The organism is Catenulispora subtropica, assembly GCF_039531675.1.
In the GTDB taxonomy this organism is placed as follows: domain Bacteria; phylum Actinomycetota; class Actinomycetes; order Streptomycetales; family Catenulisporaceae; genus Catenulispora; species Catenulispora subtropica.
This window is the reverse complement of sequence record NZ_BAAAQM010000008.1, coordinates 138,241-193,884: the sequence shown is the minus strand read 5'-3', so window position 1 is coordinate 193,884 and position 55,644 is coordinate 138,241. Positions and strand designations below refer to the sequence as shown.

General features: G+C 70.1%; 48 protein-coding genes, 4 tRNA genes and 1 pseudogene. 30 read left to right on the top strand and 23 right to left on the bottom strand.

The window, feature by feature from the left end:
• Nucleotides 1-373 precede the first annotated feature (373 nt).
• Together ABD466_RS10125 and ABD466_RS10120 are read right to left on the bottom strand one after the other, a co-directional pair.
• Nucleotides 374-454: transfer RNA gene (locus ABD466_RS10125), tRNA-Tyr, on the bottom strand.
• 176 nt (nucleotides 455-630) lie between these two features.
• On the bottom strand, nucleotides 631-1,590 hold the full coding sequence (locus tag ABD466_RS10120; RefSeq protein ID WP_344656696.1) for an ArsR/SmtB family transcription factor: 960 nt from the start codon (nucleotides 1,588-1,590) through the stop codon (nucleotides 631-633).
• Between the two features lie 372 nt (nucleotides 1,591-1,962).
• On the opposite strand from ABD466_RS10120, the gene ABD466_RS10115 reads away from it, so the two are divergent.
• Nucleotides 1,963-3,030, top strand: a complete 1,068-nt coding sequence (locus ABD466_RS10115; protein WP_344656695.1) for an alpha/beta hydrolase — start codon at nucleotides 1,963-1,965, stop codon at nucleotides 3,028-3,030.
• Here ABD466_RS10115 and ABD466_RS10110 read toward each other — a convergent pair.
• Together ABD466_RS10110 and ABD466_RS10105 are read right to left on the bottom strand one after the other, a co-directional pair.
• Nucleotides 3,027-4,538, bottom strand: coding sequence for an AAA family ATPase (locus ABD466_RS10110; protein ID WP_344656694.1), 1,512 nt, complete (start codon nucleotides 4,536-4,538; stop codon nucleotides 3,027-3,029). The genes ABD466_RS10115 and ABD466_RS10110 overlap by 4 nt on opposite strands.
• An 86-nt stretch (nucleotides 4,539-4,624) precedes the next feature.
• Nucleotides 4,625-6,388: an AsmA family protein gene (locus ABD466_RS10105; protein WP_344656693.1), complete on the bottom strand. Its 1,764-nt coding sequence runs from the start codon at nucleotides 6,386-6,388 to the stop codon at nucleotides 4,625-4,627.
• Between the two features lie 263 nt (nucleotides 6,389-6,651).
• Between ABD466_RS10105 and ABD466_RS10100 the strand changes: the two genes are divergently transcribed.
• The 3 genes from ABD466_RS10100 to ABD466_RS10090 all read left to right on the top strand — a co-directional run bounded on the left by ABD466_RS10100 (nucleotide 6,652) and on the right by ABD466_RS10090 (nucleotide 9,596).
• Entirely contained in the window at nucleotides 6,652-7,482 is an 831-nt protein-coding gene (locus ABD466_RS10100; RefSeq protein ID WP_344656692.1) for an ATP-grasp domain-containing protein, read from the top strand.
• 682 nt (nucleotides 7,483-8,164) lie between these two features.
• Nucleotides 8,165-8,812 (top strand): hypothetical protein, encoded by a 648-nt coding sequence (locus tag ABD466_RS10095; RefSeq protein WP_344656691.1) that lies wholly within the window; start codon nucleotides 8,165-8,167, stop codon nucleotides 8,810-8,812.
• Between the two features lie 97 nt (nucleotides 8,813-8,909).
• Nucleotides 8,910-9,596 carry a RibD family protein gene (locus ABD466_RS10090; protein ID WP_344656690.1) on the top strand — a complete coding sequence of 229 codons (687 nt, stop codon included), beginning with the start codon at nucleotides 8,910-8,912 and terminating at the stop codon, nucleotides 9,594-9,596.
• Here ABD466_RS10090 and ABD466_RS10085 read toward each other — a convergent pair.
• Nucleotides 9,586-10,272, bottom strand: a complete 687-nt coding sequence (locus tag ABD466_RS10085; RefSeq protein WP_344656706.1) for a YqjF family protein — start codon at nucleotides 10,270-10,272, stop codon at nucleotides 9,586-9,588. The two genes, ABD466_RS10090 and ABD466_RS10085, sit on opposite strands and share 11 nt — an antisense overlap.
• A 118-nt stretch (nucleotides 10,273-10,390) precedes the next feature.
• Between ABD466_RS10085 and ABD466_RS10080 the strand changes: the two genes are divergently transcribed.
• Nucleotides 10,391-10,600, top strand: coding sequence for a hypothetical protein (locus ABD466_RS10080; RefSeq protein ID WP_344656689.1), 210 nt, complete (start codon nucleotides 10,391-10,393; stop codon nucleotides 10,598-10,600).
• Here the strand turns inward: ABD466_RS10080 and ABD466_RS10075 are convergent.
• Nucleotides 10,597-11,019 (bottom strand): PPOX class F420-dependent oxidoreductase, encoded by a 423-nt coding sequence (locus ABD466_RS10075; protein ID WP_344656688.1) that lies wholly within the window; start codon nucleotides 11,017-11,019, stop codon nucleotides 10,597-10,599. The genes ABD466_RS10080 and ABD466_RS10075 overlap by 4 nt on opposite strands.
• Nucleotides 11,020-11,061: 42 nt before the next feature.
• Here ABD466_RS10075 and ABD466_RS10070 point away from each other — a divergent pair, with 42 nt between their 5' ends.
• The 5 genes from ABD466_RS10070 (at nucleotide 11,062) to ABD466_RS10050 (ending at nucleotide 19,124) form a co-directional block, all read left to right on the top strand.
• A complete protein-coding gene (locus ABD466_RS10070; protein ID WP_344656687.1) occupies nucleotides 11,062-12,720 on the top strand; it encodes an alpha/beta hydrolase in 1,659 nt (552 codons plus the stop codon).
• Between the two features lie 125 nt (nucleotides 12,721-12,845).
• Nucleotides 12,846-13,286 carry a hypothetical protein gene (locus tag ABD466_RS10065; RefSeq protein ID WP_344656686.1) on the top strand — a complete coding sequence of 147 codons (441 nt, stop codon included), beginning with the start codon at nucleotides 12,846-12,848 and terminating at the stop codon, nucleotides 13,284-13,286.
• Nucleotides 13,287-13,577: 291 nt separating this feature from the next.
• Entirely contained in the window at nucleotides 13,578-16,994 is a 3,417-nt protein-coding gene (locus ABD466_RS10060) for a S8 family serine peptidase (RefSeq protein WP_344656685.1), read from the top strand.
• A 98-nt stretch (nucleotides 16,995-17,092) separates the two neighbouring features.
• Nucleotides 17,093-17,518: an iron chaperone gene (locus ABD466_RS10055; RefSeq protein WP_344656684.1), complete on the top strand. Its 426-nt coding sequence runs from the start codon at nucleotides 17,093-17,095 to the stop codon at nucleotides 17,516-17,518.
• 46 nt (nucleotides 17,519-17,564) lie between these two features.
• Nucleotides 17,565-19,124, top strand: coding sequence for an SDR family NAD(P)-dependent oxidoreductase (locus ABD466_RS10050; RefSeq protein ID WP_425558596.1), 1,560 nt, complete (start codon nucleotides 17,565-17,567; stop codon nucleotides 19,122-19,124).
• Nucleotides 19,125-19,134: 10 nt separating this feature from the next.
• On the opposite strand, the gene ABD466_RS10045 is transcribed toward ABD466_RS10050, so the two are convergent.
• Nucleotides 19,135-19,887 carry an AraC family transcriptional regulator gene (locus ABD466_RS10045; protein WP_344656683.1) on the bottom strand — a complete coding sequence of 251 codons (753 nt, stop codon included), beginning with the start codon at nucleotides 19,885-19,887 and terminating at the stop codon, nucleotides 19,135-19,137.
• A gap of 72 nt (nucleotides 19,888-19,959) precedes the next feature.
• Here ABD466_RS10045 and ABD466_RS10040 point away from each other — a divergent pair, with 72 nt between their 5' ends.
• Entirely contained in the window at nucleotides 19,960-21,192 is a 1,233-nt protein-coding gene (locus ABD466_RS10040) for an alpha-L-fucosidase (RefSeq protein ID WP_344656682.1), read from the top strand.
• 25 nt (nucleotides 21,193-21,217) lie between these two features.
• Here ABD466_RS10040 and ABD466_RS10035 read toward each other — a convergent pair whose 3' ends face one another.
• Nucleotides 21,218-21,538 (bottom strand): DUF3592 domain-containing protein, encoded by a 321-nt coding sequence (locus tag ABD466_RS10035; protein ID WP_344656681.1) that lies wholly within the window; start codon nucleotides 21,536-21,538, stop codon nucleotides 21,218-21,220.
• A gap of 553 nt (nucleotides 21,539-22,091) precedes the next feature.
• Here ABD466_RS10035 and ABD466_RS10030 point away from each other — a divergent pair.
• The 4 genes and pseudogenes from ABD466_RS10030 to ABD466_RS44410 all read left to right on the top strand — a co-directional run.
• Nucleotides 22,092-22,295 (top strand): annotated as a pseudogene (locus tag ABD466_RS10030) (IS256 family transposase); the annotation flags it as partial.
• Nucleotides 22,292-22,537 (top strand): histidine phosphatase family protein, encoded by a 246-nt coding sequence (locus ABD466_RS10025; RefSeq protein WP_344656680.1) that lies wholly within the window; start codon nucleotides 22,292-22,294, stop codon nucleotides 22,535-22,537. The pseudogene ABD466_RS10030 and the gene ABD466_RS10025, both read left to right, overlap by 4 nt.
• 157 nt (nucleotides 22,538-22,694) lie before the next feature.
• Nucleotides 22,695-24,536 (top strand): serine/threonine-protein kinase, encoded by a 1,842-nt coding sequence (locus ABD466_RS10020; RefSeq protein ID WP_344656679.1) that lies wholly within the window; start codon nucleotides 22,695-22,697, stop codon nucleotides 24,534-24,536.
• A 145-nt stretch (nucleotides 24,537-24,681) separates the two neighbouring features.
• Nucleotides 24,682-24,825: a histidine phosphatase family protein gene (locus tag ABD466_RS44410; RefSeq protein WP_425558600.1), complete on the top strand. Its 144-nt coding sequence runs from the start codon at nucleotides 24,682-24,684 to the stop codon at nucleotides 24,823-24,825.
• A gap of 197 nt (nucleotides 24,826-25,022) precedes the next feature.
• Here ABD466_RS44410 and ABD466_RS10015 read toward each other — a convergent pair whose 3' ends face one another.
• The 5 genes from ABD466_RS10015 to ABD466_RS09995 all read right to left on the bottom strand — a co-directional run bounded on the left by ABD466_RS10015 (nucleotide 25,023) and on the right by ABD466_RS09995 (nucleotide 32,540).
• Nucleotides 25,023-26,927, bottom strand: a complete 1,905-nt coding sequence (locus tag ABD466_RS10015; protein ID WP_344656678.1) for a DUF5107 domain-containing protein — start codon at nucleotides 26,925-26,927, stop codon at nucleotides 25,023-25,025.
• Complete coding sequence (locus ABD466_RS10010; protein WP_344656677.1) at nucleotides 26,924-27,769, bottom strand: carbohydrate ABC transporter permease; 846 nt, start codon at nucleotides 27,767-27,769, stop codon at nucleotides 26,924-26,926. Before ABD466_RS10010 ends, ABD466_RS10015 begins: the two co-directional genes overlap by 4 nt.
• 137 nt (nucleotides 27,770-27,906) lie before the next feature.
• Nucleotides 27,907-28,893: a carbohydrate ABC transporter permease gene (locus tag ABD466_RS10005; RefSeq protein WP_344656676.1), complete on the bottom strand. Its 987-nt coding sequence runs from the start codon at nucleotides 28,891-28,893 to the stop codon at nucleotides 27,907-27,909.
• Between the two features lie 2 nt (nucleotides 28,894-28,895).
• Nucleotides 28,896-30,221: an ABC transporter substrate-binding protein gene (locus tag ABD466_RS10000; RefSeq protein WP_344656675.1), complete on the bottom strand. Its 1,326-nt coding sequence runs from the start codon at nucleotides 30,219-30,221 to the stop codon at nucleotides 28,896-28,898.
• 306 nt (nucleotides 30,222-30,527) lie between these two features.
• Nucleotides 30,528-32,540, bottom strand: coding sequence for a DUF5107 domain-containing protein (locus ABD466_RS09995; RefSeq protein ID WP_344656674.1), 2,013 nt, complete (start codon nucleotides 32,538-32,540; stop codon nucleotides 30,528-30,530).
• 143 nt (nucleotides 32,541-32,683) lie between these two features.
• On the opposite strand from ABD466_RS09995, the gene ABD466_RS09990 reads away from it, so the two are divergent.
• Nucleotides 32,684-33,469, top strand: a complete 786-nt coding sequence (locus tag ABD466_RS09990; RefSeq protein WP_344656673.1) for a DeoR/GlpR family DNA-binding transcription regulator — start codon at nucleotides 32,684-32,686, stop codon at nucleotides 33,467-33,469.
• Here the strand turns inward: ABD466_RS09990 and ABD466_RS09985 are convergent.
• Nucleotides 33,466-34,083 carry a hypothetical protein gene (locus tag ABD466_RS09985; protein ID WP_344656672.1) on the bottom strand — a complete coding sequence of 206 codons (618 nt, stop codon included), beginning with the start codon at nucleotides 34,081-34,083 and terminating at the stop codon, nucleotides 33,466-33,468. The genes ABD466_RS09990 and ABD466_RS09985 overlap by 4 nt on opposite strands.
• A 55-nt stretch (nucleotides 34,084-34,138) precedes the next feature.
• On the opposite strand from ABD466_RS09985, the gene ABD466_RS09980 reads away from it, so the two are divergent.
• Entirely contained in the window at nucleotides 34,139-34,951 is an 813-nt protein-coding gene (locus ABD466_RS09980; RefSeq protein ID WP_344656671.1) for an SIMPL domain-containing protein, read from the top strand.
• Between the two features lie 135 nt (nucleotides 34,952-35,086).
• Here the strand turns inward: ABD466_RS09980 and ABD466_RS09975 are convergent, their stop codons facing one another.
• Nucleotides 35,087-35,692: an NUDIX hydrolase gene (locus tag ABD466_RS09975; protein WP_344656670.1), complete on the bottom strand. Its 606-nt coding sequence runs from the start codon at nucleotides 35,690-35,692 to the stop codon at nucleotides 35,087-35,089.
• A 91-nt stretch (nucleotides 35,693-35,783) separates the two neighbouring features.
• Here ABD466_RS09975 and ABD466_RS09970 point away from each other — a divergent pair.
• The 6 genes from ABD466_RS09970 to ABD466_RS09945 all read left to right on the top strand — a co-directional run bounded on the left by ABD466_RS09970 (nucleotide 35,784) and on the right by ABD466_RS09945 (nucleotide 38,461).
• A tRNA-Thr gene (locus tag ABD466_RS09970) sits at nucleotides 35,784-35,856 on the top strand.
• A 78-nt stretch (nucleotides 35,857-35,934) separates the two neighbouring features.
• Nucleotides 35,935-36,008 (top strand) — tRNA-Met (locus ABD466_RS09965).
• Nucleotides 36,009-36,119: 111 nt separating this feature from the next.
• The gene (gene rpmG / locus ABD466_RS09960) at nucleotides 36,120-36,284 is read left to right on the top strand and encodes a 50S ribosomal protein L33 (protein WP_344656669.1); all 165 of its coding nucleotides are present in this window, start codon (nucleotides 36,120-36,122) and stop codon (nucleotides 36,282-36,284) included.
• A gap of 113 nt (nucleotides 36,285-36,397) precedes the next feature.
• Nucleotides 36,398-36,847: a MaoC family dehydratase N-terminal domain-containing protein gene (locus ABD466_RS09955; RefSeq protein WP_344656668.1), complete on the top strand. Its 450-nt coding sequence runs from the start codon at nucleotides 36,398-36,400 to the stop codon at nucleotides 36,845-36,847.
• Nucleotides 36,844-37,272: a MaoC family dehydratase gene (locus tag ABD466_RS09950; protein ID WP_344656667.1), complete on the top strand. Its 429-nt coding sequence runs from the start codon at nucleotides 36,844-36,846 to the stop codon at nucleotides 37,270-37,272. The genes ABD466_RS09955 and ABD466_RS09950 overlap by 4 nt, the downstream gene beginning before the upstream one ends.
• A gap of 124 nt (nucleotides 37,273-37,396) precedes the next feature.
• A complete protein-coding gene (locus ABD466_RS09945; RefSeq protein ID WP_344656666.1) occupies nucleotides 37,397-38,461 on the top strand; it encodes a UDP-N-acetylmuramate dehydrogenase in 1,065 nt (354 codons plus the stop codon).
• A 73-nt stretch (nucleotides 38,462-38,534) separates the two neighbouring features.
• Here ABD466_RS09945 and ABD466_RS09940 read toward each other — a convergent pair whose 3' ends face one another.
• The 4 genes from ABD466_RS09940 to ABD466_RS09925 form a co-directional block, all read right to left on the bottom strand.
• Nucleotides 38,535-41,081 (bottom strand): ArnT family glycosyltransferase, encoded by a 2,547-nt coding sequence (locus ABD466_RS09940; RefSeq protein WP_344656665.1) that lies wholly within the window; start codon nucleotides 41,079-41,081, stop codon nucleotides 38,535-38,537.
• Complete coding sequence (locus tag ABD466_RS09935) at nucleotides 41,078-42,364, bottom strand: bifunctional glycosyltransferase family 2/GtrA family protein (protein WP_344656664.1); 1,287 nt, start codon at nucleotides 42,362-42,364, stop codon at nucleotides 41,078-41,080. The genes ABD466_RS09940 and ABD466_RS09935 overlap by 4 nt, the downstream gene beginning before the upstream one ends.
• 124 nt (nucleotides 42,365-42,488) lie before the next feature.
• Nucleotides 42,489-43,934 carry a HAMP domain-containing sensor histidine kinase gene (locus ABD466_RS09930; RefSeq protein ID WP_344656663.1) on the bottom strand — a complete coding sequence of 482 codons (1,446 nt, stop codon included), beginning with the start codon at nucleotides 43,932-43,934 and terminating at the stop codon, nucleotides 42,489-42,491.
• Entirely contained in the window at nucleotides 43,934-44,707 is a 774-nt protein-coding gene (locus ABD466_RS09925) for a response regulator transcription factor (RefSeq protein WP_344656662.1), read from the bottom strand. The genes ABD466_RS09930 and ABD466_RS09925 overlap by 1 nt, the downstream gene beginning before the upstream one ends.
• A gap of 140 nt (nucleotides 44,708-44,847) precedes the next feature.
• On the opposite strand from ABD466_RS09925, the gene ABD466_RS09920 reads away from it, so the two are divergent.
• Together ABD466_RS09920 and ABD466_RS09915 are read left to right on the top strand one after the other, a co-directional pair.
• Complete coding sequence (locus ABD466_RS09920; protein ID WP_344656661.1) at nucleotides 44,848-45,483, top strand: TetR/AcrR family transcriptional regulator; 636 nt, start codon at nucleotides 44,848-44,850, stop codon at nucleotides 45,481-45,483.
• 198 nt (nucleotides 45,484-45,681) lie between these two features.
• The gene (locus ABD466_RS09915) at nucleotides 45,682-47,151 is read left to right on the top strand and encodes a DHA2 family efflux MFS transporter permease subunit (protein ID WP_425558599.1); all 1,470 of its coding nucleotides are present in this window, start codon (nucleotides 45,682-45,684) and stop codon (nucleotides 47,149-47,151) included.
• Here the strand turns inward: ABD466_RS09915 and ABD466_RS09910 are convergent.
• From ABD466_RS09910 to ABD466_RS09900, 3 genes are all read right to left on the bottom strand, one after another.
• Entirely contained in the window at nucleotides 47,038-48,132 is a 1,095-nt protein-coding gene (locus ABD466_RS09910) for a CPBP family intramembrane glutamic endopeptidase (protein ID WP_344656660.1), read from the bottom strand. The two genes, ABD466_RS09915 and ABD466_RS09910, sit on opposite strands and share 114 nt — an antisense overlap.
• Nucleotides 48,123-49,907 (bottom strand): alpha/beta hydrolase, encoded by a 1,785-nt coding sequence (locus ABD466_RS09905; protein ID WP_344656659.1) that lies wholly within the window; start codon nucleotides 49,905-49,907, stop codon nucleotides 48,123-48,125. Before ABD466_RS09905 ends, ABD466_RS09910 begins: the two co-directional genes overlap by 10 nt.
• Before the next feature lie 161 nt (nucleotides 49,908-50,068).
• On the bottom strand, nucleotides 50,069-51,283 hold the full coding sequence (locus ABD466_RS09900) for a pyridoxal phosphate-dependent aminotransferase (protein ID WP_344656658.1): 1,215 nt from the start codon (nucleotides 51,281-51,283) through the stop codon (nucleotides 50,069-50,071).
• Nucleotides 51,284-51,471: 188 nt separating this feature from the next.
• On the opposite strand from ABD466_RS09900, the gene ABD466_RS09895 reads away from it, so the two are divergent.
• The 5 genes from ABD466_RS09895 (at nucleotide 51,472) to rplA (ending at nucleotide 54,105) form a co-directional block, all read left to right on the top strand.
• Nucleotides 51,472-51,544 (top strand) — tRNA-Trp (locus ABD466_RS09895).
• Nucleotides 51,545-51,657: 113 nt separating this feature from the next.
• Nucleotides 51,658-51,927: a preprotein translocase subunit SecE gene (secE, locus tag ABD466_RS09890; RefSeq protein WP_344656657.1), complete on the top strand. Its 270-nt coding sequence runs from the start codon at nucleotides 51,658-51,660 to the stop codon at nucleotides 51,925-51,927.
• 60 nt (nucleotides 51,928-51,987) lie between these two features.
• The gene (nusG, locus tag ABD466_RS09885) at nucleotides 51,988-52,731 is read left to right on the top strand and encodes a transcription termination/antitermination protein NusG (protein ID WP_344656656.1); all 744 of its coding nucleotides are present in this window, start codon (nucleotides 51,988-51,990) and stop codon (nucleotides 52,729-52,731) included.
• Nucleotides 52,732-52,876: 145 nt separating this feature from the next.
• Nucleotides 52,877-53,311 carry a 50S ribosomal protein L11 gene (rplK, locus tag ABD466_RS09880; RefSeq protein WP_344656655.1) on the top strand — a complete coding sequence of 145 codons (435 nt, stop codon included), beginning with the start codon at nucleotides 52,877-52,879 and terminating at the stop codon, nucleotides 53,309-53,311.
• An 80-nt stretch (nucleotides 53,312-53,391) separates the two neighbouring features.
• The gene (gene rplA, locus ABD466_RS09875) at nucleotides 53,392-54,105 is read left to right on the top strand and encodes a 50S ribosomal protein L1 (protein WP_344656654.1); all 714 of its coding nucleotides are present in this window, start codon (nucleotides 53,392-53,394) and stop codon (nucleotides 54,103-54,105) included.
• A gap of 129 nt (nucleotides 54,106-54,234) precedes the next feature.
• Here the strand turns inward: rplA and ABD466_RS09870 are convergent.
• On the bottom strand, nucleotides 54,235-55,644 hold a 1,410-nt coding region (locus ABD466_RS09870), incomplete at its 5' end, for a glycoside hydrolase family 18 protein (RefSeq protein ID WP_344656653.1).

The following is a 55,644-nucleotide window of genomic DNA, read 5'->3' as shown; positions in this document are numbered from 1 at the left end:
CAGGCCCCACTCGTCATCGTTGAGCTCACGCCGCGTCACATCAGCGTTCTACCAGCCCCAGCATGATCGACGACCCGAAACAGCCCACCTGATCACGACACCAGACAGGCCCTAGCAGCACGTCAGTTCGCATCGCCAATGCCCAGCCGGCCGTACGATCTTCGCCGTGCCGCGGCGTCTACCAGGCTGAAGGCTGGCGTCCCGGCGGCGAATCGTGGACGCGCTGGGGGCGACCCGGGGGCGTTGGTCGAGTCTTGGTGCGTATTCGGCGTGAACCATGATCCACAGTGGGTCGGATCGCTGGTCGGCGGCACCATCAACAAAACGGCCCTTGACCAGTCTTCGCCTGGTCAAGGGCCGTTTTGCCTGTATGTGGCGGATCCAGGATTCGAACCTGGGTAGCTTTCGCGACGGATTTACAGTCCGCTCCCATTGGCCGCTCGGGCAATCCGCCAATAGTCGTCGTTCGCGGTTCCGATCGAGATCGACCCCGCGTGGCGACGGACCAACAATAGCGGATGCCAGGGGGTGCTTCGCCACTCGGTTCCCGGCCTGGGTCGGGTGGTGCCTCCTGGGACTTCGACGCCGGACGGAAATGCGGATGGTAGGGAAATCGCTACCCAAAGTCGTTCAGTCGTGGAAGCTCAGGCCTGCTTCCGCCAGCATCCTTCCCAGCTCTGTCCGCAGGTGTTGCACGCTCCGCCCCTCGCGCCGGGTCGTGATCAGGCCGGCGCGGCGGAGGGCGGAGGAGTGGGACGACGTCGTTCCCAGACTCAGGCCGGCGTCGGTGGCGAGCTCGGTCGTGGTGTGGGGGCGGGCGAGCAGGCGGAGGATACGGGCGCGAGAGCTGCCCAGGACGTCGGCCAGGGGGTCGCCTTCGGGCTGCGTGGTGGGGACCGGGAGGCCGGGGCCCGCCGGGTAGACGAGCAGGGGCGGCCGGTCCGGCCAGGCGCCGATCAGTGGCTCGTAGGTCCAGTGGAAGGTGGGGAGCAGGGTCAGGCCGCGGCCGGCGAGGTGGACCTCGCGGGTATGGAAGGCGGGGATGTGCCACGTGCTGGCTTGCCAGGTGGAGGTGGGGTACAGGGCGCTCAGCGCGGCCGCGACGCCGTGTTCGGCGGAGCCGAGGGCGAAGCGGGCGAACTCGGCGGAGTGGCGTTCGCGGACGCCGGTCCAGGCCGGGCCCATCACCGACCGGTAGGCGTCCCGGAGACCGCGGTCCAGGATCTCCCAAGCCTGGGTGTCGCGCGCCATCAGGGCTTTGACCCACGGGGACGGAAGCCTGCGGAGCCCGGCCACGTCCGAGCGGACCACGGCGCCCGGCGTGCTGCGCACCACCTCCAGGCCCTCTTCGAGGTCGGAGGTCAGCGGGTCCAGGAACGCCGGTCCCCGGTGTGACTCCAGCAGGTCCCACAGCGGCCGTGTGGTCGGCGGCAGGCGGTGGTTGACGTCCCGGCGCCAGCGGCCGAAGACCACCGCGGAGTCGCTTCGGCGGGTCATCATCAAGGACAGCTTCAACTCGACGAGCGGGGCGGGCTTGGCGGGGAAGCGGACCCGGGCGAAGTCGCCGGTCTCGAAGTGGAAGCTCAGCATCGGTCCTCCGCAACGGTTTTCGCCAGGATAGAAAGCCTCGCGAGCCGTTGTCGCGTAGCGCATCGTCGAGGCATGGCACTGGGAAGTCGACGGCAACCTCCCCGAATCTTGATTGCCGCGCTCCTGGCGCTCGCCGGCGCGGGTTGCCATGGTGGCGACTCGCCGCCGGCGGCTACTCCGGCTGCTTCCACTCCTTCGGCCAGCCCTCAGACCGTGTCTCCAGCGGCGAGTTGCGAGGGACAACCGGCTGATGCGCGCGAGCTGACGCTCACGACGAACGACGGCGCGACCGTGGCCGCTCTGGAGTTGGGCACGGGCCCGCGAGGCGTACTGCTGGTTCCGGAAGCGGGGGCACGTGGCAAGTGCGGGTGGATGTCCTACGCGTCCGAACTCGCCGCCAAAGGCCTGCGGGTGATGACGTTTGACATGCCCGATTCCGTTTCCAGCTCCGGGTCCGGTGCGGGGCCCGGTTTCGGCGAGGCGGGCGTCCAAACCGTTGACACCGCGCTGAACAGGCTGCGGGCAGACGGAGCCACCGCCGTGGTCCTCGTCGGCGCGTCCGCAGGAGCGACCACGGCGCTGGCGGCGGAGGAGAGCGCTGTCGCCGACGCGGCCCCGGGCGTGACGTCTGTGGTGGCCCTGTCCGCCGACGAACTCGGCGACCTACCCGCTCATGCGTCGACGATCTATGTACCAACCCTCATCGCTGTGGCGGCTGGAGACCGGTATGTATCCATCTCCGACGAGCGCCAGCTGTTCGACGCCCTCGCCACGCCGTCGGAGCTCAAGACGCTGGACATGCGTCCGAGCGGTTCCGGGCATGGCTGGGACCTGTTGTCCGACCAGACCTTCAAGGACAAGGTGACGGCCTTCATCACGACGCAACTCGCCACCGGGTATACCGTCTGGGGCACCGGACCGCGCACCGTCGTCCTGAGTAACCAGAGCGACAGGGACCAGGACTCATGGCACGCCTACGCCGACCACCTCGTCGCCGAGGGTTACCGCGTCGCGATGTGGGACTACGGCACGGGGGACCCCGTCACCGCGCTCAGCGACCTGGTGAAAGCCTTGCGCGCACAGCAGGCCGGCCCGGTGTTCCTCATCGGCGCCTCGAAGGGCGGCAAGACGTCGCTCGTCGCCGCCGCCGGAATCACCCCGCCGGTGACCGGGGTAGTGACGTTGTCAGCCGAAACGGTGTTGGCTCCGGGGATCGACGTCTCAACCTATGTCAAACACCTTACTTGCCCGCTGCTTCTGGTCACGAGCGCGCAGGACGGTTACGGCTCAGCCGACGCCGCCAAGACGTTCCAAGCAGATCAGCCCAACCTCGCGGCCACGCTGATCTACCCCGGCTCGGACCACGGAACGGCGTTGCTGACCGGAGCGGAAGCAAAGGCCGTCATCGCCGATATCGACGACTTCTTGAAAGCCCACTAAGACTGAAGCTGATCGGGCGCACCGAGCAGCCGTCGCGTGAGTTGATGACGTGCCCCGGCGAGGATGTCCAGCGCCGCGTCCAGGTGAACGGTACTGACGCGCAGTGGCCCACTGTTGTCGGCCTCGCAGTTCTCAGCTCCCGGGTCCGTCCCGGACTCCGCCCTCTCCTCCGCGGCGATCAGGGCGGCGCGGCGGATCAGTTCCTTGATGAAGGAGGCCGTGACGCCGTCCATCCGCTCGATCAGCCCGTCGGCCCCGCTCAGATCCAGGTCGAGCCCGCCTCGATAGAGCTCCAGCAGGCGGCGCCGCCCGTCGGCGTCCGGCAACGGCACCTCGACCGCGTGGTCCACCCGGCCCGGCCGCATCGCCAATGCCGGCTCCAACACGTCCACCCGGTTGGTCGTCAGCACGAACGTCACATCCGCGTCCCCGTCCAGACCGTCCATCTCGTTGAGCATCTGGAACAGCAGCGGATTCGTCTGCGGCCCCATCGAGCGGTCCTGGGCGATGAGGTCCACGTCCTCGACCACCACCAGCGCCGGCTCCAGCGCGCGGGCGACCTCGCACGCCGGCTTGATCATGCCCAGCGCGTTGCCGGTGAGGATCACCACCGTGGTCTCCGGCAACCGGCTCATCAGATACCTGACGGTATGGGTCTTGCCGGTTCCTGGTGGGCCGAACAGAAGCACCCCGCGCTTGAGGTGCTGGCCGTGCGCCAGAAGCGTGGCGCGGTGCCGGTTGACGCCGAGGATCTGCCCTTCGATGCCCTCCAGCATCCCCGGCGGCAGGATCAGCTCCTCGCGCTGCATCTTCGGACGCTCGCGGAAGCTCAGCAGCGACTGGTGGTGGCCGAACATGTCGTTGCCGAACTCCAGGACGTGGCCGCGGTAGACGCTCGACTCCACGGCCAGACGCCGGATCTCGGCGATCGCGGCCCGTGCCGCCGCCCGGTCGGCGCAGGCGATCTCGACGCTCACGTCGCTTTGCGGTCCGCGATGCTCCAAACCCCGTAGCAGCAAGGCCATCGGGAGCTTCGGGTCCTCGGTCTGGTCGCCGTCGTCCGGACCCGCGACCTCGTCGACGAGATACAGGCCGCACTGCACGCACGCGCGGGTCTGCTCCCCTGGACCCGAGGGCTGATCGGTCATCGGCACACCGCCGACGGCCATGTTCATACTCGTGTCGGGCTGGAACAGGTCGGACAGCCCGAACATCCGGTGCCGGAACCCCGTCAGCCCGACGAGCTGGTACGGGGCGCCGTGGCGCGCCAGCCAGGTGTCGACCGCGCCCTGTACGTTGACGTGCTCGAAGGGCGGCCACTGGGTGCTGATCACCGGCAGCAGGCCGGCATCCGGTCCGAGGTGCGCGGTCAGCGTGTCGGGGATCGAGGGGCCCGGCTCGGCTCCGTGCGGCGGAGCGCCGCCGGCGTTCCCGGCGACCGTACCGAGGGCGGCGGTGACGGTGAAGCGACCACCGGAGGAAGGGGGCGGCATCGGCTGTGAGCGCATGGGCTCCACCATGCCAGTCTGTCAGGGTTCTGAACTAGTCGTTTCCCGGACGTGGAGCGGGACTGACTTCTCCGCGCCCGAGGCGGCTACGCGCGGTTGACCGCTCGCGCGACGCCGGCGGCGATGGTCGTGGCGAGGATCCAGCCGGCAGCCGTGAGAAGGTACGCGACCCACTGATAGCCGCCGGTGGCGACGAAGGCGCGGCCCTGCCCGAAGTTGATGACCGGCAGCAGCAGATCCAGCGAGTAGATCAGGGGGTTGAAAGGCGCGGTCTTGTCGGGCCCCGACGCGACCGGGTGGTGCAGCCCGAACACGATGGTCCCGGTGATCAGCAGCGCGAGCAGCCATCCGAGCGCGCGCTCGGGCCGGTAGCCGTAGCCGACGGCGGCGTCCTGGACCAGGCCCCACGGCCGGGCGCTGAGTGACAGGGTTTTGCGACGCGCTCGCTGCTTGGCGAGCAGCACGCGGCGCGCCTCACCGTCGAGGCCCTGCCGCCGATACACGGCGGCGAGCTGCTCGTAGGGGCCGGGCCAGTAACTGTCGCCCTCGCGCTTGAGCCAGGCGATGCGGTCGGCCACGGAGCCCGGTTCGGCGATGCGCTCGTAGGCGAAACCGTCGAGGGCCAGGCGCGGCGGCCAGGTCGCGGGATCGTCGTTGAGGACGCCGACCTGCGCGTTCCTGAGGTGGATCCCGCCCTCGGGCGGAGCTGCGAAGCGCAGGGTGAGTTCGGCGGCTCGGAGGTGGCCGAGTATGAGGATGCTGGGGCCGGCATCGGGTGCGTTAGTGCCCGCCGCCAGAACGCTCTCTCGGAAGTCCACGTCGTTCCCCACTCGCGCGCTGGAGAACCGCACTACCCCGGCGGACCGCAGCCCGCGGCATCGGGCCGCGCCGCCCACCTCGACGTAGCGCGCGTCGAGAGCGTCCTTGCCATCCCCGTGGAGCACGGCTTCGTCGAAGCGGACGTGGCCTGCGACGCGGGCACCTGTGATGCGTACTTGGCCTTCGGCTTCGAAGCCGCGGTAGCACTGGAGGTCCGCGCCCACAGTGACCTGATACGCCTCCAGGGCGATGCCGCCGGGGCTGCTGAGCTTGGCGTCGGCCAGCCGCAGAAGGCCGGCGGTCTGCGCGCCGGAGAAGCGGACGAGGCCCTCGGCGCGTAGGCCGTCGGCCATCAGGTCGCTGCCGACGTGCAGGCGCGCCGCGTCCAGCGCTTCGCCACCCGGGGCACGGAGCCAGGCCCGTTCCAGGCTGACGACGCCGTCGGTGCGCGCGTCGCGCAGCACGGTCGAGCCCTCGGCGGTCGTGCCCCACATGGCCAGATCACCGGTCATGCGGGCGCGGTCGGCACGCAGGGCGACGCCGGACGGGTTGCTCAGCACGGCGTCCGTGATCTGCAGGCTGCCGCCGATCACCGCACTGTCCAGGCGGATGCGTCCGGTGACGTGGGCTCGGTGGAGGACGACCGAGCCGTCGACGTGCGCCTGCGTGGCGTTGAGGCCGGCCATGCGGGTGCCGTGGAGGTTCAGGCGGCGCAGACGAGTGTCGTGGAGGTCGATCTCGTCGTCGAAATGGCTGAAGGAGAAGCTCAGCGAGTACCGCAGCTCCAGATACTCGAGCTCAAGCGGCCCCATCACCCGCGCACCGACCACCCGCAACGGCGCCCGCCGCGCGTCAGCCTCCTCGATCAGCCTGCGGATGAAGTCGGCACGCAGCGTCCGCTCCGGGCCCCACGATCCACCGAGCGCGGGATCGTCGACCGCGGGATCGCCGACCGTGAGGACGGTGCGCCTGCCCTCCAGAAAATCTTTCCGGACCTGCTTCTCAACATCACTGAGTCCGGTCGGCCGCATGCCTAAGTTCTACCGTGGCTCCGCGAGCTCGATCGAGTCCTGCGGCGGAGACCCCTTCGGCCGCCGCGGCTCCCGCACCCCGCCCTCCGGCTCACCCGGCCACCCAGGCCCACCCGGCTCCTTGCTGATCCTCCGCGCCTTACGACTGCGCAGAGCACGCTTCACCCGCTGCTTGACCGTCATGACCAGTCAACGCCCACGGGAAAACCGGGAGTTCCATCGCAAAGATCGCGTACTCTCTCGGCGAACACGAAGGGGGACCCATGACCGTCGAACTGCCACGCACCTTGGTCTTCTCACCCCGCGCCAACGACACCTCCCAGGTACTCACGGTCGCCGCATACCGTCGCGGAATGCTGACGGAGCACCTGACCGGTTGGCGTGTCCCGGAAGGCTTCACGATCGGCGGTCCCGCACACCTCTACGCGGGACCACTGTTCGCGGACGCGGTAGCAGCCGACCTCGGCGTCGGACTCCTGGAGCCACCGGACGACTGGCTGACACGCCTGCCATACGACACGGTCCGCCGCAATATCAGGATGATGACGATGGCCGAGGCATGGCAGCTCCGTACCCCGGCATTCCTGAAGCCACCCAATGACAAGAGCTTCCCGGCACGCATCTACCGTGACGGCTCCCAGCTTCCGGGCCCCGACGCGGTCGACTCCGACACCCCGGTCCTGGCCAGCGACCCGGTGCAGTTCACCACCGAGTTCCGCCTCTACGCACTCGACGGCGAGATCACCACCGGCGCCCAGTACGCAATCGACGGCGACCTCGACATCGAGCCCCTGGCCGGCCACGAGCTGGAGCCGCAGATCCTCGCCTTCGGCGCAGACGTGCTCAGCGAGTGCGCCGACACACTGCCGAGCGCCGTGGTGGTCGACGTCGGCCTCATTGTCGACCCCGCGCACGGCGCCGTCGCCCCAGCCGTCATCGAGGCCAACGCCGCCTGGGCCTCGGGCCACTACGCCGCGGACCCGGAACGCGTACTGGACGCGGTTCTCCGCGCGGCAGGGCCTATGGACGAGATCAGCACCCGCGATCGCATTTTCCTGAGATCACCCGTTCGGCGGATCGACGACGAGCCCTGACAGGCCCAAACTGGTTTCAATGCATAGCACCCGCTATCGGGGGATGTGGGGGATGGATGAGAGATTTCCAGAGAATGAGCGTTCAGGCCGACGGCACGATCCACCTCTAACGGATTCGAGTACCAGCCTCAAGCCGAACGCTGCTCAGGCCTCGGCCGCGGTCCCGGCGCAGGACGGTGGGTCGGACTCGGGCGCCGCCCCGGCTCAGGACGGCGGGCCTGCGCCAGACGGCGGACGGGACGCGGGCGTTGTCCTGGCGGCAGACGCAGTTCCGTCCTCGAGCGCAGGCTCGGCCCTGAATGGCAGCCCGGACGCCGGTGTCGGACCGGCCCCGGCTGTCGTTCTGGACTCGGGCGCTGGCTCGGCTTCGGGCGGTGGCTCAGGTCCCGGCGTGGGTCCGGTCTCGGGTGCCGGCTCGGCTTCGGCCGGTGGTCTGGTCTCGGGCGCAGGCTCAGCTCCGGACGGTGACCCGATCTCGGGTGCCGGCCGGGGTTCGGATGGCGGCCTGACCTCGGGTGCCGGCCCGGGTTCGGATGGCGTTCTGGCTTCGGGCGGCGGCTCAGGCTCGGACGATGGTCCGAGGTCGGGTGCCGGCCCGGATCCGGGCGGTGGTCTGGCTTCGGGCGCAGGACCAGGTTCGAACCGCGGCTCGGCTTCGGAACTCGGCCTGGGTCTGGTCGGCTTGGATCCTGCCGTCAGCCTGGATCCGGTCCCGGACACGGGCCCCGTCCCGGACCCGGGCTTGGCCCCGGCCCCGGTCTCGGACCCGGTCCCGGCCCCGGTCCCGGTCCCGGACCCGGACCCGGACCCGGGCTTGGCCCCGGTCCCGGTCCCGGATCCGGACCGCGATCCGGAGGCCGGGCCGGACCTGGCCGAGGCCGAGCAGGAAGCTGCCGCTCCGGCGGTGGCGGGGTGGGTCGGCCTCGTGTTCTTGTGTGGTGGGTTGGCGGTCGTGCCGTGGACCGCTTACCTGGCGCTCACGTTGCCGTTGAGTTCGGAGTCCGGGCATTACCGGGTGGCGTGGGTGGGCTTCGACCTGCTGTTGGCGTTCACCCTGCTGCACGTCGGGTGGATCGCGGCTGGTGGGCCGACGCGTAATGACCGTGTTGAGCTGCCGGCCACGGCGGCCGGGACGCTGTTGCTGGTCGACGCGTGGTTCGACACGACCACTGCGGCTGGTGGCGGTGCGTTGCTGGAGGCGGTGCTGTTCGCCGTTCTTGGTGAGTTGCCGATGGCTGGGGTGTGCTTCTGGATCGCGCACCATGCCGAGGAGATCAGGGAGCGGCGGCTGCGGTTGTTGCCGCGTCTGGAGCGGCTCGGGCGGCGGTGAGGGGAGGGGGCGGGGGAAGGAAACAAGGACAAGAGCGCCAAGCGGCGGCACACCCGCCCAAGCAGCGCCCCACCCCACCTCCTGCGACGATGGCGACATGCCCGCCCCCACCCGCCCCCACGTCATCCTCAGCGCCGCCATGTCCCTCGACGGCCACCTCGACGACACCACCCCCACCCGCCTCCTCCTCTCCGACGCCGAGGACTTCGACCGTGTCGACGCCCTGCGCGCGGCCTCCGACGCGGTCATGGTGGGTGCGGAGACCATCCGGCGTGACGATCCGCGCCTGCTGGTGAACGATCCCGAGCGGCGGGCCGAGCGTGTCCGGCGGGGCCTGCCCGAGTACCCGGTCAAGGTCACCGTGACCGGCACCGGTGCCCTCGACGCCGGTGCGCGCTTCTTCACCACCGGCGGCGACAAGCTCGTCTACTGCGCGGATCTCGCCGTGCCCGCGCAGGCTGAGCGCCTGCGCGGGGCTCCGCGTACCGAGGTCGTGCCTGCCGGGGAACTGGTCGACTTTCCCGGCATCCTCGCGGATCTCAGCCGGCGGGGCATCGAGCGGCTGATGGTCGAGGGCGGCGGGTCGTTGCACACCCGCTTTCTCGCGGAGGACCTCGCCGATGAGATCCATCTGGCCATCGCGCCGTTCTTCGTCGGGGACGATCAGGCGCCGCGGTTCGTCCGGGCGGCCGAGTTTCCGCAGAACGCGCAGCGGCGCATGACCTTGGCCGAGACGCGGGCGATCGGTGACCTCGTGTTCGTGCGCTACGTGATCACGCGCTAGCCGGTCGGCCGAACCGGACCGGTACACCCGGGGAGAACAACACGCTGTCCGGCGGGCGGGCGGCGATGCCCTTCAGACCGGCAGCCGCGACCAGGTCTTCGTCGCACGCCAACAGCTGGGCCCGGAACAGCGGCCACCGCGGGTGCGCGTTCGGCATGTGGACGGTCCGGCCGCCCAGTGAGAAGTGCAGACGCCAGCGGGCCGTGAGGAAGTGCTCAAGCGGACTCGGCGCCTCTACCGGCGACGTCACACGCACCCCGATGAGACTCCCCGGCGGGGGAGAGCCCGAGCCCGGTTCGCGGCGGCGCGACGCGTACCAGTACACGTCGCCGAACCGGTGGACCGACATCCGCGCCCATCGGTACGGCAGCCGGAAGAACAGCCGCGCCGTGGCGACCGGCAGCAGCCGTGACGCCTCCAGCGAGCGGAACACCACGCCCCGCCGGCCCGCGGCGTCCACGGAGTACAGGCGCACGTTCGTCTCCGGGAAGGTCCCCAGGTAGGGCATCCCGGGCAGCGGTCCCCACCCGATCCGGTGCATGCGGAACGCGATCAGCCCGACGTACGTCACACCGTCGATCACGTCCGGCACCACGCCCGGCGGCAGCAGCGGCGCCACCACCGCCGGATCGACGGCCCAGTGCAGGAACGTCGCGTCCAGCCAGGACTGCGTCATCAGCGTGCGGCCGGGCAACCGCGGCGGGTCCGGTGTCACCGGCTCCGGCGCCACGAAAGACCGGGGGCGAGGCTGAGGCCCTGGCTCCCCTTCAGTGACCCGCCCCGGCTCCGGCTCCGTGCCCGACTCCGGCTCCGTGCCCGCCTGCGGCTCCGAGCTCGGCTCTGTGCCCGGCTCCGCATGCGGCTCCGTGCCCGACGCCGACGCCGACGCCGACGCCGACTCCGTGCCCGCCTGCGGCTCCGTGCCCGGCTCCGCATGCAGCTCCGTGCCCGGCGTCGGCTCCGACGCTGGCCCCGACCCCGACTCCGACCCCACGTCCACTTAGCTGCCCTCCACCCCCATGCCATACGCATGCGTAACGCGGATCCGCAGCACCAGCCGCCGGTCTTCGACCATGGCCGCACGGAACTCGTCCCAGTCCGGGTGTTCCCCCACGATCGCGCGGTAGATGTCCACCAACTCGTCCACCACCGCGTCGTGCGGGTCCGCCGCCACCGGGGACAGCTCCGCGTCCCCGTCGAACACGGCGTACTGGTACGTCTCCGGCTGCACCATGAACGTCGCGCGGGGGTCGCGGCGGAGGTTGCGGGTCTTCGCGCGGTTGTCCGTGATCGAGACGCGGATCACCCGTTCGGCCTTGTCGAAGGAGTACGCCACCACCGAGAGCTGGGCGCGTCCATCCTTCTTCTGAGTGGCCAGCGTTCCGCGGCCTCGGTCGCCTAAGAGTTTCAAGAAGGCATCCACATCGTGATTCTAGGTTCCGGTCGAGGTGATACACATGTCCACATGAAGACATACGGGGCGCGCCGTCGTACTTCCATATCCGGTATCGCGGTGTTGCTCTGCGCTGGGCTGGTGGCAGCCTGCTCGTCGAACGGTGTCGTCGGCGGCCATCCCGGTGGGACCAGCAGCAGCACCGGCGCCTCGTCCAGTGCCACTGGTGGCACCAGCGCCACGCCGACGCCGCTGGCCACCGGCAAGTACGGTTCCCTGGATGCCTTCGCCGCCCAGAAGATCGACTGGGGGAGCTGCACCACGCCGCCGGAGGGGGACGAGGGGGCGGACCTGAGCGCCTTCCAGTGCGGCACCGTCGACGTCCCATTGGACTACGCGCAGCCCGGCGGCAAGTACCTCAAGGTCGCCATGGTCAAGTGGCCGGCCGCGGACGGGGCGAACAAGGTCGGTTCGCTGCTGACCAACCCGGGTGGGCCGGGGGCCTCCGGGGTGGACTTCGTCGAGGAGGCCAAGAAGCAGTTCGACGGGGCCCTGCACGCGCACTTCGACATCATCGGCTTCGATCCGCGGGGCCTGGGCCGTAGTGAGCCGATCCACTGCCTGGACGACAAGACCCAGGACGCGCTCTACGAGCAGGACCCGCCCAAGGACCCGGCGGCGCGCAAGGCCAAGGCCGAGAAGGACAGCAAGGACCTGGCCACGGCCTGTGCGAAGAACTCCGGCGACCTGCTGCCCTACGTCGGTTCGAAGTACGTCGCCAAGGACATGGACGTCATGCGCCAGGTCCTCGGCGACAAGAAGCTCAACTATCTGGGCATCTCCTACGGCACCTACATCGGCTCCGTCTACGCCGAGCAGTTCCCCGACAAGGTGGGACGGATGGTTCTGGACGGTGCCGTCGATCCGAACGCCGACCCGCTGGAGTCCAACGTCCAGCAGCAGGTCGGCTTCGAGAAGTCGCTGGAGAAGTTCGCCGACGACTGCGTCACCAACCACGCCTCGGAGTGCCCGCTGAGCGGGGACGGGAAGGCCGCCGCGCAGCAGATCGGCACCTTCGTCGACGGTCTGCGCGACCACCCGCTGCCGACCAAGGACAAGAACCGCAAGCTGGACGAGCAGCTGGGCTGGACCGGCGTCATCATCGGTCTGTACGGAGACGTCGGCTCCACCTGGTGGCAGTACCTGCGGGCCGCTCTGACCAAGGCCATGAAGAGCAACGACGGCAGCATCCTGCTCGCCGGCGCCGACCAGTACAACGGCCGGGACGACGCGGGGCACTACAGCACCGAGCAGGACGGCCTGATCGCGGTGCGCTGCGCCGACTTCACCACCCCGGCGCCCTCGCCGGAGGCCGTCCAGAAGGCCTACGACGAGCTCAAGGTCGGCGCGCCGATCCTGAACTCCGACCTCACCAAGGACGACCTCGCGCAGCCGATGTGCGCGGACTGGCCGTTCCAGACCCCGGAGAAGCCGCACCAGATCAGGGCCGAGGGCTCAGACCCGATCCTGGTCGTGGGCACCACCGACGACCCGGCCACGCCCTACCAGAACGCCGTCAACCTGGCCAAGGGCTTCGCCAACGCCCGCCTGCTGACCCGGGTCGGCACCGGTCACGCCGCGTTCGGCAGCGGCAACTCGTGCGCGCAGTCGGCGATGGAGGCGTACCTGGTGGCCGGGACGCTGCCGGCGGAGGGGACCCGCTGCAGCTAGGCCGGCGACGCCGGCAGGACGTGGTCGTCCGTGAGCCGGACGTGAGACAGGGCCGGGCCCGGGAACCGCTTCCCGAGCCCGGCCCGTTCTACGTCGCGGAACGCTCGTCTACGTAAGGAAACCCCGTGATCTGCTTCTTCGACCCGGCGCACGGTCAGGCCTCCGTGAACGTGATGTGGCAGCCGCAGTGGGGCGTGGCCCGCCCCATCGAGGTCTGCCAGTTCTGCGCGCAGCGCATCCAGACCACCCAGCCGCCGTACTACCAGCCGATGCAGCAGCAGGGTTATCCCCAGCAGGGCTATCCCCAGGCCGGGTACCCCCAGCAGGGCTACCCGCAGCAACCCCCGCGCCAGGGCCACAGCACCGGCGCCCTCATCGGCGCGGGCGCCGCCGGACTGGTCGGCGGGATGCTGATCAACGAGATGCTCGACGACGACGATGATGACTCCCGCGACGAGGAGCGCGCCTTCGAGCGCGGCTATGAAGAGCGCGCTTACGAGGATCAGCGCTTTGACGATTACGGCGGCGGGGACTACGGCGACGACGGCGACGACAGCTTCTTCTGAACCGCCGCTCCACCCTCGCCACCCTTGCCCACCCCTTACTCCGTAGACGCTCTCCCACGCCTTCAGCACAAGGTGGCGGCATGTCCAGGGCTGCCCCAACGTAGAGCGTCTACGTCTTTCTGAGGTTCCTGATACACCCCAGGATGACGAGCATCGATCTTCACATGCCGTGAATGCTCTGACATTCCATCTGCTCGTCCGCTCGATCCCGTACAGGTACCGAAAAGCACGAATGGCACCACCTAGGGGGCGCGCGGCGGCGTGGCCGCGCGCCGGGGAGAAAGGCACACCATGCACTTTGCCCGCAGGCACCGCATAGCGGTGGTGGCGGTCACGGCGCTGGGGCTGGGGGCCGGCAGCACCGCCGCCATGGCCCAGGCCGGCACCGGGGCGGCTCGGCCGTCCGCGGCCCAGCAACTGGCGGCGCTGTCGACCGGCGCCAAGCATCCCGTGATCGTCCTGCTCAAGAACCAGCATCCGGAACTGAGCGTCAAGACCGCCAAGGCCCAGCGCAAGGCGTCCGCCGACCAGGACCAGGCGCCGCTCGTGAGCAGCGCGCAGGCCACCGGCGCCCAGGACATCAAGAAGTTCTCGGTCATCAACGGCTTCTCGGCCAAGATGACCGACGCCGAGGCCGCGCACCTGCGCCAGGACCCGAGCGTGGCCGCGGTCGTCAGCGACCAGCAGCACGTCGTGAAGAAGCTCACCGACGCGCAGAAGGCCGCGATCCGGGACGCCGCCGACGCCTCCGCCGGCGCCGACGGCCAGACCCCCGCCGACAAGGTCATCCCCGGCACCTGCCCGGCCGATCCCAGCAAGCCGCTGCTGGAGCCGGAGGCGCTGCAGACCACCAACACCGCCTTCACCGACAAGAACCGGCCGCAGGCGCAGAACCTCGTCGACGGCAAGGGCGTCAAGGTGGCGTGGATCGCCGACGGTCTGGACGTCGACAACCCGGACTTCATCCGGGCCGACGGCAGCCCGGTGTTCACCGACTACCAGGACTTCTCCGGCACCGACCCGAACGGCGACGAGAGCGGCGGCGAAGCCTTCGGCGACGCCAGCTCCATCGCCGCCCAGGGCCGCCAGGTCTACGACCTGTCCAAGTTCGTGATGCCGGGCCACGCGCTGCCGGCCGGCTGCAACATCACCGTCCGCGGCGTCGCGCCCGGCGCCTCGCTGGTCGGCCTGAACGTGTTCGGCGCGGCCGACCTCGTTTTCGACTCCACCGTCGTACAGGCCGTCGACTACGCGGTCAACGTGGCCAACGTCGACGTCATCAACGAGTCGCTGGGCAGCAACGCGCAGCCCACCGCCGGCCTGGACGTGACCAGCATGGCCGACGAGGCGGCGGTGGCCGCCGGTGTCACGGTCGTCACCTCCACCGGCGACGCCGGCGTCACCGGCACCCAGGGCGAGCCCTCGGTCGACCCGAGCGTGATCGCGGTCGCGGGCACCACCGCCTTCCGCGACCAGTCGCAGACCGGCACCGCCGGCGTCCGCAACTTCGCCACCAGCTGGGCCTCGGACAACAACGCGACCCTGTCCTCCGGCGGCACCAACCCCCTGGGCCGGGTCCCGGACCTGGTCGCCCCGGGCCAGGGCGGCTGGGCCGTCTGCAGCCCGCTGCCGCGGTTCGCCGCCTGCACGGACTACAACAGCAAGCCGACCTCGATCGAGGACTTCGGCGGCACCAGCATGTCCGCGCCGCTGGTGGCCGGCGGCGCCGCCCTGGTCATCGAGGCCTACAAGAACACCCACAACGGGGTGCGGCCGACGCCGGCGCTGGTGAAGCAGATCCTCACCTCCTCGGCGCGCGACCTCGGCCTGCCGGCCGACGAGCAGGGCGCCGGTGAGATGGACACCTACCGCGCGGTGCGGATGGCGATGTCCGTCAAGGACGCCAACGGCTCCCCGGCGGCGCAGGGCGACGGGCTGATGGCCGTCACCGGCTCCGGCGACACGCAGATCTCGATGACCGGCAAGGGCGGCTCGAACCAGTCCGACACCGTCACGCTGACCAACACCAGCCCGAACTCGCAGACCGTGTCGGCGCACGTGCGGCAGCTGGAGACCACCGTCGGCGACGTCACCGGCAAGAAGGCCGTGGACTGGACCGACCCGAACAGCCCGTGGTTCTACGAGGGCTACACACTCGGCACGCCCGGTCTCAAGCGGCACTGGTTCAGCACCACGTTCACGGTCCCGGCCGGCGCGGACCACCTGACGGGTTCGGCCACCTGCGCCTGCACCGGCACCAGCACGCTGCTGCGCCTGGTGCTGGTCGGCCCGAACGGCGAGTTCGAGAACTGGAACAGCCCGCAGGGCACCACGAACTACGCCCGCGTCGACAACGCGCACCCGGCGGCCGGCACCTGGACGGCGTACTTCTACGCCAACGCCAACGCGGCCGGCTTCAAGGGCGACGTGAACTACGAGTTCCTGGCCACCAAGTACAAGGACGTCGGCTCGGTGAGCCCGGCGACCGCGACCCTGAAGCCGGGGCAGTCGCAGAAGTTCACGGTGAAGCAGACGCTGGCGTCCAACCCCGGTGACGTCTCGGCGGCGCTGGAATTCGACAACGCCTTCCACAAGGCCACCACGGTTCCGGTGACCAAGCGGACGCTGATCTCCACCAGCAACGACGGCGGCGCCTTCACCGGCACGCTGACCGGCGGCAACGGCCGTGCCAACACCCCGTCGCAGACCGTCTCGTACTACTTCGACGTCCCGAAGGGCAAGAAGAACCTGTCGATGGACCTGACGTTCACCGGCACGCACGAGGTCTCGGCGTTCCTGCAGTCCCCCGACCACCAGGTGATCTCGCTGGCCACCAACGTCGTCGCGGACGCCCAGGGCAACGGCGACCTGGTGCCCTCGCTGACCGGCTACGTCGACGCCCCGCAGGCGGGCCGCTGGCTGCTGGTCGTCGACGACATGTCCCCGGCGATCCTGGCCGGCGACCTGGCGAACCAGTACACCGGCAAGCTGAGCTACAACAAGGTCGACGCGAAGGCCGGCGGCCTGCCCAAGGGCAAGATCGCCGCGGGCACCCCGGTGACCGCGACCGTGACGGTGAAGAACACCGGCGCGGCCCCGCTGACCGTGTTCGCCGACCCCCGCCTGAACAGCACCGCGGATTACGACCTGCCGGCCCTGGCACCGCTGGGTGCGACCGTGGACGTGCCGTTCGCCACCACCGGTGCGCAGCCGTCCTTCCAAGTGCCCTCGCACACCAGCGAGCTGCGCTCGAGCCAGTCCTCCACGATCCCCGCCGACTTCGCGGCCTCCGGCCCGGCCGGCATGGAGATCTACGGCGTCCCGCACGGCCTGACCGCCTCGGTCACGCTGGACGCGTCGCAGATCACCCCGGGGATCTGGACCCAGGACCCGACCCCGGTCGGCCCGACCAACGGGACGGTCAGCGGCAAGGCGACGGAGTCCATCAGCGTCACCGCGCAGGCCTTCGACCGCAGCGCCGTCGCCTCCACCGGCGACCTGTGGCTCGGCGGCGTCGACCCGGCGGCCCCGGCGCTGGCCCCGGTGACCATCCAGCCCGGCCAGACCGGCACGCTGACCGTCACCTTCACGCCGGCCGGCAAGAGCGGCGACAAGGTGAGCGGCGTGGTCTACGTCGACACCTACAACCCGGTGTTCGGCACCGCCGACGAGCTGACGGGGATCCCGTACAGCTACACCGTGAAGTAGGAGCTCACCACGAGAACACCGAGCACCCGGGCCCGACGGCCCGGGTGCTCGTTCGTTTTCAAGAAGCCCGCGGGGCGGACCCTTCTTACGATGTGGTCATGGCGAAGACACAGACGTTCAGCAGCGAAGAGCGCGCCGCGATGAAGGAGCGCGTCAAGGAGACCAAGACGAGCCGCGGCAAGGTGAGTCCGGAAGAGGCCGAGGCCGAGGTGGTCGCGAAGATCGCGGAGTTCGACGACGCGGACCGGGAGCTGGCCGAGAAGGTGCACGCGGTCATCCGGAAGGCCGCGCCCGAGTTGACCCCGCGCCTGTGGTACGGGATGCCTGCGTACGCCAAGGGAGGCAAGACGATCTGTTTCTTCCAGCCGTCCGGCAAGTTCAAGGCCCGCTACTCCACACTGGGCTTCAACGACGGCGCCGCGCTCGACGACGGTGCGATGTGGCCGGTGGCCTTCGCTGTGACGAAGATGACGGCCGCCCTCGAGAAGCAGATCGCCGCGCTGGTCAAACAAGCCGCCGGCTGATCCGGCACGGGACCGGGCACCCCGCCGCGGCGGGTAGATTTGGGGCGTGATCGACCCGGCGACCGACCCCACCCCGGACCCCGCGCTCGAGCAGGAGCCCGGAGCCGAGTCCTTCGGCCCCGGCATCGCGCCCGAGCGCCTGGCCCTCCTGCTCGACATCCTCGCCGAGGTCCAGGAGCTGCCGACCGAGCACCCCGACGCGATCGCCGTCCGCCGCGCCACCGCCGGCGTCTACAAGAGCGTCAAGGTGCGGCGCCGGGCCGAGCGGCAGGCCCGGGTCCTGGCCGCGGACCGCGCCGTCACCGCCGCGACCGCGACCGGCGCGCCGAACCGCCTCGACGACGAGACCCAGGGCCTGCCGCTGAGCTCCGCCACCGCCGAGTCCGGGAACCTGGTGGCCGGGACGCTGCACCGCGAGCGCGGCTGCTACATCTGCAAGGTCCGGTACCGCGAGGTGCACGCCTTCTACCACCAGCTGTGCCCCCACTGCGCCGCCGAGAACTGGAAGCGCCGTGACGCCCGCACCGACCTCACCGGCCGGCGGGCCCTGCTCACCGGCGGCCGCGCCAAGATCGGCATGTACATCGCCCTGCGCCTGCTGCGCGACGGTGCGCACCTGACCATCACCACCCGCTTCCCGCACGACGCCGCCCGCCGCTTCGCCGCCATGCCGGACAGCGCGCAGTGGCTGCACCGGCTCACGGTCGTCGGCATCGACCTGCGCGACCTGGGGCAGGTGGCGGCGCTCGCCGACGCGGTCGCCGCGCAGGGGCCGCTGGACATCATCGTCAACAACGCGGCGCAGACCGTGCGGCGCTCGCCGGGCGCCTACGAGCCGCTGATCCGCGCCGAGGCCGAGCCGCTGCCCGCCGGACCGTTGCCGGAGCTGGTCTCGTTCGGCCGCTTCACCGGCTCCGGCCTCGTCCCCCTGCCCGGCCAGAGCCGGTCCCCGGAGGCGATCGCAGCCGACCTGGCGCGGCTGGGGACGCGGTCCAGCCTGGCCGGGACCTCCGAGGCCTCGGCACTGGTCACGCTGGCACTGACCGCCGGCTCGGCCGCCCCGGACCGGATCGCGGCGGGCACCGCCATCGACGCCGGCGGCCTGGTCCCGGACCTGGCCGACTCCAACTCCTGGGTGCAGACCGTCGAGGACGTCGACCCGATCGAGCTGCTCGAAGTGCAGCTGTGCAACTCGACGGCGCCGTTCGTGCTGATCAGCCGGCTGCGGACGGCGATGCGGGCGTCCCAGGCCCGCCGCAAGCACATCGTCAACGTCTCGGCGATGGAGGGTGTGTTCAGCCGCGGCTACAAGGCCCCGGGCCATCCGCACACCAACATGGCCAAGGCGGCGCTGAACATGCTGACGCGCACCAGTGCGCAGGAGATGTTCCAGACCGACGGCATCCTCATGAACAGCGTCGACACCGGCTGGATCACCGACGAGCGGCCGCACCCGGACCGCGTCCGGCTGGCCGACGAGGGCTTCCACGCGCCGCTGGACCTGATCGACGGCGCGGCGCGGGTCTACGACCCGATCGTGCGTGGAGAGCAGGGCGAGGACTTGTACGGGTGCTTCCTGAAGGACTACGCGAACGCCGGGTGGTAGGCCGACGCGGTCAGCGTCCCCGCAGGGCCCGGGGCGAGGCGCCGAACGCCTTCCGGCACGCCTTGTTGAACGCCTGCAGGTCCGGGATCCCGACCGCGGCGGCGATCGCGGTCACGGACAACGTCGAGGCCTGCAACAGGTGCAGCGCCCGTGCCATGCGCCGGCTCGCGATGTAGCCGACCACCGTGTCGCCGACGTGCTCGTGGAACAGCCGGGTGAGCTGGTTGTGCGAGACGCCGGCCACCCGGGCCAGTTCCGCCACGACCAGCGGCTCGGCGAGGTGCTCCTCGATCCGGCGCACCACCGCCGCCACCACCGGGCTCCGCGGCGCGTCGCTCGCGTCGGCGAGGTCTGATACGCGCCACACCGCGGCCCACACCGAGGCCGCGGACCGGCCCGGCGACGTCGGAAACGCCGCCACCGCGTCCAGCAGCAGCTCGCGGAGGATCGGCAGGGACGCTCCGGCGTCGCCGACGAACGGGTCCCGGTGCCCTCCCATGGCGAAGTGGACATACAGGTGCTCTGAGCGTCCCCGGTAACGGAACTCGACAGTGGTGCCCGGCGGGACCAGGCTCACGACGCCGGGCCGGAGGTCGTGCCAGCGTCCGTCGGCGGCGAAAGAAGCGTGGTAGCCGTACAGGTGCAGCTGCCAGAGATCCGGAAGCCGGAAGACGTCCCGCGCAGTGTTGATGCCGTGTACACCGACGCCGGCGTTGGCCACCACCGGCGGTTCCTCGACCCTCATCTCCGTTTCGCGAACCATGGTGAAAAATTACCAGTCTCGGTGAGCCAGGCCGATCAACAGAAGGCATGATCGCCCCTAGCGTGGTGAACCATGACCATGCAACCTTGGTTCGCCGACGCCAAGCTCGGCATCTTCCTCCACTGGGGCGTCTACGCCGTCAAGGGCATCCCGGAGTCCTGGTCGTTCTACAACGGCGAGATCACCTACGAGAACTACATGAAGCAGCTCGACGGGTTCACCGCGAGCGCGTACGACCCCGACGCGTGGGCGCGGCTGTTCCAGAAGGCGAGGGCTCGGTACGCGGTGCTCACCGCCAAGCACCACGACGGCGTCGCGTTGTGGGACACGGCGCAGAGCGATCTGAACGTCGTGAAGCGGACGCCCGCGGCACGCGACCTGGTGGGGCCGTACGCGGACGCGCTGCGAGCTCACGACATCAAGGTCGGCCTGTACTTCTCCCACCTGGACTGGTCGCACCCGGACTACCCGTACCACACCAGCGAGCAGTTCCACGCGGGCCCGATCACCGAGGACCCGGAGGCATGGGAACGCTTCCTGAAGTTCCATCGCGGCCAACTGAAGGAGCTGGTCGAAGCCTACGCACCGGACCTGCTCTGGTTCGACGGTGACTGGGAACGCCCCGAGGAGCTGTGGCGCATGGCGGAGCTCCGCGACCAGCTGCTGGGGATGAAGCCCGACCTCGTGGTGAACTCCCGCCTCCTGGGCCACGGCGACTACGCCACCCCGGAGCAGGGCGCACCGATCACCCCGCCGGAAGGCCCCTGGGAGCTGTGCTACACGATCAACGACTCCTGGGGCTACCAGGTCCGCGACAAGGACCACAAGCCACTCAGCATCCTGATCCGCACCTTCGTCGAGACCATCGCCGGCGGCGGCAACCTGCTGTTGGACGTCGGCCCACGCGAGGACGGCACGATCGTCCCGGAGCAGGAGTCCCGCCTGAAGGCCCTGGGCGCGTGGATCACCCGCAACGAGCCCGCGATCTTCGCCACGACACGCGGCATCCCGGCCGGCCACGTCTACGCCCCCACGACCCTGTCCGCGGATCGGCGAACTCTGTACGTGTTCTGCTACGACCCGCCCCGCGAGAGCGTGACGGTCAAGGGGCTCACCAGCAGAGTCAAGCGGATCACAACGCTGGCCACCGGCGAGGAGCTGACACACCGCCGCTACGGCGGCTTCGACCCGGTGCCGGGCGTGCTGGCGATCGACGCGCCGAGCGTGCCCGATCCGCAGGTGACGGTATTGGCGGTGGAGCTGGAGGGCGAGATCGAGCTGTATCGAGGGGAGGGACGCGGCTGAGGGGATTCAGCCTCGCGACTCGGGCTCAGTCCCGCAGCTCCCTTTCGAAGCGCTCCTTCTCGGCCTTCTTCCGGGTCTTGGCGAGCGCGTTGGTGTTGATCCGCGGATCGCGCTTGTCGAAGACGGCCTTGCTGTCATCCGGCTTGACGAGCAACGGCACCGTCCCACGCATGGCTGGAAGCTGCACCACGTTGGTCTGTATGACCTTCAGCCGGACGGCTCGGCCAGCGGCGTTCGTGAACTCGACGACGCACTCGTGCATGTGCGGCGCACCCGGCCGGCCGACCCGGATGATCCGAGTGTCGATGAGCTTCCCGTCGACTCGCTTCCAGCGGTGATGAAACACGAGCACACGGTACGAAGCCGACGCAGGACGGGCAATGAGGGAGAGACCGGGGCCGGGAAAGTACCGAACGGTGGACTACTCGCGCACTGAGGCGTAGGCGAGCCGAGGGCCGTGTAGCACGTGGTGCCTCAACACAGTTGTGGTGTCCTGGATCCCCCGTCACGTCAGCGGGCGAAGCCAATCTGACCGGACCGGTGGTGTCAAGCCGGGCGTTTCGTCACCAAACACCAAGCGATCCGGCTTGATACCGCCGGGCCGGTCAGATTCCGTCAGGCGCTGACGTGACGGGGGATCCAAAACATGGCGACCAAAAAAGCAGACCGCAGCCAGCGGGCTTTCAACACCATGGCCGAAGGTCGTATCAAGCCTTTACAACCACAGACCAACCGCCGCCGAGCAATGCTCAGAACCTGTGGATCGCCTCGGCGAGGGCGTACCCCCCCTGGTGATCGAATCGAAGGTCGCTGAGTAGGCCGACGCGCCAACGTCGGCTGGGAGAGCACGCCCATGCTTACCGCAGTCAACGCCGACGGCTCGATCGAGACCGGCTCCCTCCTTCGCCACCGTCCGCCTGTCCACCCGCGTCACCCGCGGTGCCGGATTGCGGTCGGCCGCGCTGGCGATGACGTTCAAGCTGATCGAGTCCGCCCAGGTCCGCTGGCGCGCGGTCAACGCACCCCACCTTGTCGCTCTCGTCCGCGCCGGAGCCCGCTTCGAACGCGGCGTCCACGTCGAGCGCGAGGAGACAGCAGCATGACCGGCCGTGTCCGCCTTTGGTGTCTGCGCCACGGCGAGTCCGAGAACGTCACCGCCGGGGCCGCCGGAGCGGTGCCTGCCGCGCCGCTGACCAGGCGCGGCCACGCCCAGGCCGCCGCAGCGGCCAGCATCCTGGCCACCGAGCCATTCAGCGCGGTCTACGCCGGCACTGCGCTTCGCGCCCAGCAGACTGCCGCCCCGACCGCTGCCGCACACGGTCTCCAGGCGGAGACCCCGGCCTAGCCGATCCTCACAGCCCCAGACGGTAATGCAAACCCCTGGCAGGGGATGTAGGCGCGGACACGGGTTGCGCTACACCCCCGACCTGGGGCGGAGATTTCTCGATCTCCGTGTAGCGCCAACGATCGCAACCGAACATCCGGATACGGAGCATGCCGTCATGCGCCGCATCTCACGCGCCGAAAACCGAGTACAGCAGGTTGATGATTTACTCGCTGTCGACAGCCGGGCCCGCCGGCTCAGGGGTGAGGGAAGGTGTCACGGGGTGGATGCCGGCGAGGTGCTGGGCGAGAGGTACCGCCTGAAGGCGCGGCTGGGGCGCGGTGGTATGGGGGAGGTCTGGGCGGCGTACGACGAGCAGCTGCGTCGGGACATCGCGGTGAAGATCGTGCTTGCCGAGCTGGGCGCGGACCCGCGACTCCTCGCATCCTTGAAACAGGAGGCCAGGACCGTGGCCGCGCTCCAGCACGCGGGCATCACCGTGGTCCACGACGTCGGGGAGACCGATGGTCACCCCTATTTCGTCATGGAACACCTGGAGGGGCGCACCTTCGAACAGCTCCTCAAAGACCACCCGCAGGGACTGCCGGCTGATCGCGCGGTGAGCCTGATGGTCGCCGTCGCCGACGCGCTGGACTACGCCCACGGCCGCGGGGTGGTGCACCGCGACATCAAGCCCGCCAACCTGATGTGCCTGGCCGGCGACTCAGTGAAGATCCTCGACTTCGGGATCGCCAGCTACGCCGAGGCGACCGTGCACGTCACCTCGACCGGCGTCATCATGGGATCCCCTCCGTACATGCCCCCCGAAGTGTGGCTGGGCGAGAAGGCCACGCCCGCAGCCGACATGTACGCCTTCGGCGCGACCCTGCACGCACTCCTGACGGGCGCCTACCCGTTCCCCGGCCCGACGCCCGCCGCATGGATGCGCCAACACCTGGACGTCCCACCCCCGCGGCTAAAAGGAAACTCCGCCCACCTCGACGACCTCATCCAGCAACTGCTCGCGAAGGACCACGACAAGCGGCCATCAGCCGCGCACACCCGGCAGGTCCTAGCGCAGATTCAGAAGTGGCCGGAGAAACAGAAAGAGCCACTCGGCACGAAGAAGTCAACGGCCTCCGGCACCAAGGACACGGTGCCGTACAGCGCCGCCGCCGCAGTCACCGAACCGGCGTTGCCAAGCGGTCAGGAGAGCACGGCCTCCGGAGAATCACGGAGGGCACCCATGAACTGGATTGCCGCTGGGGTGGGCTCGCTGCTTACGGCAATCGGGATCGTCGCTCTCATCACTGCGCCCTTCGACCACAGCATCACCAGCGCCGATCTACCCATGGTGCTCAGCGTGGGGGGAGGATTCAGCCTGGCGGGGTCCATATTCCTCTGGTTCTCGTTTCAGGGGCAACGCTTCGCGAAGATCTCCGCTGGAGTCGTCGCGGTATTGGTGGCCATGGCCGCGGGGTTCACCGTGTATAAGCTGACACCGGCTGACGATCCGCAGGCCAAAGACCTGCTACAGAAGATCGAGGTCGCGAAATTCATGGAGGTGCCGACCGGTCAAGTCCTGGAAACAGACTACAAGGACACCCTTTACTGGCAGGGAAACGGATATACCTCTTCGGGAAGTGCGCGCAGCTCATCCCAGCACATCTGGGGGGACGACCCCGGCGACCGGGTCAAGGCCTCAGGCGGCTCCTGGTACGTCCTGGTCGACATGTACCACTACAGCTCAACGTACGACGCGACCGCTGACTCGACGACGTTCATCAAGGAACACAGCGGTCAGACGTACCGACCCGCGGCAGCGCCAGCAGGCATGACGGCCATGACCGCAACGGCCACCGACGGATCCCGGCACACACAGGCCATGGAGATCGTGGACGGCACATTTCGGGTCCGGTTGGAACTCGACGTCGACGCGGCCTCGAACAAGCCGGACAACGACATCAACTCGCTGGCCGAGCTCATCTTCCAGCGCCTCCCCGCGCCGGCCGGGAAGTAGCCGCTTCCGGCTGACCTCCTGCAGTCACAAGCTCGCTACCCGCCCAAGGGAAACGATCACCACGAACGCGGGAAGCCGCCCCTCAGCAGACCACGGCCAGGCCAGCTCGGAGCAGTTTCGTCGGTGACCCAAACTCGACGACCCTCTGACACGGCAGGTCGCGGACGGCGAGACCAGCCGCGAGGTTCTGGCCCGCACCACCGCGGCCTTCGGGCACATCACAGCGCAGCACCCCGGCCAGACCGTCGCCGTGGTCGGCCACGCCGCCAGCCTCAGCCATCACATTTGACCGGCTCTGCGCACTCGACGGTCGGACCTGGGGAGCGCCCCTGCCCCATGCCGAGCCCTTCCTCATCGAGTGAGACGGCGATCACTGGCACTGCCACCGCCCATCCCACACTCGAACGTGTGCCACGCGTTCGCCCCACCAGGGGTGACAAAGAAAGCCCTCCGGACCCTGGAGACCAGGACCCGAAGGGCGTCGAACTAACTCCCGGTCATCCGGAAGTCGTACTCCCGCGGCACCGGCCGATCCGGATAGACCGCGAGCCACAGCGTGTCCAGTGAGGCCTCGCCCTCCTGAAGGTTGTCGACGCTGATCCCCTCATCAACCAGCGTCCGAACCCGTTCCAGATCCCCGACCGCGAGCGCCGCCTGCGCCGTGTGGAGCCGGACGCGGCCGTGATCGCGATCATCGGCTCCAAGCCCTGCGACCACCTCCAACGCCTCCCCCGCACGCTCGGCGGCGAGCAGCGCCTGGAGGGTCTCCACGGTGAGCTCGCGCAACCCCGGCTGGAGCCGATGGGCCGCGAGCAGCAGGTCCGCACGCTCCGCCGGCGAGGCAGCCAGATGCGCCAACCCCCGCAGGGCCCACGCGTTCGGGTGCTCGGTGACCGAACGGTCCCACGCCTCGCGGGCACCGTCGCAGTCGCCGTCGGCGAGTCGGAGCAGACCGAGGTGGTAGAGCGAGTGCCAGTCGTCGGCCGACGTCTCCAGCAACGACCGCCACTTCGCCCCCCGCACCGCCGCGGCCGGAACATCGTCGGCCGGCACCGGCAGCCGCTTGGTCAGGAACAGGTCCAGCCAGGGCTGCTGCTCGCTATCGCAGGACCCGAACGGATGCAGACCATCAGCCGGCAACTCGCCGGCCGCGATTTCCAGAGCCCCCCAACCGGATCCGCGGTGGAGAACCTCGGGCGTCGCGGACTCGGCGGCGAACCCCCGCGCCTCGACCAACGCCGCATCGAGATCCTTGCGCGGCACCAACCGCTCCAAAGCCCCCGCGACCTCGTCCCGCGCCTCGTCCCACGTCCCGTGCACAGCCGCCGGATCCGCCTCCAGCAGCCCGTACGCCTCGACCCACTCCCAGGTCTCGCCGCCCGGAAGCGCGAGGTGTTCCAACTGCGTCCGGGCCAAGCCCGCCTGGATCTCGATGTACTCCGCGTCGGGTCCCGACAGCCACTCCTGCCACCGCTGCCCGCCGGTGCTGTTGCCCCACTGGAACAGCTTCCGCCCGATCAACCGGTCGGTCGACGTCTGCACCAGCCCCGTGCCCCGGGCGTCCAGCGCGGTGATCCACCGCCGCTCGCCGGCCGGGATGTCCATGAAGAAGTCCGCCGCCTTCGTGAACCGCGCCGGGTAGCTCTGGTCGCCGCCCGCCGAGCCGGGGAAGCCGATCAGCTTCAGCTGCGCCTCGTAGTCGAAGTGGAAGGCCCGCTCGGCCGGTGCGACCACGCGGACATCAGGGCTCTGTGGCACCGCGATGTTCGACCACCAGTAGACCGGTGTCTCCTCGGTGGCCGGGTTGTGCAGCGACACGTGGACCAGCAGCACTTCCGACTCCGGCGGCAGCCACGCGTCGACCGTCACGACCACCCGCCGCAGCCGCTCGAACTCGTACATCCGCAGCACCGGCGTCCCGTCGGCCGCCGTCAGCCGCACCGCGTGCAGCGGCGCGCAGGTCAGCGGCCAGTGCCCGGTGGCCCCGAGGTTCCACTCGACGCCGCCGGCCAGCCACGCGTCGCGCAGTGCCAGGTTCGCCGGTTGCAGGATCGGGTTGCGGTGCAGCAGTTCGCGTCCGGTCGGGCGGTGGACCAGCGACCACAGCCGTCCGCCGTAGCCCGGCAGGAAGGTGGCGGTCAGCCTCTCGTTCTCGAGGACCAGGCTCGGCACCTCCCGAACGGTCCGCTTCCTGGTGTACGAGTCCTGGTTCGCGTACGGCAGCAGCGTCGTCGGCCGTCCGTACTCCAGGCTCCGCGCCATGTCCGGGTACGGCGCCGCCGCCGCGTCGAATCCGGGGCGGGGGACGCCGTGCAGCAACGGCAGCAGGCCGGTGCGCGGGTCGTCGGCGCCTTCGATGCGCAGCACGTCGTGCCGCAGTCCGGTGCTCATTTTCCGATCCCTACAGTCATGCCCTGGATGATGCGGGTGCCGAGCCAGCTGAACAAGGCGATCATCGGCGCCAGGACGACGCAGACCCCTGCGAACATGGCACCCCAGTCCAGACCGTTCAGCTGTGCCTCCTGGACGAAGCTGGACAGCGCCACCGGCAGCGTCACCTTGTCCTGGCTGTGGGTCAGCACGATGGCGAACAGCGTCTCGTTCCACGCCGAGATGAACTGCAGCAGGAACGCGGTGATCAGGCCGCCGCGGGCCACCGGCAGGATCACCTTGGTGAAGGTGCGCAGCATGCTCGCGCCGTCCAGCACCGCGGCCTCCTCCAGGACTTGCGGGATGCCGGAGAAGAACCCGGTCAGCAGGTACACGGTGAACGGCATCGCCAGGCCCAGGTAGACCAGGATCAGGCCGGGCTGGGAGTCGTCGAGGTTGGCGTGCGCCAGGCCGATGAACAGCGGCACCACCATCACCTGTCCGGGCACGCCCAGGCCCATCGCGAAGGTCATGCTCATCGCCCCGGAGACCCGGGTCCTCCGACGGGCCAGCGCGTACGCGCACGGCGCCGCGACGACCACCGCCAGCACCGAGGACAGCACGGCGACCAGCACACTGTTCACCGCGGCGCGGCCGAAGCCGCCGTCGGAGAAGACCTTTCCGTAGTTGGCGCCCTTCGGGTGCGTGGGCACGCCGAACGGGTGGCTGAGGACGTCGGTGCCGTCGCGCAGCGACGTGAGCAGGATCCAGCCGATCAGCGCGATGTCGGCGGCCACGACCACCCACACCGCGCCGGTGGCGATCCGCATCGGCAGGCTGGGGGCTTTGCGCCTGGGCCTCATGGTCTTCCCTTTCCGGCGTGTATCCCGAGTACATCGGGTCCGAGGTACCTTGGGCACTAGGTACCTCGGAGTCTGGGTACCTTGGGCATTGGGTACCTCGGAGGCTGAGTACCTCGGAGACTGGGTATATCGGTGGATCAGTACTCAATGGGGTCGCGACGCAGGATGCGCCGCAGCACGACCGTGAAGACCACCACCAGGAACAGGCTCACCAACGCCGCGGCCGTGGCCAGCCCCAGCTGCGGCGTAGAGGCCTGAGGAAAGGCTTCCTCGTAGACGTACATGGCGGTGTTCCACGAGTCCGTGGGCGGCTGCGAGCCGCTGCTGCCCCCGTACATCAGGATCAGCTCGAAGATCTTCACCGAGCTCACCGTCCACAGCACCGCGCACACCGAGATCACGTCCCAGCACATCGGCAGCGTGACATGGCGGAAGCGCTGGAAGGCGTTCGCGCCGTCCAGCTCGGCGGCCTCGTAGAGGTACTCGGGGATCTGGTCGACGGCGGCCATCAGGATCGCCGTGTAGTAGCCGGTGGCCGTCCAGACCAGCGTCCCGAGGATCATCGTCGGCAGGTGCTCGGTCGCCAGCCACTGCGGCGGGCGGCTCCAGCCGAGCCACTTCAGCGCCTGGTTGACCGGGCCGTCCGGGGAGAACAGCACACCGGCTGCGATCCCGAAGACCATCGCGTTGACCAGGCAGGGGAAGAACAGCACGGCGCGGGCGAACAGCCGGCGGTTCATCTCCCGCAGGATCAGCATCAGCCCGAAGGAGATGACGAAGGTGATCAGGCCGCCGATGACCAGCGTCTTGAGCGTGTTGCCCAGGGACTGGCGGAAGATCGGGTCCTGCCACAGGGTCTGGTAGTTGCCCAGGCCCTTCCACTTCTTGTCGCTGATGCCGTCCCACTTGTAGAAGCTGGTCCAGGCGGCGTAGCCGACCGGCAGCAGGAACAGCACGCCGTAGACGATGACCGCTGGCGCCGTGAACGCCCAGAACATGCGGCGGCGCGAGCGCTCCAGCGGAGCGGCGCCGACCGGAGTGTGAGAGCCCCGAGGGCCGCGCGCGGCGGACCCGCCCCGGACGCGGCGCGTCCGAGGCGGGTCCTGGATGGTGGCGCTGCTCATGCTCAGCTCTGGGTCTTCCAGAACGAGACCTGCGCGGACTTCATCTTGGCGACGAAGCCGGCCGCGTCGGTCTTGCCGTGCCAGAAGTCCAGGAAGTTCTGGTTCCAGACCTTGGTGCTCCAGTCGCCGGCGACGCCGTCGAAGGTCAGGCGCAGCTTGTCGGCGCCGAGGGTCTTCTGCACGTCGGTCAGCTCGGCCGGGGCCGGGATGTCGGTGCGCGGCGTGATGTTGCCGGCGTCGGTGGAGATGCCCGACAGCGTCTTCTTCTGCAGGAAGTACGCCATGAACTTCTCAGCCTGCGCGACGTTCTTGGCGTTCTTCGTGAGCGCGAAGCCGAACACCATCGAGTCCGGCTGGGTGGCGCCCGGCGGGAGCATGAACCCGTACTTCCAGGTCGACGGGATCTGCTTGGCGACCTCGGCGGTGACCCAGTTGCCGTTGATCAGGAACCCGGCCTTGCCGCCGGCCCAGTTGGTCTGCTGCGCCGGGTACTTGGTCGCGGTGTAGGTCGGGATGATGTAGCCGCCCTTGACCAGCTGCTCGGTCTGCTGCGCGGTCTTGAGCACGGCCGGGTTGTCCCACGCGGCGCCGCTCTTGTCGTTCGCGAGGTCGTTGAAGTTCACGCCGTTCGCGTTGAGCAGGTAGTCGAACCACAGGCCGTTGGTCCAGGAGTCCTCACCCTCGGAGGCCACACAGGGCTTGTTCTTGGCCTTCAGGGCGTCGCAGACCTTGATGAAGCCGTCCCAGTCGGTCGGCGCCGAGGCCATCGCCGCGGAGATGTCGGGGTCCGCGGAGTTGTAGAAGACGCCGGCGGTGCTGGCCTCGTAGGGGATCACCCAGTGCTGGCCGCCCTTGGGGTCCTTCGGCAGCGAGTCCCAGTACTTCGAGGGGATCGCGGCGGAGACCTTGACGTTGTCGTTCGGGATCGTCATGTCCAGCACCGCGGACAGGTCCTGCGCGTTGCCGTTCTGCGCCGCCGTGCCGTAGATCGAGTCCGCGCCCTGGTCCCACATGTCCGGGGCCTTGTTCGCGGCCATCGCCGGGCCGATCTTCTTGGCCACGTCGCGGCCGGTCCACTCGACGTCGACCTTGATGCCGGTGTCCGCGGTGAACTGGTCGATCGCGGCCTGGATGACCTTGGCCTGCGGCTCGTCCTTGCGCCACATCGACCAGTAGCTGAAGCTGCCGCCGGACTTCGCGGCGGCGTCGCCGGTGCCGGACGCCGGCTTGTCGCTCTTGCTGCTGGAACACGCGCTCACGCCGACCGCGAGGACGGCCGCGGTGGCTATCGCCAGGAGCCGAGGGCCCCGACCGGTGGTGCTGCCCATATCGATTTCCTCCAAGGCTGCTTCTGCTCGCCATAGGGCCCCTCCCCGCCCCCGGTCCAAGGGCGGCAGGCCCGGACCGCGGGTGGGTAGGGACTGATCACTAGAGGGGGTGCTGGGAGCTGACAGTAGGACGTCGTTAGCGAGAACTACAAGCATCCGGTGCAAGATTTTTTTGAGTGATGCGAAGTTGAGATCTGTACGTGCATTGATCAGCAGTAAGTTGCAAAACTTGCAAGAAGCGGCGACATGAGAAAGCTCCGACCCCGTGACCTGGGCCGGAGCTGAGCGCCTGGAAGAAGGAAGCTGCTACAGCTGGCGGACGCTGTAGTCGTAACTGCACGGCAGCGGGTGCTCTTCGCGCACGCGCTGTGAAACCACCGGACCCAGCCCGCCGGCCTGCCGCGCGTGGAACTCCCACCACAGATCCGACAGCGGGTCCTCGCCCTCGCGGACGTCGTCGACCACCAGGCCGGTCTCCAGGATCCGCCGCGCGCGCACCAGATCCCCGGCGTCCAGCGCGGCCCGGCACTCCAGCATCAGCACGCGGCCGGCGAACCGGTCGGGCTCCTTCAACCGGTCCACGATCTCCAACGCCTCGCCCGGGCGCTCGGCCGTGATCAGCATCCGCATCGTCTCGATCGTCAGCGGGCGGAGCCGAGGCGACAGCTGGTGGGCGCGCAGGCAGTGGTCGGCGGCGGCGTCGAGGTGGCCGTCGGCGGCGTCGAGGAACGCCAGATTCCGGTGCGCCCACGCGGTCTCGGCCTGCGCCATCGACCGGTCCCACGCCTCGCGCGCCCCCGCGAAATCGTTGGCGTGGTAACGGTTCACGCCCAGATGCAGCCACGTGAACCAGGTCGCGGTGGCCGGATCGGACGTCGCCTTCTCCAGCAGCGTCCGCCACACCGGGCCGACCGCGTAGGACGACGGCGGGAGCGCCGGGGCCGGGGTCGGCATCTGGCCCTTGCGGACCAGCGACAGCCAGGACTGCTGGTCGCGGCCGATGGTGGCGTCGGGGAAAGGCGTGCCGGGCAGGTTCAGCGCTCTGTTACGGCCGAGTGCGCGGCGTTCCAGCGCTCCCCAGCCGGAGCCGGAGTGGAGGACCTGCTCCGGCGGCTGGTCGGCGAGGGTGGTCATCCTGGCGAGCTCGTCTTCCAGAACGCTCGCCGGCACCGTCGTGCCGATCGCGCCGGCGGCCGCCGCGGTGGCCTCGGACCAACTGGCGCGCACCCGCTCCGGATCCAAGTCCAGCGGGCCGTAGGCCTCGACCCAGGACCACGACTGGCGGCCGGGCAGCCGCAGGTGCTCCAGCTGGGTGCGGGCCAGACCGGCCTGGATCTCGAAGTACGCGCGGCTGGGCCCGGACAGCCAGTCCTGCCAGTTCCGGCCGCCGGACCCGGTGCCCCAGTGGAACAGCTTGCGGCCGCGCATCCGGTCGGTCGAGGTCTGGAACAGGCCCCGGCCGGCCGCGTCGACGGCCGCGATCCAGCGGCGCTCGCCGTCGGGGATCTCGGCGAAGTAGTCGGCGCCGTAGTCGACGCGGCCCGGGTAGGAACAATCCATGGCGTCGGAGTCACGCCAGCGAGGGAACGGGATCCGGCGCATCTTGCCGGTGTAGGAGAAGTGGTACGCCGAGCTCGCGGGCATCAGCGCGCGGCTGTCCGGCGTCTGCGGCACCGCGGCGCTGCTCCACCAGTAGACCGGGGCGTCCTCCGGGAACGGGTTGTGGATGCGGACGTGCACCAGCAGCGCCGGCGAGCCGGCGGGCAGATAGCAGTCCAGCTGGTAGACCAGGCGGCGCTGGCGCTCGTACTCGTACATGCGCAGCACCGGCGTGCCGTCGTCGCGGGTCACGCGCACGGCGTGCAGCGGCGAGCAGGTCAGCGCGGTGTGGCCGAAGGTGCCCAGGTTCCACTCGACGCCGCCGGCGAACCAGGCGTTGCGCAGGCCCAGGTTGGCGAGCTGGAGCTTGGGCGGGAAGAACAGCAGCTCGCGGTCCGGCCCGCCACCGCGCGCCTTGTGGCGCAGCGACATCAGACGGCCGCCGTAGCCGAGCAGGAACTCCGCGCGCAGGTGGTCGTTCTCCAGGACCGCCGTGACCAGCTCCCGGTCCGGGGTCTCGCGGCCGTAGCCGTCCTGGAACGTGTAGGGGAGCAGCGACTCCACGTGGCCGTAGCCGAGGTTCGCCACCATCTCGGCGTCGGCCTCGGACACGTCCAGGCCGCCTCGCGGGTCGGGGAGCTGGCGCAGCGGCGGCAGCGGGTTCTCCGGCCCCAGCGCGGCGACCGGCATGACCGCCGACGACAGCCGCAGGACGCTCAACCGACGGCCCCCTAGGATTTGCGCTGACACCTTGCAGGATCGCTTCAGTGTGCCAGAAAATCTTGCAAACATGGTCACGATCCAGTCAGGGATTGATCGAATCGGCCGCGCGACCTCCGGCGCGGCCTGGGAAGGGCCCGCCTGTGAACCGTTATGAGCGCTGGAGCGTGCTGCTGGAGATGCTCGCCGAGAGCGGCAAGCTGGAGATCGAGGAGACCGCCGAGAAGCTCGGCGTCTCGGCCGCCACGGTCCGCCGCGACTTCGACGAGCTGGCGGCGCAGCAGCTGCTGTCGCGCACCCGCGGCGGCGCGACGGCGCACAGCGTGTCCTACGACCTCCCGCTGCGCTTCAAGGTCGCCCGCCACGCCCCGGAGAAGCAGCGCATCGCCTCGGTCGCGGCCGGGATGGTGGCCGTGGGCTCGACCGTCGGCATCAACGGCGGCACCACGGCCACGGAGGTCGCGCGCGCCCTGGCCGCCCGCGCCGACCTGGCGGGTGAGCAGCGCGGCCCGGCGGTCACGGTGGTCACCAACGCCCTGAACATCGCGCAGGAGCTGGTGGTGCGCCCGTACCTGCACGTGGTCGCGACCGGCGGCGTCGGCTCACCGAAGTCGTACGAGCTGGTCGGCCCGATCGCGGCGGCGATGCTCGAGCGCGTGGCCCTGGACCTGGCGATCCTCGGCGTCGACGCGCTGGACGCCGAGCACGGGGCCAGCGCCCACAACGAGGCCGAGGCGACGGTGAACCAGACGCTGGCCTCGCGGGCGCGGCACGTGGTGGTGGTCGCGGACTCGTCGAAGCTGGGGCGGCGGGCGTTCGCGCGGATCTGCCCGATCTCGGACGTGACGACGTTGGTGACGGATGGGGACGCGCCGGAGGAGATGGTGGCGCGGTTCACGGAGCTGGGGGTCCGCGTGGTGCGGGCTTAGGGATGGAGGCCGAGGTGGTGGTCGATGTTGGCGACGACCGCCGCGGCGAGCCGGGGGTCGCCGGTGAGCCCGACGGCCCATCGTTCGACGGCGGCGAGGAAGCCGAGGAGATCGGTGCGGAGATCGGCCAGGAGCTGAGGGAGCTCGGCGGTCGTGATCAGCACAGGACTCTGCCGTGCCTCGCCCTCGGGCCGTTTGTCCTGGTGGACCATGAGGCCGGCTTCGGTGTCCTCGATCCACGGTTCGGGGCTGTGGCCGAGCCACATGGCCGACCGGCGTCGCGGGTCGGCCCAGCCGTGCCAGTCGTTGAGTTCGCAGCAGCAGCCGGGGTTGACCGTCGTCGTGCCGTCTGAGGCCTGGACGCCGGCGCAGATCACCAAGTAGTCCGAGTCCGCGATCCAGCGCAGGGCTTCGGCCGCCGTGGGCACGCTGTCGTAGTCGGAGTCGTCGGGGCGGCACCAGTCGGCGGTCGCCGCCATCACCGTGCCGATCACGGCCGCGGTGGTCGTGGAATCCAGGGGTCCCCAACGGTATTCGCCGAGTGGCTCGACGGGCCAGGGAGCGTCCTCGTTCTCGGTCCAGCCGAGTTCGACCACGGCGCGCAGCGCTGTCACGGGACGATCATCCCACCGGTGGGAACCGGAACGAGATCGACTGCATCCAACGGCCATGGAACTCAACCTCAACCTGACGCGCCGGGCGGTGGTGCTCGGTGTCGCGACGCTGGTCGCTGTGGGCGGTGCGGTCGCCGTCGGTTTGTCGGGCGACTCCGCGGCGCCGGCCGCCAGTGCTGGTACGGGGAAGCCGGCTCCCGCGCTCGTCGGTGAGACGACGCCGTTGGCGCCGGATGCCTTTCCCGGTATCACGGTGCAGGGTGTCGGCAAGGTCACCGGGACGCCGGACACGTTGGTGCTCACGCTGTCGATCACCAAAAGCGCGGGGGACGTCAGCTCCGCGATGAACGGGATGGCCGGGACGATGACGGCTGTTCAGAACTCGCTGAAGTCCAGTCATGTCGCCGAGGCGGACATGAAGACGTCGGGGTTGGGAGTCAGTCCGCAGTACGACTACTCGTCCAACAAGCGGACCCTGACCGGCTATGAGGCCACGGAGAACCTGACTGTGACGTTGCGGGACACCAAGACCGCCGGGGCCACCATCTCGGCGGCGGCCGCGGCCGGGGGTGACGCCACCCAGATCTCCGGATTGTCCACCGATCTGCAGAACGACTCGGGGCCGTTGAACCAGGCGCGCGATGCGGCCTTCAACGATGCGAAGGCCAAGGCGGCACAGTATGCGAAGTCCGCTGGGCGTTCGCTGGGGGCGGTGGTGCGGGTCGAGGAGAACGTCAGCACGCAGCCGAGTCCGACGGGGATGAACGTGCCCGCGGCGGCGGGTGACAAGGCGGTTGCGTCGGTGCCGATCCAGATGGGGAGCACCGATGTCACGGTTCAGGTGACGGTGGTTTTCAGCTTCGGTTGATGGTGGTCGATGCCGGTTGGCGACGATTAGCAGCGGTTGGCAGCGGTTGGCAGCGGTTGGTGGCGGTCGACCAGCGCCGGCTTCACTCGTCCGGCCCTGGCGGAAACAAGCCGCCACGGCCGGACGAGTGAAGGGTCAGCCTCGTTCGGCCAGCACCCGCAACAGACCGACCAGGGAGGCGCCGGTGGCGATCTGGCCGGAGTCGATGAGGGCGAGTACTTCGTCCAGCGGTACCCACTCCACCTTCTCCGCTTCGTTCTCCTCGGTCGGTTCGCCGATGTACCGGGCACCGTGGGCGCGGAAGAGGCGGTACTGAGTGCGGAGCATCCCGCCGACCGGGTGAAAGGCCAGGAGCGGTGTGACTTCTGCCACCCGCCAGCCGGTCTCCTCCTCGACTTCACGCCGTGCGGTCTCGGCGGGGTCCTCGCCTTCCTCGATCAGGCCGGAGGGGATCTCCCAGACCCACTTGTCGATGGCGAAGCGGTGGCGCCAGATCAGCAGGACTTCGTCGCGGTCTTCGTTCCGCCTGGTCACCACACAGCTGGCGGCCTCGCGGGTGCGGACCACGTGGTGCTCGAAGCGGGTGCCGTCGCCGAGTTCCACGTCCGCCATCAGGACGTCGACCCACGGGTTCTCATACACGGGCCACTCGGCGTGGACGGTCCACCGGCTGCGGCTGCGGGCGGGGGGTGCGGCAGGGGTGGTCGCCTGGTGGGACGGCGTCGACTGGGGCTCTGACATGCGGTTGAGGGTAGTGGAAGGAGGACGCGACACTCTTTGGGGAAACCCGATTTCGCGCCAGGCCCAAGACCGTGTAACTTATTCCCTGCTCGCCCCAATAGCTCAGTCGGCAGAGCGTCTCCATGGTAAGGAGAAGGTCTACGGTTCGATTCCGTATTGGGGCTCAGATCACACCGGGGGTCCGGTGGACACGAAAGGGTGAAAGCCCGTGTCCACCGGACCGATCCGGTCGTTGATCGAGTGGCGGTGTAGCTCAGCCTGGTAGAGCAAGCGGCTCATAATCGCTGTGTCGCCGGTTCAAGTCCGGCCACCGCTACCGCGTACGTGCGAAACCCCTCAACCCTGCAAGGTAAACTTGCAGGGTTGTCCATCGTGAGGGCCGACCTGGGAAGGTCCGGAGCCCTCGAGAAGAGAAAGAGGCACCCCAGTGGCTGCTGTCGACGTCCGGCCGAAGATCACCCTCGCGTGCACCGAGTGCAAGCGGCGGAACTACATCACCAAGAAGAACCGCCGGAACGACCCGGACCGCATCGAGCTGAAGAAGCACTGCCGCTGGTGCAACAAGCACACCCCGCACCGCGAGACCCGCTAGTCTCCGCCGGGACCCGAGCGTCAGGCTCCAGCCTGTAGTTTTGGACCGCCCCGCCGACTCCGTACCGGAGTGGGCGCGGGCGGTTTCTTCGTATCCAAGGAGGCACAGGGACCATGGCGCTGGACGCCGGTTACAAGGGCCGGACCTATCCGCCGACCGCGGTGTACGAGGTCGGCCGGGAGAAGATCCGCGAGTTCGCGGACGCGATCGGCGACCCGAACCCGGTGTACCGGGACCCGGCCGTGGCGCAGGACCTCGGGCACCGGGACGTGCTCGCGCCGCCGACCTTCCCGATCGTCATCACCTGGCCGGCCGCGCTGCTGATCATCAACGACCCGGAGCTGGGCATGGACTTCAGCCGGGTGCTGCACGCCGACCAGAAGTTCGTGTACGCGCGGCCGATCTACGCCGACGACCAGCTGACCGCGACCGTGGTGATCGAGGACGTCAGCGAGCGGATGGGCCAGGGATTCCTGAGCACCCGCACCGATCTGGCCACCGTGGACGGCGAGCACGTGGTGTCCGGCTACTCCAAGCTCGTCGTGGTGGGAGCGGAGTCGTGATCAAGTTCGCGGACGTGGCCAAGGGCGACGAGCTGCCCGCCCAGACCTTCCCGGTCCGGCGGTTGGACCTGGTCAAGTACGCCGGAGCCTCCGGCGACTTCAACCCGATCCACTGGAACGAGCGCTTCGCGCAGTCGGTGGGGCTGCCGGACGTGATCGCGCACGGCATGTTCACCATGGCCGAGGCGGTCCGGGTGGTCACCGACTGGTGCGGCGACCCGGGCCTGGTCGTCGAGTACTCGGTGCGGTTCACGAAGCCGGTGGTGGTGCCGGACGGCGTCGACGAGGAGTCCGGCGCGCGGCTGACCGTGACCGGCAAGGTCGGCGCGGTGAACGAGGACGGCACGGTGCGGGTCGACCTGACCGCGGTGAGCGCCGACGAGAAGGTGCTCGGGATGGCCCGGGCCCTGGTGCGGCTGCCCTGAGGCCCGGCGGGGGCCGGGTCGGGGGCCGCTGACCTGCGGCCCCCGAACAGTTCGGGGGCCGTGGCGACGGTTCGGAGGCTGAGATGGCGCGCCCGCCGGACCTGCCACCCGGTAGCGTGTCCTCATGCTCGAACAGGCCTCGGCACCCCTCGCGCCCCTGACCACCCTGCGTGTGGGCGGACCGGCGCGGCGCATGGTGACCGCGACCACCGAGCAGGAGATCGTCGACACCGTCAAGGACTGCGACGGCCGCGGCGAACCGCTGCTGATCCTGGCCGGCGGCTCCAACCTGCTGATCGGCGACGACGGCTTCGACGGCACGGTCCTGAAGATCGCCAGCACCGGCGTCATCCGCCAGAAGACCTGCTCGGGTCTGCGCCTCGGCGTGGCGGCCGGCCACGACTGGGACGCCTTCGTCGCCGAGGCGGTCTCCCTCGGCGCGGTCGGCGTCGAGGCCCTCAGCGGCATCCCCGGCTCGGCCGGCGCCACCCCGATCCAGAACGTCGGCGCCTACGGCCAGGAGGTCGGCCAGACCATCGCCTGGATCCGCGCCCTGGACCGGGAGACCGGCGAGATCCGCGGTATGCAGTCCCGATGTCTGGAGTTCGCGTATCGCGACTCCGTCTTCAAGCAGAACCCGGGCAAGTACGTCGTGCTGACGGTGTGGTTCGGCTTCGACCCGCCGGCCGCCCAGGAAGCCGACCGGCTGTCCGCCCCCATCCGCTACGCCGAACTGGCCCGTGCGCTCGGCGTCGAGGAAGGCGACCGGGCTCCGCTGACCGACGTCCGCGAGACGGTCCTGAAGCTTCGTGCCGCCAAGGGGATGGTGCTCGACGCCGCCGACCACGACACCTGGTCGGCGGGTTCCTTCTTCACCAATCCGGTGCTCGACGTCGCGGCCTTCGACGCTTTGGCCGCACGCGCCGCGTCCGTCCCGCCGCGCTTCCCGGCGCCGGGCGACCGGGTGAAGACCTCGGCGGCGTGGCTGATCGAGCAGGCGGGCTACCCGAAGGGCTACGGCGAGGGCCCGGCGACGCTGTCGACGAAGCACACGCTGGCGCTGACCAACCGCGGCACGGCCGCCGCGTCCGACGTGCTGGGGCTGGCGCGCGAGATCCGGGACGGGGTGCGGAACCGGTTCGGGGTGGAGTTGGTGCCAGAGCCCGTGCTGGTGGGCGCCGCGCTCTAGAGCTTCCAGAGGTGACGCGAGCGGCGGACGGGCCATCGGACCCGTCCGCCGCTCGCGTTCTCTCCTGTCCCGCCTACGACGTGGGCGTCGCGGTCAGGTCGTAGACGGTCACGTTGTCCACCGTCTGGGCCGTGAAGTGGGCCTTGACCCAGGTGCCGATCTCACCGCCCATGTCGGCGCCGCCGTTGGCCTGGCCGACGCCGCCGGCGATGTAGTAGTGGATCTTGTGCTGGGCGACGTAGGCCTGGAACTGGGCCAGGGTGGGTGAGGGGTCGGAGCCGTTGAAGCCGCCGATCGCCATCACCGGGTCGCCGGTGGCCAGCTGGTAGCCGGCGGCGTTCTGGGCGCCGATCGCCGCGGCGACCCAGCGGTAGCCGGACGCGTCGGCGGTCAGCAGGGACTGCATCCGCGCGCTGGGCTTGCTGGCGTCGAGGAGGCTGTTCATGCCGCCGGGGCCGCCGGAGGAGGACGTGGTGCCGTTGGGCAGGCCGCCCTGGTTCTGCGAGCCGCCGGGCACCTGCGAGCCGCCCTGGTTCTGCGAGCCGCCGGGGAACTGGCCGTTCATGCCGCCCTGGTTGCCCTGCCCGCTCTGACCGCTCTGCCCACCCTGGTTGCCCTGCCCGCTCTGGCCGCCCTGGTTGCTGCCCGGCATACCCGGGAACTGACCGAGCCCGCCGTTCTGGCTCCCGCCCGGGACCTGGCCGTTCTGGCCGCCTTGGTTGTTCATGCCGCCGGGGAGCCCGCCGGGTCCGCCCGGACCGTTGAAGAACCGGATGCCGCCGGGGCCGCCCATGCCGCCCGGGCCGAACGCCGCGTTCGCCGGACCCGCCGACGGGATCGAGCCGGTGTGGCCGGTCGACGTCGTCGCGAAGGCGTACGCCGTCGGCCCGAGCAGCGCCGCGCCCACGCCGAGCGCCAGCGCACCCCACCGCAGGGTCCTGCCGAACACGCCGCTACCGGTCGCAGGAGCCTGCGTCGCCTCGGTGTCGGCTGAAGCGGGCGCCGCCGTGTCGGCTTCGCCACCGTCCACCGCCGGGACCCAGTCCGGACGCGCCGAGGCGACTTGGTCCTGGGCGCCACGGCGGAACCGCGCCGAGATCACCGGCTCCGCGAGCAGCAGCACCACCGCGACGGTGCCGGCCACCGCGGCCGCGAAGCGCAGCCACGAGTGCCAGTCCCCGGTGCGCGCCAGCAGCTCGAAGCCCCACCACGTCGTCACGCCGACCGCCGCCGCGAGGCCGAAACGGGGCACGAACTCGCCGCGCCGGGCCCACAGCATCCCGCCGCCGATGCCCGCCGTGACCGCGATGAGCGGCGCGAGGGCGATCGTGTAGTACGGGTGGAAGATGCCCTTCATGTAGCTGAAGACCGCCACGGTGCTCAGCATCGACAAGCCCCAGGCCAGCAGTCCGGCGCGCTCGAGGTCGGTCCGGCGTGCCCGCCCGGCGGCCCACAGCCCGAAGGCGAACAGCAGCAGCGCGGCCGGGAGCAGCCAGCTGATCTGACTGCCGATCTCGCCGCTGAACAAGCGGTTCCACGCGGTGCCTCCCCCGAATCCGCCGCCGCGCGGGCCGCCGCCGGGGCCGCCCGCGATGCGCCCGAACTCGGGGACGCCGCCGGTCTGGCCACCGGGGCCGAAGATCACGAGTCCGCCGGGCTGCCCGGTGACCTCGGAGAAACCGCGCGGACCGCCGCCGACGCTGCCGGTCTCGTCGCCGGTCAGCCGGCCGAAGCCGTTGTAGCCGAAGGTCAGCTCCAGGAAGCTGTTGTGCTGTGAGCCGCCGACGTACGGCCGCGAGGACGCCGGCGTCAGCTGGACGATCGCGACCCACCATCCGGCGCTGACGACAATCGCCGCACCGGCCGCCAGGACCTGCCACAGCCGCCGCAGGAGGCGGCCGGGGCCGGTCGCGAGGTACACGGCGGTCAGAGCCGGGAGGATCAGGAAAGCCTGCAGGGTCTTCGTCAGGAACGCGAAGCCGATCAAGGTGCCGGCCAGGAGCAGCCAGCGGGTGCTGCCGTGCTCGTGCGCCCGCACCACCGCGTAGACGGCCAGCGTCAGCAGCAGGGTCAGCAGGGCGTCGGGGTTGTTGAACTTGAACATCAGCACCGCGACCGGCGTGACCGCCAGGGCGGCCGCCGCCAGCAGCCCGGCCCCGGCGCCGACCGCCGTGCCGCGCGTCCGGGAGAGCACCCGCTTCACCGCCGCGTAGACGACGCCGACAGTGGCGACGCCCATCAGCGCCTCGGGCGCCAGCATCGACCACGAGCCGAAGCCGAAGATCCGTCCCGAGATCTCCATGACCCACAACGACGCGGGCGGCTTGTCGACGGTGATCGCGTTGCCCGCGTCCAGGGACCCGAAGAGCATCGCCTTCCAGCTCTTCGTCCCGGCCTGCACCGCCGCCGAGTAGAAGGAATTCGCCCAGCCCGACGCCGACAGGTCCCAGAGATACAGGACCGCGGCCGCCGCCAGCAGCGCCAGCAGGCCCGGCCGGGCCCAGCGCGGGTCGTCCTCGGGCCCGCGCCACAGGCGTCCGAGGCGGCCGGTGCCGCCGGTGCCGGTCGTGGGCGGGCCGATCTCGTAGACGACTTCCGAAGCGGGGGAGATCGCGCTCATGACAGCTCTCCAGTGTTCTGAGCCGCCGGGATCGCGGTCTCATGGTCGGACGGCGCGTGACCGCGCCTCGGATGGAAGACCCACGCGCGCAGCAGCACGAACCGGGCCAGGGTCGACAGGCCGTTGGCGACCACCAGGGCGAGCAGCTCGGTGGTCCGCGAGGGGTGCGGGGTCGCGGCGTGCACAGCCGCCAGCGTCCCGCTGGACAGCACCAGCCCGATGCCGAACGCCACCAGGCCGCCCACCTGGTCCCGCAGGGCGTTGCGACTGCCGGTGACGCCGAAGGTGAAGCGGCGGTTCGCGGCGGTGTTCGCGACCGCGGTCGCGGCCAGCGCCAGGGCGTTCGCCGCGAACGCTCCCAGCGGCGCGCGCAGCAGGACGTAGAGGAGCATGTACGCGACCGTCGACAGCACGCCGATCGTCGCGAACACCGGGACCTGCCAGCGCAGCCCGGCCGGCGGGTCGACGGCCCGGACGCGCGCCCGCACCGGGGCGCCGGAGGAGGACCGGACCGACGCCTTCGCCACGCGCCACATCCCCTTCAGATCGGCCTTGGCGGTCTTGACGATGTCGACCCGGGAGTCCGGGTCGTCGATCCAGTCGACCGGCACCTCGTGGATCCGCAGCCCCGACCGCTCCGCCAGCAGCAGGAGTTCGGTGTCGAAGAACCACTCCTCGTCCTGCACCCGCGGCAGCAGCGCCTGCACCACCTCGGTCTTGGCGGCCTTGAACCCGCACTGCGCGTCGGAGAACCGGGCGGCCATCGTGGTCCGCAGCAGGAGGTTGTAGGTCCGCGAGATGAACTCCCGCTTCGGGCCGCGCGCGACGGCGCTGCCGCGGGCCAGGCGCGAACCGATGGCCAGGTCGGAGTGCCCGCTCAGGAGCGGCGCCACGAGCGGCAGGAAGGCGTTGAGGTCGGTCGACAGGTCGACGTCCATGTAGGAGACGACGTCGGCGTCCGACGCCGACCAGACGGCGCGCAGGGCGCGGCCGCGTCCCTTCAGGTCGAGGTGCACGGCCCGCACCCCGGTCAGTTCCCGCTCCAACCGAGCGGCCACCGCCCAGGTGCCGTCGGTGGAGGCGTTGTCGGCCACGGTGATCCGGAACGGGTACGGCAGGTTCTCCACGAGGTACCGGTGCAGACGTCGCACACTGGCCTCCAGGACGTGCTGCTCGTTGTAGACGGGCACCACGACCTCGACCAGACGCCGACGCCCGCCACCCGATGCCCCGACGCCGGCACCATCCGGCGAGTCGCGTTCGGTGAGAGCGGTTGCGTTCATGGGGATGACGCTCGCGGCGGGGCGTGGGAGGGGAATGAGGCTTCGATGAAGCCGGGATGAGAATGGGCGGCGGTCGCCTGAAGCGCCCGCCGCCCCCCCGAAACCCCGGAGGGCCGGACGCGTCCTACGCCGCCCCGGCTCCCGGCAGCCGCAACCGCGCGACGGCCCCGACGCCGTCCGGCGGAGCCTCCAGCGTCACGGTCCCGCCGGCCTCCCGCACGGCGCGCGCCGCGATCGCCAGCCCCAGGCCCGACCCCGGCAGCGCCCGCGCGCTCGGCGAGCGCCAGAACCGCTCGAAGACGTGCGGCAGCTCCTCCGGCGGCACGCCCGGACCCCGGTCCCGCACCGTCAGCTCGCCCTCGGCCAGGCGCACGTCCACCTCCGACCCCGGCGGCGAGAACTTCACCGCGTTGTCGAGCAGGTTCACGATCGCGCGCTCCAACGCGGCCGCGTCGCCGTGCGTGTACCAGGGTTCGATGGCGGCGGTGATGGTCACCGGGGTCTCCCGGGCCGCACCGCGCGGCCTGACCCGCTCGACCGCGTTCTCCACCACCTCGTGCAACGCCACCGGGCTGCTGGCCGCCGGAGCCGCCTGTTCGGGCCGGGACAGTTCGAGCAGGTCCGCGATCAGGACGGTCAGCTCGCGCATCTGCGTGCGCGCCCCGGTCAGGAGCTCCGTGCGCTTGGGCAGCGGCCGTCCGGACTCCTCGGAGCGGATCAGCAGATCGATCGTCGTCCGCAGCGACGTCAGCGGGGTCCGCAGTTCGTGGCCGGCGTCGTCGACCAACCGCTTCTGCTCGTCCCGCGACGCCTGCAGCGCCGCCGTCATCGCGTTGAACGACTCCGACAGGCGGGCGATCTCGTCCTCACCGGTCACCGGCATGCGGACGCTGAGGTCTTCAGTACGGGCGACGTGCTCGACCGCCTCGGTCAGCTGGTCCACCGGCCGCAGCGCGGCACGCGCGACGAGCAGCCCGGCCGTCGCCGCCCCGCCGACGCCGAGCACCGACACCACGAACAGCAGCCAGGCCAGGCTGGTCAGCGAATCGTCGACGGACTGGCGCGACTGCGACTTCAGGAAGACGCCCTTGTCCATCGGGGCCGGCACGACCTCGACGCGGACCTTCTGGCCGTTCACGTCGACGCCGTCGCGCCACCGGTGCGCCTGCGACGGCTGGCCGACCAGCTCCAGGTCAGAGGGCTGGTCCAGGACCTGGGTGGAGCCGGGCGTGGCACAGCGCGTGCCGTCGGCGCCGACGAAGGTCAGGCTGGTCTCCGGAACCTGGGCGAAGTGGCCGGGTGGACCACCGGGGCCCAGACCCGGCAACTGGGGTGGGGGAGTGCACGGGTCCGAGGTGAACAGGATGCGGTAGCCGTCCGCCGGCTGCGTCTCCTGACCGATGTGAAAGAACTGTTCCGGGACCGTCGATCTCTGGATGGACTTGTCCAGCTGGCTGTTGAGCCCGTCCCGCACCGCGAACCACGAGATCAGTGACACTGCCGCGATCGCCACGGTGACCGCCACCGCGCTGAGCAGGGCCAGGCGTCCCCGCAGCGGAAGCCGGCGCATCACAGCCCCGAGCCCGCGCCCGCCGGCGCGCGCAACGCATAGCCGACGCCCCGTACCGTCTGGATCAGCCGCGGCAGCCCGTCGACCTCAGTCTTCTTCCGCACGTACATCACGTACACGTCCAGCGAGTTCGACGCCGGTTCGAAGTCGAAGCCCCACACGGCCCGCAGGATCTGTTCGCGGGTCAGCGCCTGCCGCGGGTGCGCCAGGAACATCTCCAGCAACAGGTACTCCGTCCGAGTGAGTTCGATCGGGTGACCGGCGCGGGTGACTTCCCGGGTCAGCGTGTCCATCCGCAGGTCCTCGTAGGCGAGAACGTGCTGTTCGGGTTCGGCCGCGACGCCGGGTCCTTCCGCGGTCAGCGCCCCGCGGCGCAGCAGCGCGCGGACCCGGGCGAGCAGCTCGTCGAGCTCGAAGGGCTTGGCCAGGTAGTCGTCCGCGCCCGCGTCCAGGCCCGCGACGCGGTCGCCGGTGAGGTCGCGGGCGGTGAGCATCAGGACCGGCAGGTGCGGGTCGGCCGCGCGCAGGCGGCGGCACGCGGTCAGGCCGTCCATGCCCGGCATCAGCACGTCCAGGACCACCAGGTCCGGCCGCGCGCGCTCGACTTCGGCCAGCGCGGCGCGGCCGTCGTTCGCCGTGCGGACGGTGTAGCCCTCGAACTCCAGGCTGGAGGCGAGGACGGCGCGGATGCCCGGCTCGTCGTCGACGACCAGGATCTCGGAGGCGGTGCCGCCTGCGAAGCCGGCGGGCGAGGAAGAGACAGGAGAGCTCACGCTCTCCACTATCCGGGCGTCGTATGAGGAACGTCTAAGAAGTCGTCGGGCGAAGCACGGGCGGTGAGCCGGTGTCCGGCCCGGCGCCGGGGTTGCGCCTCTGGTTAGTGACTGCTAACTTACTACTCATGAGCCCCCGCATGAGTGCCGAAGAACGCCGCGACCAGGTCGTGAAGGCCGCGGTCGCCGAGTTCGCGGTCCGCGGGCTGGAGGGCACGTCGACCGGCGACATCGCGAAGCGGGTCGGGGTCTCCCAGCCCTACCTGTTCCGCCTGTTCCCGACCAAGCGCGACCTGTTCATCGCCGCTGTCGACCACAGCGCCGCCCAGGTCCGAGACGTCTTCACCAAGGCTGCCGACGGCAAGTACGGCGCCGAGGCGATGGCCGCCATGGGGGAGGCCTACCAGGACCTCCTGCTGGCCGACGACGAGCTGCTGGGTATGCAGCTGCAGCAGTTCGCCGCGTGCCACGACCCCGAGGTGCAGGCGGCGGTCCGGGGCGTGATGCAGGGCATCTGGCATCACGTGGAGAACCTGACCGGCGCCCCGGTCGAGAACCGCGTGGACTTCTTCGCCAAGGGCATGCTCTGCAACATGATCGCCGCGATGGGCCGCGCCGACGGCGGCGACCCGATGTGGCAGCCGGTCCTCGACGTCCTGCGGGACGAAGTGAAGCCGCCGCGCTGCGAACCGTATGACGAGACCGCCGAGGTCCGCGCCGGCAGCCCGCGTGAGTCGGGCTACGCCGCCTACGTCGAGCGGTCGCTGACCAAGTAACGAGGACGGACGGGGAGTACCCGGCCGTTTTCTCGCCCAAAAAGTAAGTGACCGATCACTATCCACTTAAGTTAGTGACTGCTAACTAGATCCGAGGGGGATCCCGTGAGCACCGCGACCACCGCGACCACCGCCGACCGGATCCAGGCGGCCACCATCGGCCACCCGGTCCGCACCTTCCTCGTCACCGCCGTGGCCATGTTCATGGCCCAGCTGGACAACCTCGTCGTCAGCATCGCGCTGCCGTCGATCCGCGAGTCGCTGCACGCCGGGCTCTCCGGCCTGCAGTGGACCGTCTCCGCGTACACGCTCACCTTCGCGGTCTTCCTGCTGACCGGCTCCACCCTCGGCGACCGCTTCGGCCGCCGGAACCTGTTCGTGGCCGGTCTCGCGGTGTTCACCGCGGCTTCCGTGGCCTCGGCGCTCGCGCCGAACATCGGGGTCCTGATCGCGGCGCGGGCCGTGCAGGGCATGGGTGGCGCGGTGATCGTGCCGTTGAGTCTGACGCTGCTGTCCGCGAGCGTCCGTCCCGAGCGGCGCGGGGCCGCGGTCGGCGCCTGGGGCGCGATCGGCGGACTGGCCGTCGCGCTCGGGCCGGTGATCGGCGGCGCCGTGGTGGAGGCCGCGTCGTGGCAGTGGATCTTCTGGGTGAACGTGCCGCTGGGCGTGGTGCTGCTGCCGCTGGCCTGGTTCGGCCTCACCGAGAGCCGGGGCGCGGCGCGCCGCCTGGACGTGGTCGGGACCGTGCTGGCCACCGGCGGTCTGCTGGGCGTGGTGCTGGGCCTGATCCGCGGTGGCGAAGCCGGGTGGACCACGCCGCCGGTGCTGACCGGCTTCGTCGCCGGCGCCGCGCTGCTGATCGCCTTCGTGGTGTGGGAGCTGCGCACCGACGCGCCGATGGTGCCGATGCACCTGTTCCGCGGCCGCTCGTTCCCGCTGATCAACCTCAGCGCCCTGTTGATGTCCTTCGGGATGTTCGGCGCCGTGTTCTTCCTGTCCCAGCTGTTCCAGACCGTGTACGGCGACTCGCCGCTGGCCTCCGGCGTCCGGATCCTGCCGTGGACCGGCATGCCGATGCTGGTGGCGCCGATCGCCGGGATCCTGTCCGACCGCATCGGCGGCAAGTGGATCGTCACCGCGGGCCTGGGCCTGCAGGCGGTGGCGCTGGCCTGGATCGCCGCGGTGGTCACGGTCGACGTCGACTACACCGCGCTGCTGCCGGCCTTCGTCCTCGGCGGCACCGGGATGGCCATGTTCTTCGCGCCGATCGCGAACCTGGTGCTGGGCTCGGTGCGGCGCCACGAGGAGGGCATCGCCTCCGGCGTCAACAACACGCTGCGCGAGCTCGGCGGCGTGCTGGGCATCGCGGTGATGGGCGCGGTCTTCTCCGCGAACGGCGGCTACGGCCCGACCGCCACGAAGTCCCCGGCCCAGCACTTCCTCGACGGCGTGATCCCCGCGGTCTTCACCGGTGCGGCGATCCTCGCGGTGGCCATGCTGGCGATGTGGCTGGTGCCGAGCCGCCGCCAGGCGAGCGCCGAAGAGGTCTTGGTCTCACACGTGGCCCAGGACGCCGACGCGGACCAGGAAGCCGAAGACATAGCCCAGGGCGTTGGTGGCCCAGTGGAAGGACATCGGAACAAGGAGGCTGCCGGAGCGGCGGCGTAGCTCGCAGAACAACGCGCCGCCGAGGCCGGTGAAGACCACCGTCCCGAGATCAGCCAGCGCCGCACCGAACTCCGAAGGCCCCAGGAGTGACGTGAGCGCTGGCTTCTCGGTGTTCAGGTGCAGCGACGACAGGATGTGCCAGCACCCGAACATCAGCGCGCTGAACGCGGTCGCCCACAGTGGCTGCCACCGTCGCAGCGCGAGGCCGAACAGCACCCCGCGGAAGGCCACCTCCTCGGCCAGCACGGTCGCGAACGGCACGTCGACGAGCACCCTGACCGCCACCTGGGTGACCGTCAGCTTGGCGTAGCGGTCGTCGGTGAACAGCGAGCGGGTGACCGGCAGCAGCGCCCCCATGAGGTACACCGAAGCGACGGCGGCGACGATGATCGCGGACCATTTCAGGCCCAGCGGCCAGGACTTGCGGTCCAGCCCCATCTCCTCCAGCGCGTGCCCGGACCACCAGGCCAGCCCGGCGAACAGCCCGGTCACCGCGAGGGCGACCACCAGGTCGGGCAGCGACTCCACCCACGCCGACCGGTGGAGCAGGTAGTTCACCGCCGCCAGCAGCAGCACCGCGAACACCAGCGCCTGGCCGTTGCCGAGGGGGCGGCGCAGGTGGTCGAGGGTCCAGCGCCAGGGGTCGCGGCGGGCGGGCACGATGGCGTCGGGGGCGGCGACGCCGGGTTCGACGACGCCCGATTCGATGACGCCGGGTTCGATGACAGGGCGGTCGGCGGCACCGCGCCCGGTGGCCGGGAGGTCGGTGGCCGCGAGATCGGCGGCCGCGAGATCGACGGGAGAGAGGTCTGCGGCACCGTGCTCGGCGGCGGCATCGCGTTCGGCCACGGCGCCGGCTTCGCCTGCGGCGTTCGCTTCGGCCACGGCGCTGGCTTCGGCCACGGCGCCCGCTTCGCCCGCCGCGGTTCCCTCGGTGACGTATTCGTCCCCGGGCTCCTCCTCGGCCGGCCTCAACTCCATCTCCGGTTGATCGCGGCCATGGTGTTCTCCAAGCGTTCGGTGTCGGCCGGAGACCAGCCCGCCGGCGGCAGGACCGCGGCCCAGCCCTCGCACGCCCCGGTGCCGTAGGTGTGGCCGTGCGTCACCGGCATGCCGAACGACACCGCGAGGTCCACGGTGGTCTGCCAGAAGGAGACGATCGGGTAGTAGCGCAGCTGCGGGGTGATGTCCGGCCCCAGCGGTGGCGAGGCCCAGCCGGGCTTGTTGAACAACAGGTCCGGCGTCCACCAGACCACCGGGTCGGACGCGTTCTGCAGGTACACGACCCGCGGATGCTCCCATGTGGTGGTCAACGGATAGCGCAGGTCGATGTCCGGCCACTGGGCGAAGCGGACGTTCCGGCCCCGCTGGTACACCGGCCGCCACTCCGGCGAGTCGGGGTCCCGATGGGTGACGATCTGCTTCCACACCCGGCTGGCCTGCGGCGGGCCCTCGAAGAAGACCCCGTCGGAGCCGTCGATCAGCTCCTGCGGTGTGTTGAAGACGGCGTCCAGCGAGAAGGAGCCCAGAGACTCCCCGGACAGCACCAGCTTCGGCCGTCGGCCGGCCGGGATGGTCTGCAGCCGGTCGTGGACCGCGTGGTACAGGGCCTGGGCGGCGTGTCCGGCGCGCTCCTGGTCCACCAGGAACGAGATCCAGCTCGGCAGGTACGAGTACTGCACGGCCACGGTCGCGGCGTCGCCGCCGTACATGTACTCCAGCGGCGTCGGGATGTTGCGGTCCACCCAGCCGCTGCCGGTGGTGCCGACCAGGTTGATCACCTTGCGGTTCCAGGCGCCGGTGCGGTCCATCTCCCGCAGCGCCAGGTCCACGGCCCGGGTGAAGCCCGACTCCTCGGGGTGCTCGCCGACGTAGACGCGGATCGGTGGCAGCGCGGGGTGTCCGGAGAAGTCCCGCAGCTCCTGCGGCGTCGGTGCCGTGGCGACGAACGTGCGGCCCTTGGTCCCGAGAGCCGACCAGGGGATCAGCGACGCCGGGCTGCCGGAGACGGCCGGCGAGGCCGGGGGGTGGACGCCCGGCTCGGTGCCCTCGTTGGTCTGCCGGGAGACATGGTCGATGAACCCGATGAACCCGCGGTCCCAGAGCACGTTCTTGGTCCCGGAGACCACGATCAGCGCGCACACGGTCAGCCCGAGCGCGTAGGCCATCGGCCACGGCACGATCCGTCCGAACCAGGCCACGAGCTTGCGCGCCAGCAGCCGGACCGACCGGCACACCACCAGCAGCAACGAGAAGGTGCCCAGCGAGATCAGGATGATGATCGCACCGTGCCAGGACGAGGACTCGCCCAGGCCCTGCAGCACCCGCAGCCGCCGCTGGGCCCGCGCGCCCCAGACCACCACGGCCACGGAGACCACCAACAGCACCACCGGCACGGACTGCCACGCCCGGGTCCGCAGCCGCTCGTTCGGCAGCCACCGGCGCAGCCCGACCCGGCCGAGCGTGCCGAGCAGCGAGCCGACGCCGTATCCGGCGATGCCGGTGATCCCGCCGATCAGACCCTGCATGATCCACGGCCGGGGGAGCAGCGAGGGGGTGAGCGACAGCCAGAAGAAGAAGGTGGCGAAGCAGTAGCCGGTCAGGTCCGGCCAGCGCCGCACCACCCACTTCGGATTCGGCGGATCCCAGTACGGGCGCCGGGCGAACGCGACGACGCGGGTCGTCAGCGTGGCGGGGCGGTCCGCGACGGGCCGCTCGGCGGGCGGTTCGGCGGGGGCGTCGGTGGCGCGGGTCACGGCGGACTCGGCCGGGTCAGGCGGTCATGCCGGGGGCGGTCGAGAAGTCCCTTACGTCCGAGTTCTCCATGCCGCCATTATCAGGGGCCGAACGCGGAAAAGCCCGGAGCGGTCGCGTCGGCGACGGCTCCGGGCTTCGTGGTGACGACGGGAGGCGCCGCTCAGCGCGCCTCGCGCAGCAGCGTCTGCAGCCGCGACACGCCCTCGACGAGGTCCTCGTCGCTGAGCGCGTACGACAGCCGCAGGTACCCCGGCGTCCCGAACGCCTCGCCGGGCACCACCGCGACCTCGACCTCGTCCAGGATCAGCGCGGCCAGGTCCACCGAGCTCTTCGGCCGCTGCCCGCGGATCTCCTTGCCGAGCAGCTCCTTCACCGACGGGTACACGTAGAACGCGCCCTCGGGCTCCGGGCACACCACGCCCGGGATCTCGTTCAGCATCCGCACGATGGTCTTGCGGCGCCGGTCGAAGGCGACCTTCATCTCGGCCACCGCCTCCAGGCCGCCGGACACCGCGGCCAGCGCCGCGACCTGGGCCACGTTGGAGACGTTCGAGGTGGCGTGCGACTGCAGGTTGGTGGCGGCCTTCACGATGTCGGCCGGGCCGATCATCCACCCGACGCGCCAGCCGGTCATCGCGTAGGTCTTCGCCACGCCGTTCACGATCACCGCGGTGTCGGCCAGCTCCGGCACCGCCTTCAGGATCGAGGTGAAGACCGCGTCGCCGTAGACCAGGTGCTCGTAGATCTCGTCGGTGAGCACCCACAGGCCGTTCGCCAGCGCCCAGCGGCCGATGGCCTCGACCTGCTCCGGGCTGTAGACCGCGCCGGTCGGGTTCGAGGGCGAGACGAACAGCAGCACCTTCGTCCGCTCGGTGCGGGCCGCCTCCAGCTGCTCCACCGAGGCCAGGTAGCCGGTGGTCTCGTCGGTCACGACGTCCACCGGCACGCCGCCGGCCAGCCGGATCGCCTCCGGGTAGGTGGTCCAGTACGGCGCCGGCACGATCACCTCGTCGCCCGGGTCCAGCAGGGTGGCGAAGGCGTTGTAGATGGCCTGCTTGCCGCCGTTGGTGACCAGCACCTGGCTCGCCGAGACCGTGACCCCGGAGTCGCGCAGCGTCTTGGCCGCGATCGCCTCCTTCAGCTCCGGCAGCCCGCCGGCCGGCGTGTACTTGTGGAACTTCGGGTTCTGAGCAGCCTCGACCGCCGCCTGGACGATGTAGGCCGGTGTCGGGAAGTCCGGCTCGCCGGCGCCGAAGCCGACCACCGGGCGGCCGGCCGCCTTCAGGGCCTTGGCCCGGGCGTCGACGGCCAGGGTGGCGGACTCGGCGATGGCGCCGATCCGCTGGGAGACGCGGTTCTTCGCTGGGGCTGTCATGCCCCCATCGTCCCATCACCGCCGGGCCCTCCGGGGCGACGTTCCACGAAAGGAGACGTCGCGGCGGGCGCCGCGGCGCGCGGCACGGAACCCGTTCGCAATCCGGCACGCGCTTCCCGTACACTCTCGATCGGCGGATTCCCCTTCCCGACCTCGGCGAGGTAGGTTTGTGGAGCACGCTTAGGCAAAGGGTCGTAGCTCAATTGGCAGAGCACCGGTCTCCAAAACCGGGGGTTGGGGGTTCAAGTCCCTCCGGCCCTGCTTAGGCGCCCAGGAAAGCCCGGACGGGGCTCTCCTGGGCGCGCAGCGTGTCCGCGGCAAAGTGATCTTTTCCGCACCGCCCGCCACTTTCTCGAGACCGTGATGAGGACCAGGTGACCGAGACGAGCTCGACCTCCGCGACGTCGAAGCCGGACCGCGGCCGCAGCGGCGACCGCCGCACCGAGCGCCGTCGGTCCCCGCTGGGCCGGCTGGGCCTGTTCTACCGCCAGGTCATCGCCGAGCTGCGCAAGGTGGTGTGGCCGACCCGCAACGAGCTCGTCACCTACACCACGGTGGTCATCGTGTTCGTCGCGATCATCGTCGCGATCGTGGCTACGCTGGACTACGGGTTCAGCAAACTGGTGCTGTGGGTGTTCGGCTGAGCCGTCCCGGCCGGCGAACGACCACCCGCACACCCCGAAGCGAAGGAAGTATGAGCGACCGTGTCTGAGACCTACGGAGACCTCGAGGAGGCGACTGTCGTCGTGGAGCACGAGGACGACGAGGCCGTCGAGGCCGAGGTCGCCCCCTCCGGGACCGAGCAGTCCGAGTCCGCGCCCGAGGCCGGCGCCGCCGAGGCGGCACCCGGCAGCGCGGAGGCCATCGAGGAGTTCCGCGAGGCACTGCGCCGCGCACCGGGCGAGTGGTACGTGATCCACAGCTACGCCGGGTACGAGAACCGGGTCAAGCAGAACCTCGAGACCCGCATGACGACCCTCAACATGGAGGACTTCATCTTCCAGGTCGAGGTGCCCATGGAGGAGGTCGTCGAGATCAAGGGCGGCCAGCGCAAGCGGGTCAAGCGCAACAAGTTCCCCGGCTACGTGCTGGTCCGCATGGACCTGACCAACGAGTCCTGGGGCGTGGTGCGCAACACCCCCGGCGTCACCGGCTTCGTCGGCAACGCCCACGAGCCGTACCCGCTGACCCTGGACGAGGTCGTGAAGATCCTGCTCGAGGAGCAGCCGGAAGAGGTCAGCGGCAAGCAGAAGGCGCCGGCCGAGGTCAAGGTGCTGGACTTCGAGGTGGGCGACTCGGTGACCGTGATCGACGGTCCGTTCGCCACCCTGCAGGCCACCATCAACGAGATCAACGCCGACTCGCAGAAGGTCAAGGGCCTCGTCGAGATCTTCGGCCGCGAGACCCCGGTCGAGCTCAGCTTCAGCCAGATCCAGAAGAACAGCTGATCCGACCAGCGATTTCAGCAAGCTCCCCGCCATCGCGTATGGTGGGGAGCTGTTGTCTGTGGACGGTGTCCCGTCCGCGGACATGTCTCCGCCGTGCCCTTGGTAGGGGTTATCGGCGCACCCAAGCCAGTTAGGAAGTACGGGAATGCCTCCCAAGAAGAAGCTCACCGCGGTCATCAAGCTCCAGATCAAGGCCGGTATGGCGAACCCGGCCCCGCCCGTCGGCCCGGCCCTGGGTCAGCACGGCGTGAACATCATGGAGTTCTGCAAGCAGTACAACGCGGCCACCGAGGCCCAGCGCGGCCAGGTCATCCCGGTCGAGATCTCGGTGTTCGAGGACCGCTCCTTCACCTTCATCACGAAGACCCCGCCGGCCGCCAAGCTGATCCTGAAGGCCGCGGGCATCGAGAAGGGCTCGGGCGTCCCGCAGAAGAACAAGGTCGCCACCCTGTCCCAGGCCCAGATCCGCGAGATCGCCGAGACCAAGATGCCGGACCTGAACGCGAACGACGTCGAGGCCGCGATGAAGATCATCGCCGGCACCGCCCGCTCCATGGGCGTCATCGTCGCCGACAGCTGAGCCGGACGAGCACGTCAGCACCACGTGGCAGAGCCGCGCGCGGCTCGCGACGACCACACCTCACCACTAGGAGAGCAGCAATGAAGCGCAGCAAGGGCTACCGCAACGCCGCGGCCAAGATCGACGCCGACGAGCTGTACACCCCCCTGGCCGCCATCCGCCTGGCCAAGGACACCAGCGTCACCAAGTTCGACAGCTCGGTCGAGGTCTCCATGCGCCTGGGCATCGACCCGCGCAAGGCCGACCAGATGGTCCGCAGCACCGTCGTGCTCCCGCACGGCACCGGCAAGACCGCCCGCGTCCTGGTCTTCGCCCAGGGCGAGAAGGCCGAGCAGGCCCGCGAGGCCGGCGCCGACATCGTGGGCTCCGACGAGCTCATCGACGAGGTCGCCAAGGGCCGCCTCGACTTCGACGCCGTGGTCGCCACCCCGGACCTGATGGGCAAGGTCGGCCGCCTGGGCCGCGTGCTCGGCCCCCGCTCCCTGATGCCGAACCCGAAGACCGGCACCGTCACCGCCGACGTGGCCAAGGCGGTCAACGACATCAAGGGCGGCAAGATCGAGTTCCGCGCCGACCGGCACGCGAACCTCAACTTCATCATCGGCAAGGTCTCGTTCTCCGAGCAGCAGCTCGCCGAGAACTACGCCGCCGCCCTCGAGGAAGTCCTCCGCGTGAAGCCGAGCGCCGCCAAGGGCCGCTACCTGAAGAAGGTCACCTTCGCGACCACCATGGGCCCCGGCATCCAGGTCGACGCCAACCGCGTCCGCAACGTCGCCACCGACGACGAGGCGTGAGCTGAGGCGTAACACGCAGCAGTAACGACGAAGGCCCCCACCGCGACGCGGTGGGGGCCTTCGCGGCATTCGGGCGGGCCCGGCGATCCTGAGCATTGCCGGACCCGTCGACTGCTACGTGCCGCTCTATTACTTCATGCCGGCTGCGACGGCGCCCAGCAGGGTCCCGTTCGCGTCGTCGTCCTCGAGGGAGAACACGAACACTCCGCCCAGCCCGTGCGACTTCGCGTAGGCGTCCCGGGCGGCGATCGCCTGGGGCGTGTCACCGGTGTAGAAGTTGCCGTTGGAGAAGATGTACGAGCTCTCCGTCGTCGCGTCCCAGCTCGCGCCGCCGGTGAGCCCGGCCGCCTTCAGCTCGTTCCAGCTGGCCGTACCGGCCTGCTGCGTGGTCGGGAAGGCCGCGGCCGGGCCCGTGGCGGTCTGGTACAGCCCGTTGTTCGTCGCCGGCACCCCGGTCCAGCCCCGCCAGTAGAACGGGATGCCCAGGTTGATCTTCGCGGCCGGGAATCCGCCGGGTATCCCCATGTCCGGAAGGCCGCTGGTGAAGGCCGTGATCGCGGTGTCCACGTTGTACTTCTCGCTTCCCGGGGCGATCGCCTTGCTCGGGTCGTTCGGCGAGTCGTGCAGCGGGTCCTGGAAGTTCGTCGGCCCGGTGGCCTCGAAACCGCCGTGCATGTCGTATGTCATGACGTCGATCCAGTCCAGGTACCGGCCGAGCTTGTCGGTCTCCAGGTTCGCGATCTTGTCCTGGCCCGAGCCCACCGCCGCGGTGATGTAGTAGTGCTTCCCGCCGTGCGCCGCGCCGTACGCGTCGAGCTCGGTCCGGAACTCCTGCGCCAGCAGCGTGAAGTTCTGCTTGTCGGCCGCGGTGGCGTGGTTGCCCAGGTGCCCCCCGCCGCCCGGGTACTCCCAGTCCAGGTCGAAGCCGTCGAAGATGCCCGCCGCCGTGCCGGGGCCGCCGAAGCCGCCGTCGGCCGGCACGTTGCCGTCCAGGAACATGCTGACGCAGGACTGCACGAACTTCTTGCGCGACGCGTCGGTGGCGGCCACGTCCGAGAAGTACTTCGAGTACGTCCATCCGCCGATGGTCAGGATGACCTTCAGGTTCGGGTACTTCGCCTTCAGCTCCTTGAGCTGGTTGAAGTTGCCCGCGATCGGCTGGTTCCAGACGTCCGCGACGCCGGAGACGGAGCTCGAGGCGTCGAACGTCTTGCCGTAGTCCGCGTAGTCGTCGCCCGCGCCGTCACCGGCGTTCGGGTTGTTCTCGTCCTGGCTCGCGGCCTTGTTGGCCTCGTAGCAGGTCAGGTTCACCGGGTCGATGTTCTCGGCCATGTAGTTGATCACGTCGAGGTTCGCGGCGGCCCCCGAGGCGTCCGCCTTCTTCACCGAGTACCCCGCGCCGTAGATCGACCACTGGTCGAAGTACGCGATCTTCAGATGCCCGCCCGAGCCCGACGGGGAGCTGGTCGGCGTGGTCGGGGGAGTGCTCGGAGTCGACGACGGGGTCGTGGACGGCTGCGAGGAGCTCGGCGTGGTCGG

Coding starts and splice junctions, on each gene's coding strand:
- ABD466_RS10120 (WP_344656696.1), bottom strand. CDS start 1,590: ATGCTGAGCTTCCACTTCGAGACCGGCGACTTCGCCCGGGTCCGCTTC.
- ABD466_RS10115 (WP_344656695.1), top strand. CDS start 1,963: ATGTCCTACGCGTCCGAACTCGCCGCCAAAGGCCTGCGGGTGATGACG.
- ABD466_RS10110 (WP_344656694.1), bottom strand. CDS start 4,538: ATGCGCTCACAGCCGATGCCGCCCCCTTCCTCCGGTGGTCGCTTCACC.
- ABD466_RS10105 (WP_344656693.1), bottom strand. CDS start 6,388: ATGCGGCCGACCGGACTCAGTGATGTTGAGAAGCAGGTCCGGAAAGAT.
- ABD466_RS10100 (WP_344656692.1), top strand. CDS start 6,652: ATGACCGTCGAACTGCCACGCACCTTGGTCTTCTCACCCCGCGCCAAC.
- ABD466_RS10090 (WP_344656690.1), top strand. CDS start 8,910: ATGCCCGCCCCCACCCGCCCCCACGTCATCCTCAGCGCCGCCATGTCC.
- ABD466_RS10085 (WP_344656706.1), bottom strand. CDS start 10,272: ATGACGCAGTCCTGGCTGGACGCGACGTTCCTGCACTGGGCCGTCGAT.
- ABD466_RS10070 (WP_344656687.1), top strand. CDS start 11,062: ATGAAGACATACGGGGCGCGCCGTCGTACTTCCATATCCGGTATCGCG.
- ABD466_RS10060 (WP_344656685.1), top strand. CDS start 13,578: ATGCACTTTGCCCGCAGGCACCGCATAGCGGTGGTGGCGGTCACGGCG.
- ABD466_RS10055 (WP_344656684.1), top strand. CDS start 17,093: ATGGCGAAGACACAGACGTTCAGCAGCGAAGAGCGCGCCGCGATGAAG.
- ABD466_RS10045 (WP_344656683.1), bottom strand. CDS start 19,887: ATGGTTCGCGAAACGGAGATGAGGGTCGAGGAACCGCCGGTGGTGGCC.
- ABD466_RS10040 (WP_344656682.1), top strand. CDS start 19,960: ATGACCATGCAACCTTGGTTCGCCGACGCCAAGCTCGGCATCTTCCTC.
- ABD466_RS10025 (WP_344656680.1), top strand. CDS start 22,292: ATGACCGGCCGTGTCCGCCTTTGGTGTCTGCGCCACGGCGAGTCCGAG.
- ABD466_RS10020 (WP_344656679.1), top strand. CDS start 22,695: ATGCGCCGCATCTCACGCGCCGAAAACCGAGTACAGCAGGTTGATGAT.
- ABD466_RS10015 (WP_344656678.1), bottom strand. CDS start 26,927: ATGAGCACCGGACTGCGGCACGACGTGCTGCGCATCGAAGGCGCCGAC.
- ABD466_RS10010 (WP_344656677.1), bottom strand. CDS start 27,769: ATGAGGCCCAGGCGCAAAGCCCCCAGCCTGCCGATGCGGATCGCCACC.
- ABD466_RS10005 (WP_344656676.1), bottom strand. CDS start 28,893: ATGAGCAGCGCCACCATCCAGGACCCGCCTCGGACGCGCCGCGTCCGG.
- ABD466_RS10000 (WP_344656675.1), bottom strand. CDS start 30,221: ATGGGCAGCACCACCGGTCGGGGCCCTCGGCTCCTGGCGATAGCCACC.
- ABD466_RS09980 (WP_344656671.1), top strand. CDS start 34,139: ATGGAACTCAACCTCAACCTGACGCGCCGGGCGGTGGTGCTCGGTGTC.
- ABD466_RS09975 (WP_344656670.1), bottom strand. CDS start 35,692: ATGTCAGAGCCCCAGTCGACGCCGTCCCACCAGGCGACCACCCCTGCC.
- ABD466_RS09955 (WP_344656668.1), top strand. CDS start 36,398: ATGGCGCTGGACGCCGGTTACAAGGGCCGGACCTATCCGCCGACCGCG.
- ABD466_RS09945 (WP_344656666.1), top strand. CDS start 37,397: ATGCTCGAACAGGCCTCGGCACCCCTCGCGCCCCTGACCACCCTGCGT.
- ABD466_RS09940 (WP_344656665.1), bottom strand. CDS start 41,081: ATGAGCGCGATCTCCCCCGCTTCGGAAGTCGTCTACGAGATCGGCCCG.
- ABD466_RS09935 (WP_344656664.1), bottom strand. CDS start 42,364: ATGAACGCAACCGCTCTCACCGAACGCGACTCGCCGGATGGTGCCGGC.
- ABD466_RS09930 (WP_344656663.1), bottom strand. CDS start 43,934: ATGCGCCGGCTTCCGCTGCGGGGACGCCTGGCCCTGCTCAGCGCGGTG.
- ABD466_RS09920 (WP_344656661.1), top strand. CDS start 44,848: ATGAGTGCCGAAGAACGCCGCGACCAGGTCGTGAAGGCCGCGGTCGCC.
- ABD466_RS09915 (WP_425558599.1), top strand. CDS start 45,682: ATGTTCATGGCCCAGCTGGACAACCTCGTCGTCAGCATCGCGCTGCCG.
- ABD466_RS09910 (WP_344656660.1), bottom strand. CDS start 48,132: ATGGAGTTGAGGCCGGCCGAGGAGGAGCCCGGGGACGAATACGTCACC.
- ABD466_RS09900 (WP_344656658.1), bottom strand. CDS start 51,283: ATGACAGCCCCAGCGAAGAACCGCGTCTCCCAGCGGATCGGCGCCATC.
- rplK (WP_344656655.1), top strand. CDS start 52,877: ATGCCTCCCAAGAAGAAGCTCACCGCGGTCATCAAGCTCCAGATCAAG.
- rplA (WP_344656654.1), top strand. CDS start 53,392: ATGAAGCGCAGCAAGGGCTACCGCAACGCCGCGGCCAAGATCGACGCC.